Annotated in this window: 50 protein-coding genes, 1 tRNA gene and 3 riboswitches; of the genes, 24 read left to right on the top strand and 27 right to left on the bottom strand. The window is 64.7% G+C overall.

Features of this window, described 5'->3' with window-relative positions; translation table 11 throughout:
• Positions 1-553: 553 nt before the first annotated feature.
• The 5 genes from HOY34_RS15120 to HOY34_RS15140 form a co-directional block, all read right to left on the bottom strand.
• Positions 554-630: transfer RNA gene (locus HOY34_RS15120), tRNA-Pro, on the bottom strand.
• Positions 631-806: 176 nt separating this feature from the next.
• The gene (locus tag HOY34_RS15125) at positions 807-2,462 is read right to left on the bottom strand and encodes a pilus assembly protein TadG-related protein (RefSeq protein ID WP_172364313.1); all 1,656 of its coding nucleotides are present in this window, start codon (positions 2,460-2,462) and stop codon (positions 807-809) included.
• Between the two features lie 184 nt (positions 2,463-2,646).
• Complete coding sequence (locus HOY34_RS15130; RefSeq protein ID WP_366926967.1) at positions 2,647-4,200, bottom strand: TerC family protein; 1,554 nt, start codon at positions 4,198-4,200, stop codon at positions 2,647-2,649.
• A 737-nt stretch (positions 4,201-4,937) separates the two neighbouring features.
• Positions 4,938-8,021 carry an efflux RND transporter permease subunit gene (locus tag HOY34_RS15135; RefSeq protein ID WP_172364315.1) on the bottom strand — a complete coding sequence of 1,028 codons (3,084 nt, stop codon included), beginning with the start codon at positions 8,019-8,021 and terminating at the stop codon, positions 4,938-4,940.
• Positions 8,022-8,031: 10 nt separating this feature from the next.
• Positions 8,032-9,132, bottom strand: coding sequence for an efflux RND transporter periplasmic adaptor subunit (locus tag HOY34_RS15140; protein ID WP_172364316.1), 1,101 nt, complete (start codon positions 9,130-9,132; stop codon positions 8,032-8,034).
• A 212-nt stretch (positions 9,133-9,344) separates the two neighbouring features.
• Positions 9,345-9,477: riboswitch (FMN riboswitch) on the top strand.
• Between the two features lie 83 nt (positions 9,478-9,560).
• Here HOY34_RS15140 and HOY34_RS15145 point away from each other — a divergent pair.
• Positions 9,561-10,013 (top strand): 6,7-dimethyl-8-ribityllumazine synthase, encoded by a 453-nt coding sequence (locus HOY34_RS15145; RefSeq protein WP_172364317.1) that lies wholly within the window; start codon positions 9,561-9,563, stop codon positions 10,011-10,013.
• Positions 10,014-10,026: 13 nt separating this feature from the next.
• On the opposite strand, the gene HOY34_RS15150 is transcribed toward HOY34_RS15145, so the two are convergent.
• The 9 genes from HOY34_RS15150 to HOY34_RS15190 all read right to left on the bottom strand — a co-directional run bounded on the left by HOY34_RS15150 (position 10,027) and on the right by HOY34_RS15190 (position 19,532).
• Positions 10,027-11,676: a glycerol-3-phosphate dehydrogenase/oxidase gene (locus HOY34_RS15150; protein ID WP_216654779.1), complete on the bottom strand. Its 1,650-nt coding sequence runs from the start codon at positions 11,674-11,676 to the stop codon at positions 10,027-10,029.
• On the bottom strand, positions 11,669-12,439 hold the full coding sequence (locus HOY34_RS15155) for a DeoR/GlpR family DNA-binding transcription regulator (protein ID WP_172364321.1): 771 nt from the start codon (positions 12,437-12,439) through the stop codon (positions 11,669-11,671). Before HOY34_RS15155 ends, HOY34_RS15150 begins: the two co-directional genes overlap by 8 nt.
• Positions 12,436-13,956, bottom strand: coding sequence for an FGGY-family carbohydrate kinase (locus tag HOY34_RS15160; protein WP_172364323.1), 1,521 nt, complete (start codon positions 13,954-13,956; stop codon positions 12,436-12,438). Before HOY34_RS15160 ends, HOY34_RS15155 begins: the two co-directional genes overlap by 4 nt.
• An 81-nt stretch (positions 13,957-14,037) precedes the next feature.
• Positions 14,038-14,940, bottom strand: coding sequence for a DeoR/GlpR family DNA-binding transcription regulator (locus HOY34_RS15165; protein ID WP_172364325.1), 903 nt, complete (start codon positions 14,938-14,940; stop codon positions 14,038-14,040).
• 145 nt (positions 14,941-15,085) lie between these two features.
• Entirely contained in the window at positions 15,086-16,033 is a 948-nt protein-coding gene (locus tag HOY34_RS15170) for a D-ribose ABC transporter substrate-binding protein (protein WP_172364327.1), read from the bottom strand.
• A 79-nt stretch (positions 16,034-16,112) separates the two neighbouring features.
• Positions 16,113-17,150 carry an ABC transporter permease gene (locus tag HOY34_RS15175; RefSeq protein WP_172364329.1) on the bottom strand — a complete coding sequence of 346 codons (1,038 nt, stop codon included), beginning with the start codon at positions 17,148-17,150 and terminating at the stop codon, positions 16,113-16,115.
• 26 nt (positions 17,151-17,176) lie between these two features.
• Positions 17,177-18,715, bottom strand: a complete 1,539-nt coding sequence (locus HOY34_RS15180; RefSeq protein WP_172364331.1) for a sugar ABC transporter ATP-binding protein — start codon at positions 18,713-18,715, stop codon at positions 17,177-17,179.
• On the bottom strand, positions 18,715-19,371 hold the full coding sequence (locus tag HOY34_RS15185) for a DUF2291 family protein (RefSeq protein ID WP_172364333.1): 657 nt from the start codon (positions 19,369-19,371) through the stop codon (positions 18,715-18,717). Before HOY34_RS15185 ends, HOY34_RS15180 begins: the two co-directional genes overlap by 1 nt.
• A gap of 2 nt (positions 19,372-19,373) precedes the next feature.
• Positions 19,374-19,532: a hypothetical protein gene (locus tag HOY34_RS15190; RefSeq protein ID WP_172364335.1), complete on the bottom strand. Its 159-nt coding sequence runs from the start codon at positions 19,530-19,532 to the stop codon at positions 19,374-19,376.
• Positions 19,533-20,211: 679 nt separating this feature from the next.
• Here HOY34_RS15190 and HOY34_RS15195 point away from each other — a divergent pair.
• From HOY34_RS15195 to HOY34_RS15225, 7 genes are all read left to right on the top strand, one after another.
• Positions 20,212-21,780 carry an FGGY-family carbohydrate kinase gene (locus HOY34_RS15195; protein ID WP_172364337.1) on the top strand — a complete coding sequence of 523 codons (1,569 nt, stop codon included), beginning with the start codon at positions 20,212-20,214 and terminating at the stop codon, positions 21,778-21,780.
• Position 21,781: 1 nt separating this feature from the next.
• Complete coding sequence (locus HOY34_RS15200; protein WP_172364339.1) at positions 21,782-23,290, top strand: glycerol-3-phosphate dehydrogenase; 1,509 nt, start codon at positions 21,782-21,784, stop codon at positions 23,288-23,290.
• Positions 23,287-24,219: a TIM barrel protein gene (locus HOY34_RS15205; RefSeq protein ID WP_172364341.1), complete on the top strand. Its 933-nt coding sequence runs from the start codon at positions 23,287-23,289 to the stop codon at positions 24,217-24,219. Before HOY34_RS15200 ends, HOY34_RS15205 begins: the two co-directional genes overlap by 4 nt.
• 11 nt (positions 24,220-24,230) lie before the next feature.
• On the top strand, positions 24,231-25,178 hold the full coding sequence (locus HOY34_RS15210) for a sugar-binding transcriptional regulator (RefSeq protein WP_172364343.1): 948 nt from the start codon (positions 24,231-24,233) through the stop codon (positions 25,176-25,178).
• A gap of 12 nt (positions 25,179-25,190) precedes the next feature.
• On the top strand, positions 25,191-25,985 hold the full coding sequence (locus HOY34_RS15215; RefSeq protein WP_172364345.1) for a triose-phosphate isomerase: 795 nt from the start codon (positions 25,191-25,193) through the stop codon (positions 25,983-25,985).
• Between the two features lie 11 nt (positions 25,986-25,996).
• Positions 25,997-26,458, top strand: a complete 462-nt coding sequence (locus HOY34_RS15220; protein ID WP_172364347.1) for an RpiB/LacA/LacB family sugar-phosphate isomerase — start codon at positions 25,997-25,999, stop codon at positions 26,456-26,458.
• A 106-nt stretch (positions 26,459-26,564) separates the two neighbouring features.
• Positions 26,565-27,548: a fructose-bisphosphatase class I gene (locus HOY34_RS15225; protein WP_172364349.1), complete on the top strand. Its 984-nt coding sequence runs from the start codon at positions 26,565-26,567 to the stop codon at positions 27,546-27,548.
• Here HOY34_RS15225 and HOY34_RS15230 read toward each other — a convergent pair.
• The 5 genes from HOY34_RS15230 to HOY34_RS15250 are packed head-to-tail and all read right to left on the bottom strand — an operon-like array spanning position 27,537 to position 32,578.
• Positions 27,537-28,475 (bottom strand): glutaminase, encoded by a 939-nt coding sequence (locus tag HOY34_RS15230; RefSeq protein ID WP_172364350.1) that lies wholly within the window; start codon positions 28,473-28,475, stop codon positions 27,537-27,539. The two genes, HOY34_RS15225 and HOY34_RS15230, sit on opposite strands and share 12 nt — an antisense overlap.
• A gap of 39 nt (positions 28,476-28,514) precedes the next feature.
• Positions 28,515-29,810, bottom strand: coding sequence for a F390 synthetase-related protein (locus HOY34_RS15235; RefSeq protein ID WP_172364351.1), 1,296 nt, complete (start codon positions 29,808-29,810; stop codon positions 28,515-28,517).
• Positions 29,807-30,655, bottom strand: a complete 849-nt coding sequence (locus HOY34_RS15240) for an MBL fold metallo-hydrolase (protein ID WP_172364352.1) — start codon at positions 30,653-30,655, stop codon at positions 29,807-29,809. The genes HOY34_RS15235 and HOY34_RS15240 overlap by 4 nt, the downstream gene beginning before the upstream one ends.
• The gene (locus tag HOY34_RS15245) at positions 30,627-31,601 is read right to left on the bottom strand and encodes an NAD-dependent epimerase/dehydratase family protein (RefSeq protein ID WP_172364353.1); all 975 of its coding nucleotides are present in this window, start codon (positions 31,599-31,601) and stop codon (positions 30,627-30,629) included. The genes HOY34_RS15240 and HOY34_RS15245 overlap by 29 nt, the downstream gene beginning before the upstream one ends.
• Positions 31,601-32,578 carry a 3-oxoacyl-[acyl-carrier-protein] synthase III C-terminal domain-containing protein gene (locus HOY34_RS15250; RefSeq protein ID WP_172364354.1) on the bottom strand — a complete coding sequence of 326 codons (978 nt, stop codon included), beginning with the start codon at positions 32,576-32,578 and terminating at the stop codon, positions 31,601-31,603. The genes HOY34_RS15245 and HOY34_RS15250 overlap by 1 nt, the downstream gene beginning before the upstream one ends.
• Positions 32,579-32,765: 187 nt before the next feature.
• Here HOY34_RS15250 and HOY34_RS15255 point away from each other — a divergent pair, with 187 nt between their 5' ends.
• Together HOY34_RS15255 and HOY34_RS15260 are read left to right on the top strand one after the other, a co-directional pair.
• Positions 32,766-33,365 (top strand): TetR/AcrR family transcriptional regulator, encoded by a 600-nt coding sequence (locus HOY34_RS15255; RefSeq protein ID WP_172364355.1) that lies wholly within the window; start codon positions 32,766-32,768, stop codon positions 33,363-33,365.
• A 162-nt stretch (positions 33,366-33,527) separates the two neighbouring features.
• Positions 33,528-34,019: a hypothetical protein gene (locus HOY34_RS15260; RefSeq protein WP_172364356.1), complete on the top strand. Its 492-nt coding sequence runs from the start codon at positions 33,528-33,530 to the stop codon at positions 34,017-34,019.
• Positions 34,020-34,032: 13 nt separating this feature from the next.
• Here the strand turns inward: HOY34_RS15260 and HOY34_RS15265 are convergent, their stop codons facing one another.
• The 5 genes from HOY34_RS15265 to cobO all read right to left on the bottom strand — a co-directional run bounded on the left by HOY34_RS15265 (position 34,033) and on the right by cobO (position 38,517).
• Entirely contained in the window at positions 34,033-34,542 is a 510-nt protein-coding gene (locus HOY34_RS15265; protein WP_172364357.1) for a flavin reductase family protein, read from the bottom strand.
• 72 nt (positions 34,543-34,614) lie between these two features.
• On the bottom strand, positions 34,615-35,250 hold the full coding sequence (locus HOY34_RS15270; protein ID WP_216654780.1) for a flavin reductase family protein: 636 nt from the start codon (positions 35,248-35,250) through the stop codon (positions 34,615-34,617).
• Positions 35,251-35,262: 12 nt separating this feature from the next.
• Complete coding sequence (locus HOY34_RS15275; protein WP_172364359.1) at positions 35,263-36,411, bottom strand: HPP family protein; 1,149 nt, start codon at positions 36,409-36,411, stop codon at positions 35,263-35,265.
• Positions 36,412-36,433: 22 nt separating this feature from the next.
• Positions 36,434-37,864: a cobyric acid synthase gene (locus HOY34_RS15280; protein ID WP_172364505.1), complete on the bottom strand. Its 1,431-nt coding sequence runs from the start codon at positions 37,862-37,864 to the stop codon at positions 36,434-36,436.
• Positions 37,865-37,890: 26 nt separating this feature from the next.
• Complete coding sequence (gene cobO, locus HOY34_RS15285; protein ID WP_172364361.1) at positions 37,891-38,517, bottom strand: cob(I)yrinic acid a,c-diamide adenosyltransferase; 627 nt, start codon at positions 38,515-38,517, stop codon at positions 37,891-37,893.
• Positions 38,518-38,553: 36 nt separating this feature from the next.
• Positions 38,554-38,766, top strand: a riboswitch (cobalamin riboswitch).
• Between the two features lie 106 nt (positions 38,767-38,872).
• Here cobO and HOY34_RS15290 point away from each other — a divergent pair.
• From HOY34_RS15290 to cobJ, 7 genes are read left to right on the top strand one after another with little or no spacing between them, the layout of a single operon-like run.
• The gene (locus HOY34_RS15290) at positions 38,873-39,238 is read left to right on the top strand and encodes a DUF1636 domain-containing protein (RefSeq protein ID WP_172364363.1); all 366 of its coding nucleotides are present in this window, start codon (positions 38,873-38,875) and stop codon (positions 39,236-39,238) included.
• Between the two features lies 1 nt (position 39,239).
• Positions 39,240-40,259: a cobalamin biosynthesis protein CobW gene (gene cobW / locus HOY34_RS15295; RefSeq protein WP_172364365.1), complete on the top strand. Its 1,020-nt coding sequence runs from the start codon at positions 39,240-39,242 to the stop codon at positions 40,257-40,259.
• Positions 40,260-40,268: 9 nt separating this feature from the next.
• Entirely contained in the window at positions 40,269-43,592 is a 3,324-nt protein-coding gene (cobN, locus tag HOY34_RS15300; protein ID WP_172364367.1) for a cobaltochelatase subunit CobN, read from the top strand.
• Positions 43,550-44,758 carry a ferredoxin-like domain-containing protein gene (locus tag HOY34_RS15305; protein WP_366926968.1) on the top strand — a complete coding sequence of 403 codons (1,209 nt, stop codon included), beginning with the start codon at positions 43,550-43,552 and terminating at the stop codon, positions 44,756-44,758. The genes cobN and HOY34_RS15305 overlap by 43 nt, the downstream gene beginning before the upstream one ends.
• A complete protein-coding gene (locus tag HOY34_RS15310; RefSeq protein ID WP_172364369.1) occupies positions 44,742-45,386 on the top strand; it encodes a precorrin-8X methylmutase in 645 nt (214 codons plus the stop codon). Before HOY34_RS15305 ends, HOY34_RS15310 begins: the two co-directional genes overlap by 17 nt.
• 3 nt (positions 45,387-45,389) lie before the next feature.
• Positions 45,390-46,097, top strand: a complete 708-nt coding sequence (gene cobI / locus HOY34_RS15315; protein ID WP_172364371.1) for a precorrin-2 C(20)-methyltransferase — start codon at positions 45,390-45,392, stop codon at positions 46,095-46,097.
• Positions 46,094-46,861, top strand: coding sequence for a precorrin-3B C(17)-methyltransferase (cobJ, locus tag HOY34_RS15320; RefSeq protein WP_253944490.1), 768 nt, complete (start codon positions 46,094-46,096; stop codon positions 46,859-46,861). Before cobI ends, cobJ begins: the two co-directional genes overlap by 4 nt.
• Here cobJ and HOY34_RS15325 read toward each other — a convergent pair.
• Complete coding sequence (locus HOY34_RS15325; protein ID WP_172364373.1) at positions 46,840-47,613, bottom strand: cobalt-precorrin-6A reductase; 774 nt, start codon at positions 47,611-47,613, stop codon at positions 46,840-46,842. The two genes, cobJ and HOY34_RS15325, sit on opposite strands and share 22 nt — an antisense overlap.
• Between HOY34_RS15325 and cbiE the strand changes: the two genes are divergently transcribed.
• From cbiE to HOY34_RS15360, 7 genes are all read left to right on the top strand, one after another.
• The gene (gene cbiE / locus HOY34_RS15330; RefSeq protein ID WP_172364375.1) at positions 47,612-48,793 is read left to right on the top strand and encodes a precorrin-6y C5,15-methyltransferase (decarboxylating) subunit CbiE; all 1,182 of its coding nucleotides are present in this window, start codon (positions 47,612-47,614) and stop codon (positions 48,791-48,793) included. The two genes, HOY34_RS15325 and cbiE, sit on opposite strands and share 2 nt — an antisense overlap.
• Positions 48,790-49,164, top strand: a complete 375-nt coding sequence (locus HOY34_RS15335; RefSeq protein ID WP_216654781.1) for a cobalamin biosynthesis protein — start codon at positions 48,790-48,792, stop codon at positions 49,162-49,164. The genes cbiE and HOY34_RS15335 overlap by 4 nt, the downstream gene beginning before the upstream one ends.
• Positions 49,161-49,934 carry a precorrin-4 C(11)-methyltransferase gene (gene cobM / locus HOY34_RS15340; RefSeq protein WP_172364379.1) on the top strand — a complete coding sequence of 258 codons (774 nt, stop codon included), beginning with the start codon at positions 49,161-49,163 and terminating at the stop codon, positions 49,932-49,934. The genes HOY34_RS15335 and cobM overlap by 4 nt, the downstream gene beginning before the upstream one ends.
• Positions 49,931-51,241 carry a cobyrinic acid a,c-diamide synthase CobB gene (locus tag HOY34_RS15345; RefSeq protein ID WP_172364381.1) on the top strand — a complete coding sequence of 437 codons (1,311 nt, stop codon included), beginning with the start codon at positions 49,931-49,933 and terminating at the stop codon, positions 51,239-51,241. Before cobM ends, HOY34_RS15345 begins: the two co-directional genes overlap by 4 nt.
• A complete protein-coding gene (gene cobA / locus HOY34_RS15350) occupies positions 51,238-51,957 on the top strand; it encodes a uroporphyrinogen-III C-methyltransferase (protein WP_172364383.1) in 720 nt (239 codons plus the stop codon). The genes HOY34_RS15345 and cobA overlap by 4 nt, the downstream gene beginning before the upstream one ends.
• Positions 51,958-52,001: 44 nt before the next feature.
• Positions 52,002-52,198, top strand: a riboswitch (cobalamin riboswitch).
• Positions 52,199-52,233: 35 nt separating this feature from the next.
• Positions 52,234-52,404: a CbtB domain-containing protein gene (locus tag HOY34_RS15355; RefSeq protein WP_172364385.1), complete on the top strand. Its 171-nt coding sequence runs from the start codon at positions 52,234-52,236 to the stop codon at positions 52,402-52,404.
• A 1-nt stretch (position 52,405) separates the two neighbouring features.
• Positions 52,406-53,173 carry a CbtA family protein gene (locus tag HOY34_RS15360; protein ID WP_172364387.1) on the top strand — a complete coding sequence of 256 codons (768 nt, stop codon included), beginning with the start codon at positions 52,406-52,408 and terminating at the stop codon, positions 53,171-53,173.
• Positions 53,174-53,203: 30 nt separating this feature from the next.
• On the opposite strand, the gene cobF is transcribed toward HOY34_RS15360, so the two are convergent.
• A complete protein-coding gene (gene cobF / locus HOY34_RS15365; RefSeq protein ID WP_172364389.1) occupies positions 53,204-53,962 on the bottom strand; it encodes a precorrin-6A synthase (deacetylating) in 759 nt (252 codons plus the stop codon).
• 57 nt (positions 53,963-54,019) lie between these two features.
• Complete coding sequence (locus HOY34_RS15370; protein ID WP_172364391.1) at positions 54,020-55,960, bottom strand: lytic transglycosylase domain-containing protein; 1,941 nt, start codon at positions 55,958-55,960, stop codon at positions 54,020-54,022.
• Positions 55,961-56,113: the final 153 nt, after the last annotated feature.

The raw sequence follows: 56,113 nt of genomic DNA on the forward strand, positions 1-56,113 counted from the left end.
TAGAAGCGCGCCGAGCGCTTGAGCAATCTGAGGGCTCCACGCCCGGCGCGCTTGCCCAACCCGAAACCTACCAATATCAAACCCAAGGACTCTCGTTATGAACGAGGGACGACCGGGGGGCAGGTCAGCCCCTGTCAACCAGACTTGTCTGGGAGCGCGCAGGTGACGGTCCAGTTGCCGTGCAGCTTCGTTACCATTGGTCATGGGTTACCCAGTGTAGAATGCTTGTATCTACCATTAAGCTTCCCTTTTGGCTTGGCGCAACCTGTAAGCGAAACGTACGGTCTCTTATACGGCCATGAATGAGCGTTGGACCGATGTGCAGCTTTCGGCTTGCATGTCCGCTTTTGGGGAGCGGCACCGCGGCGCTCATCAGGCGCTGAGTGGCAGCTATGGGCCGGTATCGACGCTCCGGGCGTCACATCAAGCAGACAAGAATGCTGTAAGTCACGCGTTTGACAGGTTAGCCAACGCGTTTGGCTCATCTATCATCCAGAAAGACCGCCTTTTTGAAACAAAAGGCAAGACTTTCTGAAACGCCATAGGGTTAGTTTGGTCGGAGCGAGAGGATTCGAACCTCCGACCCCCTGCTCCCGAAGCAGGTGCGCTACCAGGCTGCGCTACGCTCCGACCGTGGTGGCGGCATAATCCCCGACGCCGCGTTTGACAAGCGAAAATGATGAAAGAGGCCGAATATGTCAGCCGAACGGCCTGACGGGGTTGAGATCCTGCTGTAAGCCCCATTTAATTTCACAGCGCTTTCCGGGGCGGGGTGTCGATGGGATGTCTGTGGTATGTCGCCGGCCCTATTGCAGCATTCGGGTGCCACAGCTGTAATCATCGAGAATGATGTCTGCCTGCGCCACGCCGATGCCCAGAAGATCCAGCACGGCCTGCAGGATCGCATCCACCCCAAGAGCGGCAAGCAGGCTGGCTATGCTGCTGATAATCGCGCTGAGCGCGGTCAATAGCGTTGCAAGCACTGTATTCACCACCGTGATCAGTGGGCAGAGCAAAAGCGACAAAAATCCCGCTGCACAGGCATTGGCATTGACCTGGTCCTGCAGATCATCGCGCACGTCGTCGAGGAAGGTGCTGACATTCGCAACCAGGCCCGAAAGTGTCAGCGGGTTTTTCACCGGAACCGGCTTGCGGAACTGATCCAGGCGGATAGGAACCTGCTTTATGCCGCGCGCCAGTGAGATCCGGTTCATATCGGTCGGCGCAACATTGGCGCGGGAATCGAGGATGCCGATACGCAGGGCCAGCTCTACCGGCGCGGTCTCGGCGTGAAATACGGCCAGCTGATCCGAGGGCAGCCTTGCGCCACAATTCAGGCTGATCGCCGTTGCATCGGCGGTGCCAAGGCCCAGGTTCAGCGCCACCCGCAGCAGGGCATTGTCGCCATCGCCCAGAACATTCGCCTCGACCCGGGCATCCACCTGCGAGACCGAGGCCCGGGGCGGAGGGGCATCGCCGATCCGCCCGATACCGATCACCGGCGGGCGGACAAGGCCTATGCGCAGACCCACATCTGCCAGCGGCGACAGGTCAAGGCCGGTGCCGATATCCAGCCGCTCTGCGGGGTCGGCGGCCAGGCCCAGAAAGGCCATCATCAGATCATAGGCATTGACGGTGACATCGGGCAGAACATCGCCCACGCGTGCCTCTAACAGAGAGGGTGACATATTCATCACCTCTGCCAGTGTTACCGGCTGCCCGGCATGGGACGTGGCGGGCAGCGCGCCGGGCGGCAGGCCGCCAGCCGCAGCAAGGCCGGAAAACAGCTGCGGCGTGGTCAGCGGCAGGTGCAATACGTCGTTGAAGGTGAACACCTCCGTCGCCACGCCTAAGGATAGCAGCGACAGCAGTTCCTCAACCTTGACCCTGGTATTTGCCAGGCCCTCATAGCTGAGAACCGAGACATTCAGCCCGATCCCCAGCCCGGAAAGCACCGGATCCAGGATCGATTCGCGCGTATTTACCCCCAGCAGCCGGTTGCGCAGGGTGAAGACGACAATGGCCTGGCTGCCCGCGACAGCGGAACGGCTGATCACAACCTGATCGTCGCGCAGAACTGGCCGCAGCAGCAGTGCCCGGAATGGAGAGGGCACCTCCACCATCACCGCAGAGGCGCCGCTGGGATTGGCCTGGTTCGGATGCGGCACGAAGCCACCCGAAGGCGAGTAACTGCCCAGCAGGATATGGCGATCTTCCAGTGCAATCACGCCGTAGCGGTCATTTGCAGCCACTGTCTTGCGGGCGACATCGCGCACCCGGACCGGGTCGGGCAGGTAGCGGGCGGCGCTTTGCGCGGCAAGATCGGCCTGCGACTGGGTATAGCGCTTTTGCGCGTTCAGCCTGACCGCATCTGTCGCCAGGCCGCCAATCAGCATCAGAACCGGGAATATGATGACGAAGAACACGGTGACACTGCCCGAAGTGTCACGAATCCAGCGCATAAGCGTGCGCGCGGGATCGATTTGCGGCAAGGCGATGCGGGGCAGATGAAGCCGGGACAGATGAAACCGGGGCATGGCTGGCGATGTCGGCCTGAAACAAGGGGGAAGAATCCCCCTTATTCTGCCTGCAGCATCGCCAGCCACCTAACCGATAAAACGGCGGATTTTATGCGAATATGGGCGATTAAAGCGCCGCCTGCCTGCGCACCCGCACCTTGTCGATAGCGCGGCCATTCATCGCCACGATCTCATATTCCAGCCCGTCGAAATCAAGCTTTTCGCCCGCGACCGGCATATTGCCGTGACGCCACAGGATATAGCCCGCCAGGGTGGAATAGCGCTCGGTCTCGTCTTCCAGATCGGCCTCGAACAGCTGCGAGGCGCGACGGATATCCATCCAGCCATCGACCAGCCAGGACCCATCCTCGGCGCGCTCTTCGGTGGCGGGGGCCTCATCCTCATCGGGGAAGTCGCCCGCGATTGCCTCTAGCACATCGGTGGGTGTCACGATCCCTTCAAGCGAGCCGAATTCGTCAACGATCACGGCCAGTTGCACGGGTGAGCGGCGCAGCTGCTCCATCAGGCGCAGCACCGAGACGCTTTCATGCAGCACCAGCGGCTCGCGGACCGAGCGTTCGGGGTTGATATGCCCGTCGGTCAGCAGATCGCGCATCAGATCGCGTGCCAGTGCGACGCCGGTGAATTCGTCCAGGCTGCCGCGCCCGATCAGGAAGCGCGAATGCTTCTGATCAAGGATCTGCTCGCGGATCTTTGCCTCATCGGACTCAAGGTCGATCCAGTCGATCTCATTGCGCGGCGTCATAACCGAGGTCGCGGGCCGGTCTGTCAGGCCCAGAACGCCCTGGATCATGTCTTTCTCTTCGGGGGCGAAGAGCTCTTGCTCGGCCGCACGGTCGGCGATCACATCGGCGGTGCCGCCAAGATCCTCGCCCTTGCGGCCGCCCAGCAGGCGCAAAACGGCCTCGGCGGTGCGGTCACGCAGGTCGCCCGAGGTGATGTAACGCTCACGGTTGGCGCGGCCGATCTGGTTCAGCGCCTCGATACCGACAGAGAAGCCGATTGCGGCATAGAGATAGCCTTTCGGAATGTGGAAGCCGAAGCCCTCAACGATCAGCGAGAAGCCGATCATCATCAGGAAGCCAAGGCAGAGGATGACCACGGTCGGGTGTTTCGACACGAAGTTCATCAGCGTCTTCGACATCAGCAGCATGACGGCCATGGCGACGAGGACGGCGATATACATGATGGACAGATGTTGCACCATGCCGACGGCGGTGATCACCGAATCCAGCGAGAAAACCGCATCCAGCACCACGATCTGCAAGAGAACCTGCCAGAAAGCCACCTGAACGACGCTGCCCTCTTTGTGGCCGGAATGGCCCTCAAGCCGTTCGTGCAGTTCCATCGTGCCTTTGAACAGAAGGAACAGGCCGCCGAATATCAGGATCAGGTCGCGCCCCGAGAAGCCATGCCCGAAAAGGGCGAAGAGGGGCTCTTGCAGGGTGACGATCCAGGCGATCGAGGCCAGCAGCACAAACCGCATGCCAAGCGCCAGCGACAGGCCGATGATGCGGGCCTTGTCGCGCTGATGCGCGGGCAGTTTGTCGGCGAGAACGGCAATGAAAACGAGGTTGTCGATCCCCAGGACGATCTCAAGCACGATCAAGGTCGCAAGGCCGGCCCAGGCAGCCGGATCAGACATCCATTCAAATAACACGAGGTTTGGCTCCGAAGTGAGAAAGCCGCGCAGGCACATGCCAGGCGCGGTGAGGGGAAAGGAATGCGGATGATTCCGCAAACATGGTGAAAAAAGCTTTGGCCAGCGAAAGCCGGGGGCGGGTGGTTTTATCGCTGATGTAAGGCAGGATCAGGCCAGTGTCGGGCCTGTTACCGCCTGCTTGCCCGCGTGGGGGAGGGCGACTTCGCTCGCTGCTACACGAGCCTTCCTCGGATGAGGGGGGGCTGCCGGATGCGCAGGGGCTGCTTTCGCCCCGACCCGATCCGACAGAGCCTGCGCTGATCGTGCGGGTCTGGGCGATTGCTGCCACGCCACCACAGGCCCGGGCATGCGTGATCCGCACTGACCTGAGCATCCTGCGCGCCGCCGGCGCTTTGACGTGACCGAGTTTCACCCGTTATCCCATAGCTTTCAGACAGGCCTGGTGCCAGTCAACAGAGGTTTCCCGCCATATGACATGCATGGCCAATGCCGTGGTATTTTTCTGCATGTTGGCTTCCGCCGCAAGTCTTTCCTGATCCCCCTGGCGGATTTGCGGCGATAATAGCACCACGAGGGCTGGGGGCGTCTGGGGCCGTCTGGCGCCGTTTATTGGCGAAATTTGTAAAGGATTCGTGTCTTTTCCGCCGGTAAGGCCCGGGTTTCTGCATCTGAGGCCGGGGCAGGCATAAAAAAAGGAGGGCCAGAGCCCCCCTTTTCCTGGTGATTTAAGGCGCTTAATGCGCGGCCGAAGGCCCGAACTGCTTTTCGACATTGCGCTTGTGCAGGTCGAAGGACGCGTCCGAACGAGAGATCAGCGTGTAGAACATCGGCACCACAAACAGCGTGAACAGCGTCCCGATCAACAGGCCGGTGAAGATCACCAGACCCATCGCCTGACGGGCCGCAGCACCTGCACCCTCGGCGATGATCAGCGGAACGACGGCCAGAGCCATGGCGGCGGTGGTCATCAGGATCGGCCGCAGACGGGTTTTCGCCGCCGCGACGATCGCCGCACGCTGGTTCAGCCCGTGGTCTTCGCGTTGCTGATTGGCGAATTCCACCATCAGGATCCCGTGTTTTGTAATCAGACCTATCAGTGTGATCAGGCCGACCTGCGTGTAGATGTTCAGCGTGCTTGCGCCCAGATAAAGCGGCAAAAGCGCACCGAAAATCGACAGAGGCACCGACATCATGATGATGAAGGGGTCACGGAAGCTTTCGAACTGGGCCGCCAGAACCAGGTAGATCACGATGATTGCCGCACCAAAGGCCAGCAGGATCGTGTTGCCTTCGGATTTCTCAAGCCGGGTCTGGCCCGAGTAATCCAGGAAGAAGCCGTCCGGCAGAACCTCTGCCGCGATTTCCTCAAGCTTGGCAACCGCGGTGCCGGTTGAAACACCGGGCATCGGCATGGCCGAAAGCGTGGCCGAGTTCAGCTGGTTGAACTGCTCGATCGCCGAAGCTGCAACACCAGGGTTAAGCGAGATGACCGAGGACAGCGGCAGCATCGCCCCCGAGGAGGAGCGCACGAAGAAGTCGTTCAGCCGCTCGGGGTTGTCACGCCAGTCAACCGGGACCTGGGTCACGATGTCATAGCTGTTGGAGTCGCGGTCGAACTGCGCGACTGCGCCGCCACCGACCAGCAGGCCCAGCGTGGTGCCGATATCCGACACCGAGACGCCAAGGTTTGCGGCACGATCGCGGTCAATCGTCACCCGCACCTGTGGCGCGTCGAAGGACATCGAGTTCTGCACCACGATGAACATGCCGCTTTGCATCGCTTTCTGATAGATTTCATCAGCGACTTCGACGACGCGTTCGGGGTCGTGGATCGACTGAACCACCATCGAGATCGGCAGGCCACCACCGGCACCCGGCAGCGACGGCGGCGCAAAGACGAAGCTTTGCATCCCCGGCGCATTGTCCAGAACGCCCTGGATTTGCTGCTTGATCTGCTCCTGGCTGCGTGCGCGATCAGCCCAGTCTTTCAGCACCCAGATGTAGAAGCCGGTATCCGGTGTACCCATGCCCGCAAACGAGAAGTAGGTCGAAACCTCTTCGATGTCTTTGGTCCGCTCGGTGATCTCGGTCGCAAAGGCCTGGGTGTAATCCAGCGTCGCATAGCGGGGCGCGTTCATCAGGGCGAAAAGCGCGCCCTGATCTTCTTCCGGCGCCAGCTCGGACGAGGTGTTGACCAGCATGAAGCCGGTCGCACCCAGCAAAGAGACCACCATCAACAGCGTGACGGGGCGATAGTCCAGCGACGAAGAGATCCGCCGCTCATACCAGTTGGCCAGGCCGTTCAGCGTTTTGTCGACGATTTTCTGGAAACGCCCCGGCTCGCCATGGGTCAGAAGACGGGCCGACATCGCCGGGGTGATCGTCAGTGCGACGATCCCCGAGATGATCACCGCGCCCGCCAGCGTCAGCGAGAATTCGGTGAAGAGCGAGCCGGTCAGGCCGCCGGTAAAGGCCAGAGGGGCCAGAACCGCCGCCAGGGTGATCGTCATGGCGATAACCGGGCCGGTGATCTCGACCATGCCTTTGATCGAGGCCTGGGCAGGGCTGAGGCCCTCATCGATATGGCGGTGAATGTTTTCCACCACAACGATTGCGTCATCCACCACCAGGCCGATGGCAAGCACCATCGCCAGCAGGGTCAGAAGGTTGATCGAATAGCCCAGCACCAGCATGATCGCGCAAACCCCGACCAGCGACAGCGGGATGGTGACGATCGGCATCAGAACCGAGCGGAACGAGCCCAGGAACAGCAGGATAACGATCACCACGATGACAACTGCCTCGGCGATGGTCGTGAACACCTCGGAAATCGAGGCCGAGATGGTTTCGGTGCTGTCATAGACGAGGGTGATGGACATGCCCTGCGGCAGGCTGTCCTGCAATCCGGGCAATGCGGTCAGCACATTGGTTGCAACATCCAGCTGGTTCTCGCCCGGCGCGGGGATCACGCCGATAAAGGTGCCGGGCTGGCCCTTGAAGGTGACGATGCCGTCGGGCTCGCCCGAGGCCAGCTCGATTGTGGCCACGTCGCGCAAGCGCACGACGCCATTCTCGCCCTCGACCAGCGGCAGCTCGCCAAAGGCATCGGCGTCCTGCAGGGTTGAGGCAAGCGTCAGGGAATAGGCGAAATATTCATTCCGCGTCTTGCCCGGTGCCGCGAGGAAGTTCGACGAACGGATCGCGTTCAGCACCTCGGCTGCGGTCACCCCGCGCGAGGACAGCTTCAGCGGATCCAGCCAGACACGCATGCTGAATTCCTGGCCGCCCATGATTTCCATCTGGGCGACACCCTGAATATTCGTCACGCGCGGGCTGACCACGCGCTCAAGATATTCATTCAGCTGCTCTTTCGACATATTGGGGTTCTGCACCGCCAGATACATCAGAGCAAAGGTCTGGCCGGTGCCTTTCAGCACCACCGGGTCATCGGATTCCGAAGGCAGATCGCCCCGGACCTGGTTGACCTTGGACATAACCTCGGTCAGCGCCACGTCGGGATCGGCCCCCAGTTTCATCTGCACCGTCACCGTTGAAAGGGACTGGCGCGACGAACTGGTGATGTAATCGACATTCTCGGTGGTCGAGACGGCGGCCGCAATCGGCGAGGTGATAAAGCCCTGGATCAGTTCAGCATCTGCACCGGCATAGACGGTGGAAATGGTGATTACCGAATCCTCGACCTCGGGGTATTGGCGCACCGGCAGATTGACCACCGATGCAAGACCGAGAAACAGGATCAGCGCGGCAAGCACAGTCGAAAGGACTGGCCGGCGGATGAATAACTCTGAAAAATGCATCCGATCCCCCTTATTCGGCGGCTTTGGGCGTCAGATCGACCGTGTTGTCGACCTTGACCCTTGCGCCCGATGTCAGGCGGTTCTGGCCTGAGGTCACAATCAGATCTCCTGCCTTGATGCCGGTGGTGACCTCGATCCGCCCGCCAGAGCGACGGCCCAGCTGCACGAAGACCTGCTCGACTTTCTGCTCGTCTGCATTCTCGCCTTCGCGGATCACATAGATCGAGTCCCCGTAAAGCGAAGAGCTGACAGCGGTTTGCGGAACGGCGATCACGCCTTCCTCCTTGGGAAGTGTGATCCGCACCCGCAGGAACTGACCGGGAACCAGTTTGCCCGACAGGTTTTCAACCTCGGCCCGGACCGAGACCATGCGGGTGTTCGGGTCGACGCGCGGCTCGATCCCGGTGATATTGCCGGTGGCCGAAAAATCGCCGACCTCAGAGGTCACCGTCACCGCGCCGCCCATTTTCAGAACAGCAAGCTGTTGTTCAGGAACGGAAAAATCAACGCGCATATTGGCGTGATCCTGCAGCGTCGCATAGATCTGGCCGGCAGAAACATACTGGCCAACCTCAATTTGCGGAATGCCGATCACCCCGCCAAAGGGGGCTTTCAGTGTTTTGCGGTCCAGCGAGGTCTGGGCCAGGGCGACCTGCGCGATGGCGCTTTCAACCTGGGCCTCTGCCGTTTCCAGCGTGGTTGCGGCACCCACGCCACGATCCGAAAGGGTGCGTGCGCGCGTTGCCTCTGCCCGGGCGACGGTCAGAGCGGCCTGGGCCGCAGCAAGCTGTGCCTTTTCGCTGTCATCGTCGATCACGATCATCTGCTGACCTTCGGTCACCGTGTCATTGGCGGCGAAATGCACCGCCCGCACGAGACCGCCGCTTTCAATCGCCAGATCCACGCCCTGACGCGACAGCGAGGTGCCGATGGCGTCGATGCCCGGTTCCCATGTGACGGGCTGGACGGGTTCGGCATTGACCGCAACAGGGGGCGGGGTCATGCCGCCCAGGAACTGAGCAATCATCTCGTCACGGAAATACTTAAACCAGACGATCCCGCCGACAACGATACCCAGTAGAATTATCGCAATAATGAGCCGCTTTATCATCGAATACTCCTGCTGCGCGGTTCGGTCAGACTGACTTGCATGGCCAGTCTTTAAACCGCGTTAACTGAACTGATCGGTTCGATTAGTCAATGACGCAAACTTGCATTCGACTGATCGCATTCGCAGCAATGCTTATTGGAACGCCACCAGATCACAAGGGGCGGATGGGGCTGACGGGCCTTGATTTCACGTTTTGTCTCATGTTAGCCCTTGAATGTTCTCAGGGCGGGGTGCGATTCCCCACCGGCGGTTATAGCCCGCGAGCGCCTCTCCTTCGGGTTGAGGGTCAGCAGATCCGGTGAAATTCCGGGGCCGACGGTATAGTCCGGATGAAAGAGAACCTGTCTGGTGGAATCCGGCTTGGCCGGTCTGTCAGATGGGAGATTGCTCTGGGGCCGAAGACGTTAACTCAACGGATAGGTTCCGAAATGTCGAACAAAACACCCCGTATCGCTTTTATCCGCGCCCGCTGGCATGCCGAGATCGTTGATCAGGCGCTGAAGGGCTTTTCTGACCGCGCCGCCAAAGTGCTGCCCGGCACCGAAATCGACGTCTTCGACGTGCCCGGTGCGCTTGAGGCACCGCTGGTGGCGAAAAAGCTGGCGAAAACCGGCAAATATGAGGGGATCGTGGTCGCAGCCCTGGTGGTTGACGGCGGCATCTACCGTCATGACTTTGTCGCAGGTGCTGTCGTCGATGGCCTGGTGCAGGTCGGGCTGGAAACCGAAGTACCGGTCTATTCCGTCTCGCTGACGCCGCATAACTTCCAGCCGGTCGAGGCGCTGGAAGGCTTCTACCACGCCCATTTCGTCAAGAAAGGCGCCGAGGCCGCAGAAGCCGTCAAGGCAATCCGCGGCCTCGAAGCTCAGATCAGGGCCTGAGCTTAACGGCTGATCAGCTCAGCCGCAGGCGGTTGCGGGACTTCAGACCGTCCCGCGTCCGCGCAACCTCTTCGGCCCGCCGCGCTTCATCCCAGTTCAGCGCGGCGGCAGCCACCCCGGCGGCCTGTTCCAGGCTGGCATCGGTCAGTATCCCGGTCACAGAAAGCGCGGTCCGGCGTTTCACCAGATCTTCCAGATGCACGACCTGCTCATTGCGGGTGATCCAGCCCAGTTCCTGCAGGCTGTAATCGGGCGCATCCGACAGGGTGATCGGGCGCGGGCCTTCGGCCTTCGCCAGTTCGCGCGCGGTGGTGCCGTAACGGGAAAACAGGGTTTTCACCCGGCCCTGGCCCGCGCCTGTTTCGCTGGCGACCTGCGCGATCCAGCCCGCCGGATCGGCCGGATAATCGCGCCCGCCGCCAATCGCCAGATCCTGCGTTGAGACTTTCCGCGCCACGCCCAGCCGTTTCAGCACCACATCCGCCACTTCTTCGGAAAAGCCGCGGAAGGTCGTCCATTTGCCGCCCACCAGCGAGATGACAGGCCAGGTCCGCGCCCCCTCGGGTTCCTGCACCGGGGCCGAATGGTCACGTGAGATCAGCCCCGGGTTCGCCGCATCCGAGGCCGGCAGCGGCCGGATCCCGGCATAGGCATAGACGATCTGGTCTTTCGAGAAGGACAGCCCCGGCAACAGCGACGAAATCGCCTGCATGAAATAGTCGATCTCGTCATCTTCGCAGCGCACATTGTCCGGGTCCGCCGCGCGGATATCTGACGATCCAACCAGGGCCCGGCCCAGATAGTCGAACACCAGGCAGATCCGCCCGTCATCGGCCTCGAAATAGATCATCCGGCCTTTCAGCGCGGCGATCACTCCGGGATGAGCCAGCAGGATATGCGAGCCCTTGGTGCCGCCGATCAGCTTTGTCGTCAGCCCCAGCTGCGCATTCACCTGGTCGATCCACGGCCCGCCCGCATTCAGCACGATTTTCGGGCGGAAGGCGCGGGCGGTGCCGTCAGCCTGGGTCAGGTGGATCACATCGCCCTGAACCCCGGTCAGATGGGTGTAATTCAGCACCTCGGCGCCCGGATTGGCGCGTTTGCCATCCATCAGCAGCTCGACGACCAGGCGCTCGGGCATCCGGACGGTCGCGTCGTAATAGGCCCCCGCCGCCACGATCTTCGGCGTCAGCGGCGGGATCTCTTGCAGGGCGCGTTTTTTCGACCAGAGGCTGTGCTTTGGCATCACCCGCCGCTTCGCGCCGTAGAAATCATAAAGGCTAAGGCCGATTTTCATCAGCACCGCGCCCCGCGATCTGGGGGCCGTGGTCGAGCCGAACAGCGTGCGGATTGCCGCCGGAATGCCTTTGAACCAGGAAAAGAACGGGATCACCGTTTGCAGCGGATGCACCACATGCGGCGCGTTGCGCAGCAAAAGATTGCGCTCCAGCGTCGATTGCGCGACCAGGCGGAACTCACCCGTTTCCAGATATTTGATGCCGCCGTGGATCAGCCGTGAAGGCGCGGCCGAGGTGCCAGAGCTGAAATCGCCCTTATCGGCGATCACCACGCTAAGGCCCTGTTCGGCGATGTCGCGGAAGGTGCCCGCGCCATTGACGCCTGCACCAAGGATCAGCACGTCAATATCTTGTATATCACTCATTTTCATCCACCAGTATCAGGGGCACACCCGCAGCCAGCAAGGCATTGGCCGTGTCATCGGCAAGGGCGCGGTTTACATAGACCGCGTCAAAATCTGTCAGATCGGCAAAGCGGTGCAGCGCCAGCTTGCCGAATTTCGTATGGTCCAGCAGCAGAACGCGCCGCGCCGCCGCCTTCAGCATCGCCTGTTTGACACGCACCGCCCGCGCATCCTGGATCAGCGCCGTCACCCCGGTTGCCCCAGAGGCCGAACAGATCACCAGGTTCGCATGCAGCCCGGCCAGCGCGCTTTCGCAAAGATGGCCGATAAAGGCATTATAGGTCGGGTGGTAATCGCCGCCCAAAGCGATCAGTTCGGGCCCTTCGGGGCCTGACAGGCGGGTCATCATCCCCAGGCTGTTGGTGATCACCGTCAGCGGATCAATCGTCGCCAGATGCGGCCCGAGCGCCGCGACGGTGGTGGAATCGTCCAGGATCACCGCCTGGCCCGGCTGAATCTCGGCCAGGGCGGCGCGGGCCAGCGCGGCTTTCGCGCCCGCCGCATGGGTCTCGCGCCAGGCGATATGGCTTTCGTAAACGCCCGAGGGCTGGGCCGAGACCGCGCCATGCAGCTTGCGCAACACGCCCTGGCGGGCGAGATCCTCGATATGGCGGTGGATCGTCATGCGCGAGACGCCAAAGGCCTGGACAAGGTCGTCGATGCGGACCTCGCCTTTTGCGATCACCATGGCGGCGATCTCATCGCGGCGGCTGAGGGCTGTCATGCCAGGGCTTCCAGCTGCGGCCAAAGCGGGCCGAGTGCTGCCGCCAGGTCGCAATGCAGACGGTAGCGCACAGACATTTCGGCGCTGCGGGCCGGGTCGGGCTGCCAGGTCTGGCCAAGCGCCGCCAGGTCGCGCGGATCGGCGGTCGGGCTGTCAAACAGCCCCACGCCCGAGCCCGCACAAAGCGCTGCAGCCCAGGCGGCGGGTTCCTCGGTCGCGGTAACCGTGACCGGCAGGCCCAGCACATCGGCAAAGACCTGGGCAAACAGCGGGTTGCGGGAAATGCCGCCGGTCAGCAGCGCGGTTTCGGGATGGAACCCATCGCGCAGCGCATCGACATGGATGCGGTGATTGAAGGCGATCCCCTCGATCACCGCCCGCAGCATATCGCCCCGATCATGCCAGCCGCGCAGGCCCAGGAAACTGGCCGAGGCCTCTGCGCCATGCGGGCTGCCAAAGAGATAGGGGTGGAACATCAGCGTCGAGGGGCGCTGGAAGGCGGCCTCGATATCGGGCGTGATCAGGGCGTGAAAGCTGTCGCCCGCTGCCTCGGCCTTTGCGCGGTCGCCGCCGCAGAGTGTATCAAGGAACCAGTCGTAATTCGCAGCCGATGCCGGCGAGATCGACATATTGTTCCACTCGCCCTTCCGCAGCCCGTTGCGGCAGAACCAGCGCGGGTCGATTTTGGCGGTGTTAGAGACTGTTTCATTGATCGAATAGGTGCCCGCGACAATCGCCACCCGCCCCACGCCATGCCCGCCAATCCCAAGCGCCGAGGCGGTTACATCATGCAGCCCGGCCACAACCGGCGTGCCCTCGCGCAGCCCGGTCAGCCTGGCGGCGGCTTCGGTCACATGGCCCACCACCTGATCGGGCAGCGAAACAGGCGGCAGCGCATGGGCCAGCGCCTCAAGCCCCAGAAGGCGCAGGATTTCGGGGTCGTAGTCCTGGGTCTGAACATTGGTGAAACCAGTGCTGGCCTCGGTCAGATCGGTGCCGATCACGCCCGAAAGGCAATAGCGCAGCCAGTCTTTGCAGGCCAGGATATGGGCGATGCGGCTGAACCGCTCTGGCTCATGCCGTTTGATCCAGGCCAGCAGCGCGGTCGGTGCCGAGGCATGGGGCATCTGCCCCGACAGCGTCAATGCGCGGGCCGCGGTGCCGTCAGCCTGCCATTGCGTCACCTGGTCTGCGGCGCGGCTGTCCAGCGACAGGATGCCAGGCCCAAGCGCCGCCCCCTGCGCATCAAGCAAATAAAGCCCGTCGCCATGCGCGGTGGCAGCCACGGCGGCGATATCGGCGGCGCGGCCTGAGAGGGCAAGCGCCTCGGAAATCGCCTCGGCGGTGGCGGCCCAGAGCTGGTTCATGTCACGCTCGACATGGCGAGGGCGTGGCATCAGCTGCGGCAGGCGCCGTCGTGCGACGGCCAAAGGCGTGCCGTGGGCGTCAAAGACCACTGCCTTGGTCACTGTCAGACCATTGTCGATGCCTAAGATACAGGGACCGGAATGCGCCATATTACCCCCTCTGACCCGCCAGGCTGTGACGGGATCCTCAGGTGTTAACATGGCATGATGAGAACTTCACATCAATAGATGTTACGTTGCCGTATCGTCGCCCGCCACCGGGGCCAGCTTCAGCCGCACCCCTTCATTCAGCATGCGCTCGGCAAGGGCCGGATCCAGCCCGGAATCGACGATCACCAGATCAAACTCGCGCAGGCTGGCCATGGCATGCAGCGCCCTTCGGCTGAACTTTGAGTGGTCGGCCAGAAGGATCCGCCGATCCGCGCATTCCAGCATCGCACGCTTGATCCCGACCATGTCCTGGCTTTGGTGAAAGGCCTGGCCATCGGTGATTGCGGCGGTCGACAGAAAGGCCAGATCGGCCCGCAGCCCGCGAATGCCCGCAGAGGTGACCGGCCCCAGAAAGGCGCTGCACCAGTTGTGCAGCTGCCCGCCCAGGCCCAGAAGCGTGATATCGGGCGTGGCGCGCAGGGCATGCATCAGCGTCAGCGAATTGGTGATCGCGGTTAGCGGTACGCGGGCATTCAGATGGGGAACCATCTCGAATACGGTGGTGCTGTCATCGAAAAAGGCGGCCTGGCCTGGCTCGATCTCGGCGCAGGCCATGGCGGCGATGGCGCGTTTCTCGGCCCCCTGGCGGGCGGTGCGAAAAGTATCCGAGGCCTCGATCAGGCTGGTCGGCGCTGCTGAAACCACGCCGCGCATCTTGCGCAAGAGGCCACGGCTGGCCAGCTCATCCAGATCGCGGTGGGCGGTCATCAGGCTGATCCCGAAGCGCGAGGTCAGATCCTCGATCCGCATCGAGCCCTCTGACATCACCGTTTCCGCGATCAGCTGACGCCGCGCGATCTGACGTGCATGGCGGCTGTCCGAGGGGATCGGATCATATCCCGGCTCTGCCTCTGGCCCATTTTCCGGCGCATTTTTCGGCCCGGCATCCGGCAAGGTAGCGTCTGTAAATTTGGTGTTGGACATCAAAGGCCTCCCGGCAGCCGGACTGCGCATTTCGCCCCTATCTCAGGCGACCGGCGGTTGCAACGGAGGGGGCCTAGGGCCAGCTGTTCCGGCACCAGGCGAAAGGCGAAAGGCAGGCCGGGGATGCCCGGCCTGCCCGCAGCGCTTATTCCGACAGAACGAAAGGCGCGGTGTATTTGTCGACATTCTCTGCGGTGATCAGCAGGCAGTCGAACAGCTGCTTTTCGGTTGCCGCGCCGGTCTCGCCGGTTTTGATGAACTTGTCGGCCTGGATCACAGCCTCGCGCGAGAAGATCGCCACCGGCTGCAGCACGGTATATTGCAGCTCGCCGTTTTTGATCGCCTCGACTGCGTCGGGCGAGCCGTCGAAACCGCCGACCTTGACCTGCTCCAGCTTGCCAGCCTCTTTCAGGGCCGCAATCGCGCCAAGCGCCATCTCGTCATTGCCAGCGATCAGGCCGATGACATCGGGGTTGGCCTGCAAGAGCGACTGGGTCTTCTGATAGCCCTGAGTGCGATCCCAGTTGGCAACTTCCTGACCCGATTTCACCAGATCCGGATATTGGCTGATCACGGTCTCATAACCGTTCGAGCGGGTCGCGGCATTGTTGTCTGCGGGGTTGCCGAACAGTTCGACGAAATTGCCGGCATCGCCCACGGCCTCAACCCAGGCCTGCGCACCCAGAGCTGCGCCCTGTGCGTTGTTCGAGACCAGCTGCGATTTGGCCAGGCCTTCCTGGTTGATCTCGGCATTGACGAGGAAAACCGGGATGCCAGCGTCAACCGCCTTTTGCACCGCACCGATGGAGCCATCGGCATTGGCCGGGTCGAGGATGATCGCCACCGATTTATTGGTGATCGCGGTGTCGATCAGCGTGCTTTCGGTATTGGTGTCATTCTTGTGCGAAGAGACATTGGCGGTATAGCCCAGCTCTTCGGCGGTTTTGCGGGCGATCTCGCCTTCGGTGAACCAATAGGGGTTCGCCGGATCGGTCACGATGATTGAGATCAGGCCCTCGGCGGATGCGGCATAGGCCATCATCGGCAAAGCGGCAGCTGCACCCATCAGCGCGCGGCGGGTCAGTTTAAGCATGTGTATTCCTCCCAGGGGTTGCATGCGGTCTTGCAGTCTTGCCCGGCCAGTAATGCTGCCCGGGCGAAGGTCGTCAGGCTCAGGCTTTCTTGCCGCCTTTGCCGGTCTGGATCGAATTCATCAGCACCGCCAGCACGATCACCGCGCCGGTGAAAACGGTCTGCCAGTAAGACGAGACACCGACGATCACGAGGCCTGCGGACAGGAAGCCGATCACGAAGGCGCCCAGCATGGTGCCCAGAACCGTGCCGCGCCCGCCGGTCAGCGCCGCGCCACCGATCACCACGGCGGCAATCGCGGTCAGCTCATAGGTGGTGCCAGCGGTGGGGCCTGCCGAGGTCAGCTGCGACGACAGAACCAGCCCTGCAACCGCCGAAAGCGCCCCCGAAAGCGTGTAGACGGTGACTTTGACGAATTTCACCGGAACGCCCGAAAGCTCTGCCGCGCGCTCATTGCCGCCCGAGGCATAAAGCCAGCGCCCAAAGGCCGAACGGCTAAGCACCAGCCATGCGATCACCGCGCAGACCGCCAGGATCAGCACCGAGATCGGGATGCCCGCGATCCGCTCGGATCCCAGCCATTTGAAGCCGGTATTGCCCAGCTCGGCCGAGCCCGCGAGGCGGTTATAGGTCAGGCCATTGGTCAGCAAAAGCGCAACGCCGCGGGCCACATACATCACGCCCAGCGTGGCGACAAAGGCCGGAACCTTCAGATATGCGACCAACACGCCATTCACCGCGCCAACCAGGGCACCGATGGTTACGGTGATCACCACCACCGCCCAGACCGGAGGATAAAGGATCACGCCCATGGCTTTGATCTCGATCCCCTGCATCATCGCGCCCGCGATCACCCCGCAAAGCGCCAGGATAGAGCCGACCGACAGGTCAATGCCGCCATTCAGGATCACCAGCAGCATGCCGATGGCCAAAAGGCCAAAGATCGCCACCTGGCTGGCCATGATCAGGAAATTCGAGGTCGTGAAATAATTCGGCGACAGGTAGGAGAAGACCGCGATGATCACGATCAGCGCAAAGAAGGCGCGGCCTTCCAGCAGCAGTTTCAGCAGGCTGAAACCCTGGCCCTGCGGGGCTGCGGATTTGGATGTCTGAGACATTGTTCTGTTTTCCCCGAACTTCTCACTCAGGCCGCGTGCTGTTCGCCAGAGGCGGCCATGATCATTTCCTTGGTGGCGTCTGCGCCGAATTCGGCCGTGATGCGGCCCTTGTGCATGACGATGATACGATGCGCGATCGACAGGCACTCGCTGACCTCAGAGGTGGTATAGACCACCGCCAGCCCCTGTTTCGCGCCATCGGCCAGCAGGCGGAACACCTCGGCCTTGGCGCCGATGTCGATGCCGCGCGAGGGTTCATCCAGCAAGATCACCTTTGGATTGGTGGCCATCATCTTGCCGATCACCACCTTTTGCTGATTGCCGCCTGAAAGCGAGCCAATCGCCGCATCCGGGCCAGAGGTTTTCACCGTGACCCGTTTGATCGAATCCGCCACCAGCGCCTTTTCGGCCCGGCGTGAGGTGAAAAGCCCGCGCGTGAAAGCGCCAATCGAGGCCAGCGACAGGTTTTGCCCCACCGACATCGTCTGCACCAGACCATCGCGCTGCCGATCCTCTGGCACCAGCGCAAGGCCACTGGCGATCCGCCCGGCGATTGAGAGATCCGAGATCTCCTGGCCCAGCAGCTCGATCCGGCCCGATTGCTGGCGATAGCGGCCCGCCAGCGCCTCCATCAGCTCAGAGCGGCCCGCGCCCATCAGGCCATAGATGCAAACGATCTCGCCCGCCTTCACATCCAGCGAGAGGTTGTCGACCACGTTATAGGGATTGCCACCCGGATCGGGCAGAACCATGTTTTGCACCGAAAGCGCGGTCTGGCCGAAGGCGTAACCATCGGGCGGGCTGCCGAGGTTGTAATTCTCGCCCACCATATTGCGCACGATCCAGTTCAGGTCGATTTCCGCGCGCGGGGCCCAGGCCGTCATGGTGCCATCGCGCAGCACCACGGCGTGGTCGGTGATCTGCAGCGCCTCTTCCAGATGGTGCGAGATATAGACGATCGACACGCCTTTCGAGGTCAGGTCATTGATCACCTTGAACAAAACCTCGACCTCGGTCGCGGAAAGGGCCGAAGTCGGCTCGTCCATGATCAGGATGCGGCTGTCGACCGACAGCGCCCGCGCGATCTCGACGATCTGTTGCTGGCCAAGGCGCAGATCCTCGACCGGGGTCAGCGGGTCGATGTCCTCTTCCAGATCGGCCATCAGCTTGCGGACCTGGGCCTCTTCCTCGGCGAAATTCACCCCGGTCGGGCCCATGATCTCACGGCCCATGAAGATATTGTCGCGCACCGAAAGGTTTGGCGCCAGGCTCAGCTCCTGGTGGATGATCGAGACGCCCAGATCACGCGCATGGGTCGAGTTCTGGAAGGCCACCGGCTTGCCATCCAGGATGATCTCGCCCGAGGTTGGCTGGATTACGCCCGACAGGATCTTCATCAGCGTCGATTTGCCTGCGCCATTCTCGCCGAAAAGCGTGGTGACCTGACCGCGATGGATGTCGAAATTCACGCCCTTCAGCGCATGAACCGCGCCGTAGGATTTGGCCACATTGCGGGCGGCCAGCACGACCTCTGCCGTGTCGGGTTTTGTGGCGGTGGCGCTCATCACTGCACCGTCACGCTGACCGGGGTCACGCGCCACATTTTTGCGTTGATCAGGGTGAAGGCGCCGGTGACCTCAAGCGTTTTGCCGGTCAGATTGGCGGTGTCGATCCCGTCCAGCACCGCCGCCTTCATGGCGCGGTTGATGGCTGATCCGGCATCCTGATACTCGATCTGGTTTTTGAACGCCCCGAATTCGATGTCGCCGGGCGCGTCGCGCAGATCGGTGCCATTGATCGCCGGGCCGGTCTGCAGGCGAAGCCGGATATCTTCGGGCATGCCGGGAACCTGGATGTCATAGACGCCCGATTTCCCCTCAGCCGCGACGCCGGTGAACTTCACCATCATCACAACGCCCGTGGTGGCGGGGGTGCCATACTCTTTTGACGCCGCCGCCTTATCGGCCTGGACGGCCTGGGCCAGGGTGACAGCATCCACGGCCTTTGCGGTCACGACCTCTTTGATGCGCGGAAACTCGGCCGTGCCATAGCTGTCGGGCGAGAAGGCCTGCTGACGGGTATCCGCCTCAGAGCCGACGTGCACGACCTTTGTATCCAGCGCGATTGCGGCCAGCACGACAACGGCGGCCCCGGCAAGGATCCAGCGTCCACGATGCGAGGCTGTGCGCGGTGCAGCGGCGGTGTCAGGGCTTTGGCTCATGATCAGATTCCCGGAAATTTATGGGCAGAGGTGGCAGCGGAAACCCTGGCGAAAGCCGGGGGCGCCCCGTTGTGGCGCCGCATGCCGGGGCGGGCGGTGAAGTCGCGTTCAGCCCTGCCAGCGGCAGAGGCGTGATCGGCCCCTGAATTGGCCCATGACATGCGTCTACTCCTCACCTTGCGACGGTCCCGGGTGTCACGCTCCTCAACGTGCTGGCCTCAATGTATTGGCATGGGGGCCAGGGGATTGTCGCCTGCGTCTGCGGATTTGTGATATTATAGTGATATATAATTCGTCAAGTAAGATATGAAATCGGCGCATGGGCGGGTCGGTAACTTCTGGCAAGGTGCTGGCGTGGCGCAGGTTTCATGCGGATAGAATCAGGTGATTCTGGTGCCGGGCGCAGTGATTTCCGGGGGCTTGCCGCGCGGTCAGGTGGTGCGGATTGCTGCTGCAGGGGCAGCCGATTCCTGCTGCTCTTGCGTCACGCTTTTCCCACAATCATTTGATTTGATGTGATCATATGCGTCCGCATCAGCGTCCGACATTGCGGAAGCAGTTGCCGCGGTCAGGGCGGCTTGTGGCCCGGCTGGCTGCGGGCCGTCGTTCAGCTATCGGCCCGGCTTGCCCGATCAGGGGCGGGCCGCGTTTGTGAAGTTTATCTGAAATAATTTGCGCTGTCAGAAAAATAATTCATTCACTATGATATTATTGTGGGATATATTTTGCGCTGGCTGTGGACATGCGTGTCGGGCCAGGTATTGCATAGTCATCATGACAGGGCCGGAACGGGGGAGGCTGCGCTTTATCGCGCGGGCGGACCGGCAAGAGGGACGAGTTATGGCCGGATCTGATATTCTGATCGGTATTGATGCCGGGACATCGGTGATCAAGGCGGTGGCCTTTGATCTGGCGGGGCGGCAGATCGCCAGCGCAGCGGTGCCAAACCGTTATGAGACGGCGGCCGATGGCTCGGCGACGCAGCCGCTGGGGCAGACCTGGGAGGATTGCGCCCGCGCTTTGCGCCAGCTGGGTGAACTGGTCGAGGGGCTTTCCTCGCGCACGGCGGCGCTGGCGGTGACAGGGCAGGGCGATGGCACCTGGCTTGCGGGCAAGGGCAATCGGGCGGTGGGTGATGCCTGGCTCTGGCTGGATGCCCGCGCCGCGCCGACGGTTGATCGCCTGGCCGCCTGTGCCGCCAATCGCGCCAGGTTTGAGGCGACAGGCACCGGGCTGAACACCTGCCAGATGGGCAGCCAGATCGCCCATATGCAGAATTTTTGCCCCGAGATGCTGCAATCCGCCGAGGTGGCGCTGCATTGCAAGGACTGGCTTTATCTGAACCTGACGGGCGTGCGGGCGACCGACCCGTCCGAGGCCAGCTTTACCTTCGGCAATTACCGCAACCGCCAATATGATGACACGGTGATCGCGGCGCTGGGGCTTGAACGTCAGCGCCATCTGCTGCCCCCGATCATTGAGGGCACCGAGACCACCCATCCCCTTTGCCCCGAGGCCGCTGCGGCCACCGGGTTGCGGGCGGGCACGCCTGTCAGCCTTGGCTATGTCGATATGGTGATGACGGCGCTGGGGGCGGGTGTTTACGGTGGTGGTGGCCAGGATGTGGCCTGCTCGACCGTGGGATCTACCGGCGTGCATATGCGGGCGGTGCGCTGGCAGGATGTGCATCTGAACGATGAGGGCACCGGCTATGTGATCTGCCTGCCGGTGCCGGGCGTGGTGACCCAGGTGCAGACCAATATGGCGGCGACGCTGAATGTCGACTGGGCGCTGGGTCTGGCGGGCGATGCGCTGCGGGCCTTTGGTCATGAGGTCAGCCATAAAGAGCTGGTTGTCCGCATTGATGCCTGGCTTGGCGAAAGCCAGCCCGGCCAGATCGTTTACCACCCCTATATATCCGAGGCAGGCGAGCGCGGGCCCTTCGTCAATGCCCTGGCCCGGGCGGGCTTTACCGGCTTTTCGCAGTATCACGGTTTTGCCGATCTGCTGCGCGCAGTGACCGAGGGGCTGGGCCATGCGATGCGTGATTGTTACACCGCGATGGGCAAGCTGCCCGGTGAGCTGCGGCTGACCGGCGGCGCGGCGCGTTCGGCGGCTCTGCGTCAGATCTTTGCGGCCTCGGTCGATGCGCCCGTGCGTGTCTCACAGCGTGATGAGGCCGGGGCTGCCGGGGCAGCGATGATGGCCGCCGTCGCCATCGGCGCCTATAAATCCATGGATGATTGCGTGAATGAATGGGTGATCCCGCTTCTGGGCCAGCCCGAGGCCCCCGACCAGGCCCTGGTCGCCGCCTATTCGCGCATCTTCCCCGCTTATCAATCGGCACGCCAGGTGCTGGTTCCGGTCTGGGATCAGCTGTCACGTGCCCGCCGCCCGTCAGGAGAATGACATGACCGATATGATTGACCTCTTTGTAATCGGAGGCGGCATCAACGGCGCGGGCGTCGCGCGGGATGCGGCGGGCCGTGGCCTCTCGGTGGTGATGGCCGAGAAGGATGACCTGGCGCAGGGGACATCCTCGCGCTCGGGCAAGCTGGTGCATGGCGGGCTGCGCTATCTGGAATATTATGAATTCCGCCTGGTGCGTGAGGCGCTGATCGAGCGCGAGGTTCTGCTGAACGCTGCGCCGCATATCATCTGGCCGATGCGTTTCGTGCTGCCGCACAGCCCGCAGGACCGCCCCGCCTGGCTGGTCCGGCTGGGCCTGTTCCTTTACGACCATCTGGGCGGGCGCAAAAAACTGCCCGGCACCCGCACGCTGAACCTGCACCGCGACCCTGAGGGGGCGGCGATCCTGGATCAGTATAAAAAGGGCTTTGAATATTCCGATTGCTGGGTGGATGACGCGCGGCTGGTGGTGCTGAACGCGCTTGGCGCGGCGGAAAAGGGCGCGACAATCCTGACCCGCTCGCCCGTGACCTCGGCGGTGCGGGAAAATGGCGGCTGGACGGTTACGGTGAAGAACAGCGTGACCGGGGCCGAGCAGATCTTCCGCGCCAAAGTGCTGGTGAATTGCGCCGGGCCATGGGTCACCGATGTTATTGAGAATGTGGCGAAAACCCATTCCTCGCGCGGGGTGCGGCTGGTCAAGGGCAGCCATATCATCGTGCCGAAATGGTGGGCGGGGCAGAATGCCTATCTTGTCCAGAACCACGACAAGCGGGTGATCTTCGTGAACCCCTATGAGGGCGATCTGGCGCTGATCGGCACCACCGATATACCCTGGGAAGGCCGCGCTGAGGATGTCGAGATTGCCGAGACAGAGATCGACTATCTGATCCAGGTCGTGAACCGCTATTTCAAGGAAAAGCTGCGCCGCGAGGACGTGCTGCATGCCTATTCCGGCGTGCGGCCGCTGTTCGACGATGGCAAGGGCAACCCCTCAGCCGTGACCCGCGACTATGTGTTCGACCTGGATGAGACCGGCGGCGCCCCGATGCTGAACGTCTTCGGCGGCAAGATCACCACCTTCCGTGAGCTGGCAGAGCGTGGGCTGCATAAGCTGAAGCACATCTTCCCGCAGATGGGGCCGGACTGGACGGCAACGGCGAAACTGCCGGGCGGCGAGATGCCGAACGCGGATTATGAAAGCTTTATCAATGCCAGCCGCGACACCTTCCCCTGGATGCCGCGTGGCCTGATCCAGTATTACGCGCGGCGCTATGGCAGCCGGATGCAGGATCTGATCGGCACGGCTGCCTCGGTTGAGGGGCTTGGCCGTCACTTTGGCGGGGATCTTTATGAGGCCGAGGTGAAATACCTCGTCAGCAAAGAATGGGCGATGAGCGCCGAGGATATCCTCTGGCGTCGCACCAAACATAAGCTGCATCTGACCGAGGCCGAGATCCAGGCCTTCTCGACCTGGTTTGAGGGCTGGAAAGCCGGGGCTGCCGCATGACACTGACGCTTTCGCTGAACACCAACCCGCTGGTGAACCGTTTCGCCGAACCCGCCGATCTGATTGAGACGGTGGCGCGGGATCTGCGCATCCGCGATCTGCAGCTGACGCATGAGTTCATCAACCCCTCCTGGCCTGCGCCCGTCATCCGCCGTCTGACGCGCGAGATGCAGGCCGCACAGGCACGGACTGGCGTGCGGGTGACATCCGGCATGACCGGGCCTTACGGGCGGCTGAACCATTTCGGCCATCCCGACGCCGATGTGCGCCGCTATTACACCGACTGGTTCAAGACCTTCGCCGATATCACCGCCGATCTGGGCGGGGTTTCGGTGGGCACCCAGTTTGCGATCTTCACCTATAAGGATTTCGACGATCAGGCGCGGCGTGAGGAACTTACTCAGATCGCCATCGACCATTGGGCCGAGGTTGCCGAACACGCCAAATCCGCCGGGCTGAAATATGTCTATTGGGAACCGATGAGCGTGGGCCGCGAATTTGGCGAGACGATCCAGGAGGCGCTGGCACTGCAGGATCGGCTGACGGCGGCCAATATGGCGGTGCCGATGTGGATGATGGCCGACATCGACCACGGCGATGTCACCAGCCCCAACCCCGATGACACCGACCCCTATGCCTGGGCGCGGGCGGTGCCCAAACTCTCGCCCATCATCCATATCAAACAGTCGATGATGGACAAATCGGGCCACAAACCCTTTACCGCCGATTTCAACGCTAAGGGGCGCATCCAGCCGCAGCCGCTGCTGGCGGCCTTTGCCGAGGGTGGCGCGGTCGACAATGAAATCTGCCTGGAGCTGTCCTTCAAAGAGCGCGAGCCGAATGACCGCCAGGTCATCGCGCAGATCGCGGAAAGCGTGGCCTTCTGGGCGCCCCATATCGATACGGGCGTGCAGGATCTGCATATCTGAGCGGGAAAGCCATGTCCTCCAGCCGCGATATTGACCCCGAAACCAGCCTCGCCATCCGCGCGGCCTGGCTGCATTACGCGGGCGGGATGACCCAGGGCGCGGTGGCGAAACGGCTGGGCCTGCCTTCGGTCAAGACGCATCGCCTGATCGCAAAGGCGGTGACCGAGGGCGCGGTTAAGATCTCGATCGACGGCGATATTATCGAATGCGTCGCGCTGGAGGATCAGCTCTCGCGCCGTTTCGGGCTGGACTATTGCGAGGTCGCGCCGGATCTGGGCGAAGAGGGGCTGCCGCTGCGCGCGCTTGGCACCGCAGGCGCGGGTTTCCTGCGCCGTGAGATAGAGCGCGGCGAGACCCCGGTTCTGGGCCTTGGCCATGGGCGCACGCTGCGCGCGGTGGTGCGGCTTTTGCCGCGCATCAATGCCAGCGGTGTGAAATTTGTCTCGCTTCTGGGCGGGCTGACCCGCAATTACGCCGCGAACCCCCATGACGTGATGCACAGCCTGTCGGAAAAAACCGGGGCCACGGCCTTCGTGCTGCCGGTGCCATTCTTCGCCCGCTCGGCCAATGACCGCGAGGTGGTGCTGGCCCAGCCCGGCGTGCGTGAGATTTTCGATATGTCAGCGGGGGCGGGGCTGAAGCTGGTCGGCATCGGCTCGGTCGATGAAAGCGCGGGGCTGGTGGCTTCTGGCATGATAGAGCCACATGAGATTGAGGATATCACCAAAGCAGGTGGCGCGGGCGAGATGCTTGGCCATTTCTTTGACGCCCAGGGGCGCGAGGTGGAAACCCCATTGACGGCGCGGACGCTTTCGGTCGGCTTTGGCGCGGCTGCGGGGCGGATTGTTGCGGTCGCAGGCGGGGCGGATAAACAGGCGGCGATACGGGCGGTATTGGCCAGCGGGCGGCTTTCAGGGCTGATTACCGACGAGCCGACGGCGCGGGCGCTTTTGGACTGAAGAGGGAAGAGAATGGAACAGAAAACCTGGACCGCAGAGGCCTGGACGGGGAAAACCTGGGTCGGCACCAACTGGAAGATGCACAAAGACTGGGCCGCCGCAAAGCGCTTTGCCGAGGGGCTGATCGCCTCTGACAAAGACCGCGATCCGCGCATCCAGCGCTTTATCATCCCGCCCTATCTTTATGTGCGCGAAATCAAAGAGATGCTGAAGGACACTTCGGTCAAAGTCGGCGCGCAGAACATGCATTGGGAGAGCGAGGGCGCTTTCACGGGTGAGATTTCGCCCATGATGCTGAAAGATGCCGGTCTCGATATGGTTGAGCTGGGCCATTCCGAGCGCCGCGAGATGTTTGGCGAAACCGATGAGGGCGTCGGTCTGAAAACCGAATCCGCCATTCGTCACGGTCTGGTGCCGCTGATCTGCATCGGCGAGACGCTGGAAGATCGTAATTCCGGCCGCGCGACCGAGGTTCTGGCCGCGCAGACCCGTGCCGCGCTTGCCCGCCTCAGCCCGGCGCAAAAACAGGCCGAGATCCTGCTGGCATATGAGCCGGTCTGGGCCATTGGCGTGAACGGCATCCCCGCGAAAGCCGATTACGCCGATGCCCGTCAGGCTGAAATCATTCAGGTCGCCGAAGAAGTGCTGGGTCGCCGCGTGGCCTGTCTTTACGGCGGTTCCGTCAATCCCGGCAATTGCGAAGAGCTGATCCAATGCCCGCATATTGACGGTCTGTTCGTCGGTCGCTCGGCCTGGGAGGTCGAGGGCTATCTGGGGATCATGGCGCAGGTCAGCGCCAAACTGTGAAGGGAAACACCATGAAACTTGCAATCGCAGGCGACAGCGCCGGTGAAGGTCTGGCCAAAATCCTGGCCGACCACCTGAAAGACAAATATGAGGTGTCTGAGGTCTCGCGCACCGATGCGGGCCCGGATGCGTTCTATGCGAACCTCTCGGACCGTGTGGCCTCGGGCGTGATCGACGGCACCTATGACCGGGCGATCCTGGTTTGCGGCACCGGGATCGGTGTGGCTATCGCGGCAAACAAGGTGCCTGGCATCCGCGCCGCGCAAACCCATGACACCTATTCCGCCACCCGCGCTGCGCTGTCGAACGACGCGCAGATCATTACCATGGGCGCCCGGGTGATCGGGCCGGAACTGGCCAAGGCCATCGCCGACGCCTGGCTGGCCGAGACGATGAATTTCGACGCCGCTGGCAAATCGGCCGGCAATGTCGATGCAATCGGTGCGGTTGCCGCGAAATACAGCAAGGTCTGAGGCCCATTGAACAACGGGCCCCCGGGGACTATCCCCGGCCGGGCCTGTCGGGGCGCGCGACCCTCCTCCTCCTGCGCGCCCCGCCTTAACCCTGCGGGAGATCACCATGCTGCGCCTGCCTGCCGACAAAGCCCCCGAGGGGATGCTGCTGGATGATTATCTGACCGGGAAATCCGGCCCGGTTTCCGTGGTGCAGGCTTTTGCGCAGGCGCTGCCGGGGATTGCGGCCCGGCTGGCGGCGGGGCGGCTTTACTCTGACCCGGCGGCGGTGATCGGCATCAACGAAAGCGGCGACAAGCAAAAGGCGATGGATGACGCGGCGCATCACTATGTGCTGCCTTATCTGAAGGCGGCCGGGGTGCGGCTGGTCCTGTCCGAGGAAGCCGAGGATATCGTCACCCTGAACGCCGATGGGCTTTGGGATGTGGCGATGGATCCGATTGATGGCTCGAACTCTATCGGGATCGGCGCGCCTTTGGGGATGTTCTTCGCGGTGTTCCCGGCGCGTGGCGCGGATTTCCTGCGCCCGGGGGCAGAGACCGTGGCGGCGGGCTATGCCTCGATCGGGCATTCGCTGGATTACGGCTTTTCGCTGGGCCAGGGGGTGAACCTTTTCGGCTATGACCCCGAGGGAAAGGCTTTCCGCCAGACCCATGCGCATGTGATGCTGAAGCCAAAGGCCTCGACCATTGCCTATAATGCCTCAAACCAGCGGCATTGGGCCAAGGGGTTGCAGGACTGGGTCTGCGATGTGGAGCTGGGCCGCGACGGCCCGCGCGGGCGCGATTTCAACATGCGCTGGCTGGCGGCGGCGGCGGGCGAGCTGCACCGCATCCTGATCGAGGGCGGCGCGTTTCTTTACCCCGCCGACAGCCGCAAAGGCTACGAGAATGGCCGTCTGCGCACGCTTTATGAGGCCTTCCCGATTGCCTTCCTGATTGAACAGGCGGGCGGCAAGGCCACCGATGGCGTCAACACGATCCTGACCCGTCTGCCCCAGGCGCATCATGAACATACCCCGCTGGTTTTCGGGGCCAGTGAAGAGGTCGATCTGATCCGCGATTACCTGACCAGATCGTCAGAAGACTGACCAGCCCATCCGGTGCGACAGCATCTCAAGCGCCTCTGCGCCCAGATGCGAATTGCCGTTGGCGTTCAGCCCCGGCGACCAGACCGCGATTGACGCAACCCCCGGCACCACCGCCAGAATACCGCCGCCGACGCCACTTTTCCCCGGCAGACCAACGCGGTAGGCGAAATCGCCCGAGCCGTCATAATGGCCGCAGGTCATCATCAGCGCATTGATCCGCCGCGCCCGCTCGGGCGAGACGACTGATCGTCCGGTGGCCGGATTTCGCCCGCCATTCGCCAGATACAGCCCGGCGCGGGCCAGCTGCAGGCAGCTCATGGTGACGGCGCAATGGTGGAAATAGACGCCCAGCACATGGTCGGGGTCATTGCGCAGATTGCCCCAGGAATGCAGGTAATTCGCCAGCGCCGCATTGCGAAACCCGGTCGCCTTTTCGGCGCGGGCGACCGCCGGATCGGCGCTGATGGTGTCATCATCGGCGATGAAGCGCAGAAAGCGCAGGATCTCGCCAATGGTTTCGCGCGGCGCACGGGCGCGGGCCAGCAGCGCATCGGCCACGACCAGGGCCCCGGGATTTATGAAGGGATTGCGCGGGATGCCCTTTTCCTGCTCCAGCAGCACGATAGAGTTGAAGGCATCCCCCGAAGGCTCGCGCCCGACGCGCCGCCAAAGCGCGTCACCATGCATGCCCAGAGCCAGCGTCAGGGTGAAAACCTTGGAAATCGACTGGATCGAGAAGGGCAGATCCGCCTCTCCGGCCATGAAGGTCCGGTTATCGGTCAGCGCCACCGCAATGCCGAAGTGATCCGGGCTGACATGGGCCAGCGGCGGGATGTAATCGGCGGGCTTGCCGCGATCCTTGCGCGCACGCAGCGTCAGCGTGATTTCCTCAAGCGTTTCTTGCAGGGTGTTGATCCGGTCATCCATCCTGGCAGCCTGCCCGGGATCTGAGGCCCCTGGCAAGGCTCATCCGCGTTTGACCAGCACGCGGCGCCGCTTCGCCCCCTCATCCGGCGGCAGGCCGCGTTTGACGGTGATTGCGGGCGGCTGACAGCCCAGCCCCGCGGCAACCTTATGCAGGGCCTGCTGCATCGCGGGGCCGGCAATTTCGGGGATGGTTGTATCCAGCCAGACGGTCAGCTGCCCGGCCTCTTCGATCACCCTATAGTCGCGCACCGGCACCGGCAGCGTCGCCACCGCCTGGCGGATCGCATCTGCGGGCACAAGGCGCGGGCGGCCGTCAGCGCCTGGCCACCACAGCATATCGTCGGCCCGCCCCTCGATCCGCAAGAGCCGTTGGCTGGCACAGCCGCAGGGGCAGGGCGTGGGATCCGGGATCAGCACATCGTCCAGGCGATAGCGCAGGATCGGCAGGGTCTGGCGGGTGAAATCGGTGATGACCGGGCAAAAGGCCCCGTTGCCGCCTTCAATCTCATCGCGGTCGAAATGGATGTAACGCTCGTTCAGATGCAGAGATCCGTGGCGGCAGGTATAGGCCAGAACCCCCTCGGTGCATTGATAGACCTGCTCGGGGCGCTGGCCGAAAACAGTCTCTATTATGGCGGAATCCTCGGGTGACAGCACCTCTGCGACCGAGATGATCCGGCGCGGCGCGATGCGCAGCTGGCCCGCCTCCTGCGCCTTTGCGATCTGGCCCAGGATCTGCGCAGGCGCGATCAGAACCGTCGGCTTTTGCGCATCCAACGCGGCAAGATTGCCTTCAAACGGGTTCAACAGATCGTAAAAGTGAAACTGCATCAGCGGATTCGACAGGCTTTCATAAAGCGCATTGTTCGCCCGCAGGAAAAACGCAATCCGTTGCTGCGACAGCAGCGGCGAGGGCCAGAACCGCCCGCACATCACCGCCGCCCAAAGGGCACGCTCGCGCTTATTGGTCAGGAAAAGCCCGCGCTGGCCCGAGGTGCCGGTCGACAGCCCCACCGCCACATCCCCGATCATCGGCGCGAAATCACGGCTTTCCTCGGATCGCAGCGCGACCTCCATTGCGGTGTCCAGATGGATGCCGCGGGTGTTGATACCGGTGAAATGCTGCATCAGCAGCGCCTTGTTCATGACGGGCCAATCCGCCATCGGCGCGGTGGCAAAGGCTGCGTAAAACGGCGAACGCGGCATGATTTTCTGCCGCAGCTTGCGAAGGCCCGCCGCCTGCCAGGCGATGATCTCGTTGCGGGTGGCAAAGCCCCGGCCGTAACGGGCCGCCAGAAAGGCGCGAAGCGGCGAGGAACCGGGCTGGGCGATCATGGAAAGGCCTCGGGGCAGTGAGAGGGGTAAAAGCTGATATCGGGCCGCGCCCGCATCAGCGCTGACAGCGCGGTAAAGGTTTGCAGATAGGCCTGCGCATCGCCCAGCCGCCGCAGCGTGCTGTCAGGCGGTGGCGCGTTGTCGCGCAGCGCCGCAAGGCTCCAGGCGGCATCGGCGATCAGGAAGGCCGGGCCCCGGGTGGTTTTTGGGGTGGTTTCGGGCAGAAAAAGGCCAAACTGACCGTGGCCGTGACCCGGCAGCGCGACCGCCAGCAGGCTGGCCTGCGGGTCAAGCGCGTGAAAGATGCCTATTGCATCCAGCCCAGGCGGGGCAGGGACGCGGGGCAGATCCTCGATAAAATCGGGTGAAAGGCGCGAAAGCTGACGACGCAGGCCCTCGGGGCAACCTGCCCTGAGCGTGGCGATGCGCGATCCGGCCTGCATATGCGTCCAGGCGCTGCGCGATGTCAGAACGCGCCCGGGCGGCTGGGGCAGATCGAAAAGGCCTGCGATGTGATCGGCATGCAGATGCGACAGGATCACGGTGGCGGGCCGGGCGTTCAGTCGCGCCAGCTGCCTGGTCAGGTGCTGATCTTCGGGCAGGGTTACCGGGGTCAGCCAGCGATAGATGCGTTCCGGGAAGGGGGCGGTCGCATCGAAAAACGCCCGGCCATAGCCGCTGTCAAACAGGATGTCGCCCAGCGTCGGGTGGCGGATCAGCACCACCCCGGCGGGAAAGCGGATCGGGCCCCAGCCCGCGTCGCGGCGCGACAGGCGGGCAGGTGCGCTGCAATGGCCGACGCGAAAAGGGATGATTTCAGGTGGAGTAGTCACGAATTCCCTCATCCAGCGTCACCTGGGGATGGTAATGCAGCACCTCTCGGGCGGCTGCGATGTCAAGCGTCAGGCTGCGCCCCAGCGAGGCCACCGCCTGACGGGTCAGGATCGGCTCGACCGAGGGGCGAAAGACGCGATGGCCTGTCTCAAGTATGGTCGCAATCGCCATGGCGAGGCCATAGGGCAGATGTTTGCGGCGCGGGGTCAGGCCGAAAATCGCCGCTGCGCGACTGGCCAGATCGCTGAAACGCCAGGCCTCGCCCGAGGTGATGTTGAAGGCGCGGCCCCCGGCCTGATCGGCATATCGCGCCGCCAGCACCATGGCACGGGCTGCGTCAGAGACATGGGTGACGTCGATCAGCGCCTCGCCGCCCGCGATCAGCGGCAGTGTTCCGCGTTCCATCGCGGCCCGCAGGCGTGGCATCAGCGAGCGGTCGCCCCGCCCATAGATCGCGCGGGGGCGCAGCGCCACCACCCGCATCGCGCCGGGGCGGTCGGCGGCCAGGGCCAGCGCCTCGGCCTGGGCCTTGGTGCGGGCGTAATGGGTGGCAAAGCGGGCGGGCAGGGGCGCATCCTCGCGCAGGTTCAGCCGATCCGTGCCGTCGGCATAGATGCTGGGCGATGAGGCGAAGATGAAGCGCTTCACCCCGGCCTCGGCTGCGGCTTTTAGCAGGCGGCGGGTAGCGGTGACGTTCAGCGCCTCAAAATCCTCACGCCGCCCCCAGGCTGACGACAGCGCGGCACAGTGAAAAACAGTCTCTGTTCCTGCCAAAAATGGCGTAAACGGCCGGGGATCACGCAGATCCAGCGCCAGGAAATTCGCGCCGATTTCTGTCAGCGCTGCCCCTTCGCGACGGTTGCGCCCCTGGGCGGTGACCGTCTTTCCCGCCGCGCAAAGCTGCCGGGTGATTTCAGCGCCCAGGCATCCGGTGGCCCCTGTGATCAGGACCGACATCAGAATCGCACCACGAGACCGCCCAGCGACAACCCCGCCGAGGTGCCAACCAGCATCGTCAGATCGCCGCGCTTCAGGCGGCCAGAGGTGATCGCGTGATGCAGGGCCGAGGGGATTGAGGTGGCGATCTGATTGCCCACCCTGTCAAAGATGCGCACCACCTTTTCCACCGGCACGCCCAGCCGCGCCAGCCCGTGATCCAGCGCCGGGCCAGAGGCCTGATGTGGCACTATACAGGCCAAATCGTCGAATTTGACGCCAGCATCGCCCAGCAGCCCTTTCAGGAAACGCGGCAGATAACGGGCCGAGATGCGAAAGGCGGTCTGCCCATCCATGCGGAATGTATTGGTGCGGTTCAGCAGCGCCGCATCGCGCAGCCCGCCATATCGGGTGCCGCCGCCCGCCAGGACGCAGGCGTCATGGCCCTCGGAATAGGTCTCAAAACGGTGGGCCAGCACGCCCTCGCCGTGATCTGCCCCCAGCACCACCGCCGCCGCGCCATCGCCAAAGATCGCGGCCGTGTCGGGCTCGTCCCAGTTCAGCCCGACAGAGGAAATATCGGCCGAAAAGACCAGCACCCGCCGCGCCCGCCCCGCCGCGATCTGCATCGCCGCCAGATCCAGCGCCTGGACAAAGCTGAGGCAGGTCGCGTTCACGTCATAAGACGGGATCCCTGATTTCCCCAGCCCCAGCCGCGCCTGAACCAGCGTCGCGGTCGAGGGGATCGCCTGTTCCATCACCCCGCAGGCCCCGATGATCAGATCCAGTTCGGCAGGTTTGACGCCCGCCGCAGCCAGGGCGTCGCGTGCGGCCATGGCGGCCATCATCGAAGAGGTCTCGTCCTCGCTGGCGATATGGCGGCTGCGCAGCCCGTAACGTGCCTCTGTCTGTCCCTGTGGCCAGCCAAGACGGCGGTCGATTTCGGCAGAGGTCAGCACCTCGCGCGGCAGGTAGGCCCCGCTGCCCAGGATGCGCATCGCAGCTGTCTGATGTGACGCCGCAGCGTGACCAGACCGGGAATCGGGCTTTGAAAGGGGGGGCATGGGACATACCTTATTGAACGTTGTTCAGTAACTCTTGACCTAAGATCGCAAATCCGTCAAGACTTAATTGAACGGCGTTCAACGCCACGATAAGCCGCGCCCTTTACAGGACAGACCAGCCATGAGCCGCCCCCAGAGAGTTCCCCGCGCCGAGCTGCGCCAGGCAATCCTTGATGCCGCCCGTGATATTCTGGACCGTGAGGGCGTCTCTGGCCTGTCGGCCCGCGCGATCGCGCGTGAGGTGGGCTATACGGCGGCCTCAATTTACAACGTGTTCGGCTCGATGTCGGACATATTGATGGAGGTCAATCGTGAGACCTTTGTCGAGCTGGAAAAGCTGATCGCAGGCCTGCCCGCGAATGAGCCGCCCTCGGCGCGGCTGCATCTGCTGTGCCAGGCCTATATCAGCTTTATGCGGCGCAATCCGGCGCTGTGGAATGCACTTTTTGGCGGCACGCGTCATCGTGAGACCTTTCCCGAATGGTATGCCGAGGCGATCCGGCGGCTGTTTGGCCAGCTGACGCATCTGCTGATGGCCCATGCCCCGGGGCTGGAGCCTGAGCGCGCGCAGCGCCTGACAGAGCAGCTTTATGTGGCGATCCATGGCGCGGTGGCGCTGGAAAGCGACCGCAGGCTGGACATTCTGACCAGCCAGAGCGCGGGCGAGATTGCCGCCTCGGTGCTGGATGCGATGCTGATCCGGCTGAAGCCGAAAGCCTGAGCGCTGGCCGGTGTGACCGCGCCGCATTTTAATATCTCGAATACCTGACAGCCGGGCCGCGGAAACCCGGCCTTAAGCATGGCTCTGCTTATCTGTCCTTTGCGACGGGTAAGGGTTGGGGAACCCGATGACCCCGCCGCTTTTGGTGGAAAGGGGTTCGTCATGAGGGCTTTGAGGGCCCGCATTCGTGCGGTTGCTGCATTGCTGTGTATTGCCTGGAGCGTGGGGGCGGTGCCGCCGCATTTTGCCAGGCAGGCCGAGGCGCAGATGCGCCCGGGCGGCGCGGCGCGGCCTGCGCTGGTGGTGCGCTCTGATCCGGGTGGGGTTTTGGCGGTGCGTGACCGCGAGGTGCAGCGCCTGCGCGCCAGCGGCGGGCGGGTAGAGCTGCGCGGCACCTGCAATTCCGCCTGCACCATGTATCTGGGGCTGGATAACATCTGCATCGACCGCCGCGCCAGTTTCGGCTTTCACGGCCCCAGCTCGCATGGGAGGCCGCTGCCCGCCAGCGAGTTTGAGCGCTGGTCGCAGATCATGGCCCGCAATTACCGCGAGCCGCTGAAACGCTGGTTTCTGGATACCGCCCGCCACCGTATCGACCGCCAGATCCACCTTAGTGGGGCCGAGCTGATCCGGCTGGGCTATCCTGAATGCTGATGCGAGGGGGGGCTCAGCCGCCGAATTCGACCGCACGGCGATAGGCCCGCTGGCCGTAAAGCAGCGTCGCGGGGTTGTCAGACAGGGTGACGCGGGTCACATGGCCGACAAAGATGTGATGCGTTTCCCAGTAAAGCGCCGTTGCCAGGCGGCATTCAAACACCGCCGTTGCGCCCGCGATCACCGGCTGGCCCAGCGATCCGGGCTGCCAGTCGACCTTGCTGAACCGCTCGTCATGATCGGCCATGCCGCTGCGCCCGGCGAAGATATTGGCGACATCCAGCTGCCCTTCATGCAGCAGATTGGCGCAAAAGGCGCGGTTGCGCAGGATCGCGCTGGCGGTAGAGCTGCGGTGATGGATGCAGGCCAGCAGCGAAGGATGCTCGCCATCCGCCGAGACCGAGGTCAGCGAAGAGATCGTCACGCCAAAGCGCCCTGCCTCACCGTCGGTGGTGGCCACGGCGACGAAAGTGGCGGCGCGGCTCATGCCTTCGACAAAGCAGCTGCGCAGATCGGGGTCCATGGTCTCGCCTCCTGTCAGATGCAGTATGTATCCGCGCGGCCAGGGCCAGAGGCCCCTGTGCCAGGCTGCGGATCAATCCTGCTTTTTGCTGGTGTAGTCGCGCCAGCTGGGCCGGTCCAGCCGGAACACTTCGCGCGTGCGCACATAGTCTGCGCCATAAGAGCGGCCGATCAGGTCCAGGCCGGGTGTGTCGACATGGCCGCGCCCGGCATCCAGCACGAAGCGGGCGTCGATATGCAGGGCCAGAACCTCTCCGATGATCTGGTGCTGCGCGGGCCCGGTCTGCACCTCTTGCTGCAGACGGCATTCCAGCGCGACGGGGCTGGCGCTAAGGCGCGGCGGCGCGATTTTGACCGAGGGGCTTAGGGCAAGCCCGGCCAGATCGGCCTCGCTGACGCCCTCGGGCGCGTCGATCGCGGTCAGGTTCATCGCATCGGCCAGCGCGAAGGGCACCAGGTTCACCACAAATTCGCCGCTGTCACGGATGTTCTGTGCGGTATGTTTCAGCCCGCCATGACGGGCCCTGCTGACGCCCAGGGCGACGGTGGGCGGCGCATCGCCCATCACGTTGAAAAAGCTGAAGGGCGCGGTGTTCACCAGGCCCGTGACGGATTTCGTCACCACCCAGGCGATGGGGCGCGGCATGACGGTGGCGACCAGCAGCTTATAGGCGATGCCGTCGGCGGTTTGGGCAAAGTCGAAATGCAAGCCTCTTCCCCTTTAATCGCGCAGCTGCGCAAGCGCTGCAATCAGGTCGGTTTGGGTGACGATACCCACCAGCCGCCCCGCGGCAAGGATCGGCACCGCGTCATTGACGCCCCCGGCCAGGATCGGCATCAGGTGGTGGATCTCTGTCTCGGGCGTCAGATGCGGCACATGCGGGTCCATCACCTCATGGGCGCGGATCACTCTGGCCCCGCCTGCGCCCAGCATCCGCGACAGCGTGGCGACAAAGCGGGTGCCGTTGTGCTGCGCCTCTTCATCGCCGCGCCGGATCAGGTGGATCTGAAAGATCACGCCGCGATAGCTGCCAGCTGCGTCCACCACCGGCAGCGCCGTAAAGCCGTGCCGCCGGAACAGCGCGGCGACCTCGGACAGCGGGGTCTCGGGCTGCACGGTGACCAGGTCACGCGACATGATATCGGCGCAGGTGGTGGTGCGGCTCTGATGGCGGGCGGCCAGCAGCTCTGCTGCCGCGATCAGCCGCGCCAGATCCTCGACGCCGATATTGGCGCTTTGGTTGAAGTCTTGCAAAAGATGGGCCAGCTCTTCGCGCGATACTGCCAGCCGCTCCAGCGGGGGCGGATCGGTTGGGCCAGCGGCGGCGGGTGCCGGGGGCTGGCGGAATGGATAGCGCCGCCCGCTAAAATGCGCGACCAGCGCCGCGACGGGCACCAGCGCCAGCGTGCCAAGCGCGACCGGGACCAGCGGATAAAGCAGGCCCAGCTGGGCCGCCACCTCGGGGGCCAGCACCGTGGCCAGCGCCACGGCACCGCCCGGCGGGTGCAGCGCCCGGCACAAAAGCATCGCCAGCACCGCCAGCGGCGCGGCCAGCATCACCTGCAGCCAGGGGGGCGCCCCGGTCATAATCAGCGCGACCCCAACCAGCGCCGAGATGCTATTTCCGACCACCGCCGACCATGGCTGCGCCAGTGGGCTGTTTGGCAGCGCAAACAACAGCACCGCGCTGGCCCCGAAGGGCGCGACGATAAACAGCCCCCAGGCCGTATCGGCGGGATGCAGGCTGAACAGCAAAAGCAGCGCCAGCATGCCGATCAGCATGCCTGCGGTTGCCCGCAGGGCCTCGGGCCAGCCGACAAAGCCCATGGCGGGCCCGGCGTGGCGCAGGATGCGGCGGATTCGCGTCATGAAAGCCCCCTTATGCGCCGCCTTAGCGGGCCAGTGCCAGCAGCCCATCACAATCGAGATGGGCCTCCATATGATCGGCCAGCCGGTCAAGCACCCGCCCGACCTCTGCGCTGTAATTTACCCCCGCCGCCTGCACCCCGAAATCGCGCAGCCAGGCCGCGCGAAAGGCATCGCTGGTGAAAAGCCCGTGCAGATAGCTGCCCTCGACCCGGCCATCGGGGGACCGCGCCCCCTCGGGCTGATCGCCGATAAAGGCGAAGGGGCGGGCGCGGTCCGGCCCGTCTGAGCGACCTATGTGGATCTCATATCCCTCGACGCTCAGCCCGGTTGGCGCATGGCGGGCGGTGACGCGGGCCAGACGCTTGTCGCCGCCCATCACCGTTTCAATGTCCAAAAGCCCCAGGCCCGGGGTGGTGCCCGGCGGCCCCTCGATCCCGTCGGGATCAGCGACCGAGTGGCCCAGCATCTGATAGCCGCCGCAAAGCCCCAGGATGCGCCCGCCGCGCCTGTGGTGGGCGAGAATGTCGATATCCCAGCCCTGAGCCCGCAGGAAAGCCAGATCGCCCCGCGTCGATTTTGAGCCGGGGATCACCACCAGATCGGTATCACCCGGGATCGGCTGGCCGGGCAGGATCATCTGCACCGTCAGATCCGGCTCCAGCTTCAGCGGGTCGAGATCGTCGAAATTGGCGATGCGGCTTAGGGCCAGGCAGGCGACTTTCACCTGCCCCTTGCCGGAAGGGGCCAGATCCAGCGCATCCTCGGCGGGCAAAAGCCGCGCATCCGGGAACCAGGGCAGCACGCCGAAACCAGGCCAGCCGGTGCGGGTGGCGATCAGATGATAGCCATCGTCGAACAGGCTGGGATCACCGCGAAAGCGGTTGACCAGAAAGCCCGCGATCTGCGCGTTGTCGGTGGCATCCAGCACGGCCTGCGTGCCGACGATCTGCGCAATCACCCCGCCGCGATCAATATCGCCCGCCAGCACCACCGGCACATCTGCAGCCAGCGCAAAGCCCATATTGGCAATGTCGTTTTTGCGCAGATTGACCTCGGCCGGGCTGCCAGCCCCCTCGACGATCACCAGATCGGCGCGGGCCTTCAGGCGCTGAAAGCTTTCCTGCACGGCGGCGGCAATCTTCGGCTTCAGTGCCGCGTAGTCTTTGGCCCGGACCGAGGTCAGGCGCTTGCCCTGCACCACCACCTGCGCCCCGGTGTCGGTCTCGGGCTTCAGCAAAACCGGGTTCATGTCGCTATGGGGTTCCACCCCGCAGGCCAGCGCCTGCAGGGCCTGGGCGCGGCCGATTTCACCGCCATCCACTGTCACGGCGGCATTGTTCGACATGTTTTGCGGCTTGAACGGCAAGACGCTTAAGCCCCGCCGCCTGGCCACCCGGCACAGGCCCGCAACCAGCATCGACTTGCCGACATTCGAGCCGGTGCCCTGGATCATCAGCGCCCGGCCACCTGTCCGGGCGCTCAAAACTCCACCCCCGCCTGGGCTTTGATCCCGGCGCGGAACGGGTGTTTGACGACCGTCATTTCTGTCACCAGATCGGCCAGTTCGATCAGCTCGGGCTTTGCATTGCGCCCGGTCAGCACGACATGGGTCATGGGCGGCTTTTCATCACGCAGAAATTCCACCACCTCACCGAGGTCGAGATAGTCATAGCGCAGGGCGATATTGATCTCATCGAGCAGAACCATCCGGTTTCTTTCGTCCCGGATCAGCTCTTTCGCCTTTTTCCAGGCGCGGGCGGCAGCCGCCTTATCGCGCTCCAGGTCCTGGGTCTCCCAGGTGAAGCCCTCGCCCATGGTGTGGAACTGGCAAAGATCCGCGAAATGGCCAAGGATCAGATCGCGTTCCCCGGTCGACATCGCGCCCTTGATGAACTGCACCACGCCGCAGGGCATCTGATGCGCAATGCAGCGCAGGATCATCCCGAAGGCGGAAGAGCTTTTGCCCTTTCCCGGCCCGGTATGGATGATGATCAGCCCCTTTTCGCCGGTCTTTTCCGCCATCATCTTATCGCGGGCGGCCTTGATCTTCGCCTTTTTCTCGGCGTGGCGGGTGGCCTCACCGGGGTCATTTGGCGCATCACTCATTCCTGGCCTCGCTTGACATTGGACGGGTCTGGTGGCTTGGCTGTCGCCATCGCTGGTTCCTGCAATACAGCAGGCGAAGAGGGAATGCGACAGGCCGAAAGGCATTAGCGCAGCCGCCCCCGCGACCGTGACCGGAAAGGTCGCCCAACCGCCACTGGCATCTGCCGGGAAGGCAGGGCGAGCACTGGAAGAGGCCAGCCCCTTCCTGAATCCGCAAGCCGGGAGACCTGCCAGCGCCGATGCCGCCCCCAAAGGCGCATCTTTCGCAACCGGCGGCCGGGGACAGCCGCAGCCTGCGCGGCCCCCTTTGGCCCGCCTGCTGCGCCCTGCCGTCACAGCCTTGCCGGAGGGGCAAATGGCCGTTGGAACCGAGCTTGTGGTCTGCACCACATGCAGATTGCCGGGCGCTGATCCGCAGGCCCCCCGCGACGGGGCGCGTCTGTCAGATGCGCTGACGGCCCATGGGGTGGCGCATCGGCGTCAGGAATGTCTGTCGGCCTGCGCGAATGGCTGCGCCGTGGTCTTTCGTGGCACGGGTCGCTGGACCTATGTGCAGGGTCGCATTGATCCCGACCTGCATCTGAACGACCTCATATCCATGTATCACGCCTTTGCGGCGACCCCTGACGGGATCGTCCCCTGGCGCACGCGCCCCGAGGTTATCCGCAAGAACACAATCGCCCGTATTCCACCTTTCGATTTTCAAGACCAGGAGAGCTGAGATGTCGCTTGAGAAAACCCCCGTCACCGTGATCACCGGCTTTCTGGGCGCGGGCAAAACCACGCTGATCCGGCATCTTTTGCAAAACCCCGGCGGGCGGCGTCTGGCGGTGCTGGTCAATGAATTCGGCGATGTCGGCGTTGATGGCGATCTGATCCGCGACTGCGCCGATGCGAATTGCCCCGAAAGCTCGATCCTTGAGCTGACCAATGGCTGTATCTGCTGCACGGTCGCCGATGAGTTCATCCCCTCGATTGAGAAGCTGATGGCGATGGAGCCGCGCCCCGATCACATCGTGATCGAGACCTCGGGCCTTGCGCTGCCGAAACCGCTCCTGAAGGCCTTCGACTGGCCGGCGCTGCGCTCAAAAATCACCATCGATGGTGTGGTCGCGGTGGCCGATGCCGAGGCCGTGGCTGCGGGTCTTTTCGCCCCTGATCCTGCCCATCCCGGCGACGCGTCAGAGGTTGATCACGAAACGCCCCTGTCCGAGGTCTTCGAGGATCAGATTGCCTGCGCTGATATCGTCCTGCTGTCCAAGGCCGATCTGGCGGGCGAAGAGGGCCTGGCAAAAGCCAAAGCCGTGATCGAGGCCGAGGCCCCCCGCCCGCTGCCGATGCTGCCCCTGACCGAGGGCGTGATCGACGCCCGCGTGGTGCTGGGCATCGGCGCTGCGGCGGAAGACAGTCTGAACCAGCGCCCCTCGCATCATGACGGCCATGACGATCACGATCATGACGATTTCGACACCATCGTCGTCGATTTGCCCGAGATCACCGACCCCGAAGCCCTGGCGGCAAAGGTCGCGGCGCTGGCTTCGGCGCAAAACATCCTGCGTGTCAAAGGCCATGTTGCGGTTCAGGGCAAGCCGATGCGCCTCCTGATCCAGGCCGTTGGCCCGCGGGTGCGCCATCAGTTTGACCGCGCCTGGGGCAATAGCCCGCGCCGTTCGCAGCTGGTGGTGATTGCCGAGCACGGCAATATCGACGCGGCGGCCGTCCGGGCGGCTTTGGGCGCATAAGGGGGCAGGATGCACGTCCTTTTCCGCGAAAGCCACGGGCTTGAGGAAAGCGATACGCCGCAGGATCTGGGGCAGACGCCCGCTGATCTGGTGGTGCTGTCCTTTTCCGACAGTGACCTCGGCGCTTTCGCGGCGGGATGGCGGCGTGGGCGCGACAGCCTGCCCGCGCTGCGGCTGGCGAACCTGTCGCGGCTGACGCATCCGCTGTCGGTCGATACCTATATCGAGCAGACGCTCAGCGGGGCGCGTGGCATCCTGATCCGGTTGATCGGCGGCGTGAATTACTGGGCCTACGGGGTCGAGCAGGTCGCAAATCTTGCACGACAAAAGGGCATCGCGCTTGCGCTTTTGCCCGCCGATGGCAGGCCGGATCCGGGTCTTGATGCGGCCTCGACGCTGCCCGTCTCAACGCTGCGCCGCCTTGCGCATCTGTGCGAGGCCGGGGGGGGCGTCGCAGCCCAGGGGGCGCTGGCGCAGCTTGCGCTGGCGGCGGGCCTTTACGCGGGCCCGGTGCCGGGGGTGAAAACCCTGCCGCCGCATGGCCTCTGGCATCCGTCATCTGGCACGCTGACTGCGCCACCCGCAGGCGAGGCACCGCTGGTGGTGATCCCCTTTTACCGCGCCTGGGCCGCCTCGGGCGACACGGCTGCCGTCGATGCGCTGATTGGCGCCTTCGAGGCGGGGGGATTTCGCGCCATCGGGGCCTTCCTGCCCAGCCTGAAAGAGCCATCCGCCGCCGCCTGGCTGCGCGACACCCTGCCCGAACTCGCCCCGGCGGCCATCGTCAACGCCACCGCCTTTTCCGCCCGTATGGGCGATGCCTCACCGCTTGATGCGGCCGGGGTGCCGGTCTTTCAGGTGATCCACGCCACCTCGACCCGCGCCGCCTGGGCCACGGCCGAGCGTGGCCTCTCTCCCGCCGATCTGGCGATGCATGTGGCGCTGCCAGAGGTGGATGGCCGCATCACCGCAGGCGTGATCTCCTTCAAGGACGAGGCCCCGCGCGATCCCGATCTGCAGTTCTCCCGCATGAGCCATGCCCCCGACCCCGAGCGTATCGGGGCCGTGGTCGCAAAGGTGAAAGCCTGGATACACCTTGCGCAGCAGCCCCCCGCTCAGCGCCGGATCAGCATGGTCCTCTCGACCTATCCCGGCAAAACCTGGCGTATGGCGCATGCGGTGGGTCTTGATGTGCTGGCTTCGGCGCAGGCCATTGCCGAGGATCTCAGCACCGCAGGTTTCACCATTACCCCGGGCCCCTCTCTGAGCCAGGCGCTGCAAACCGAGACCATCACTTTCCCGCTTCAGGCCTATCGTGAGGCCCTCGCCCGCCTGCCGGAAGCCCTGAAAACCGCAATCACCGAGACCTACGGCCCCCCCGAGGATGATCCCGCTATCGCAGCGGGCGCCTTCCATTTTCACGCCACCCGGCGCGGCAACCTGCTGATCGCCCTGCAGCCAGAGCGCAGCCACAGCCAGGACCGTGAGGGGGATTACCACGACACCACGCGCATCCCCTGCCACGCCTATGCGGCCTTCTACCTCTGGCTTCAGACCCAGTCCGACGCCCTGGTTCACCTTGGCGCACATGGCACGCTTGAATGGCTGCCCGGCAAGGCCGTGGCCCTTTCCGCGACCTGCTGGCCAGAGGCGCTGACCGCGCCGCTCCCGGTCATCTACCCCTTCATCGTCAATGACCCCGGCGAGGCCGCCCAGGCCCGCCGCCGCATCGGCGCGCTCACGCTGGGCCACCTGACCCCGCCGCTGACCGAGGCCGAGATGCCCGCAGCGCTGGCCCGGCTTGAACGCCTTCTCGATGAATATTCCACCGCTGACGGCCTTGATCCGGCCCGCCGTGACCGCCTGATCGCCTCGATCCGCCAGGAAGCCCGCATCGCCCATGTCGAGCAGGATCTCGACATCCCCGAAGAGGCCTCTGCCGCTGAGGCGATCCCCAGGATCGACCGCTTCCTTTGTGATCTCAAAGAAAGCCAGTTCGGCGAGGGCCTGCATATCTGGGGCCGGGGAACCCCGACAGCCCCCCCCTTTCATCGGTCTGAAAATACCCCCGGGGGCCAATTTTCGGCAATCGGGGGGGCAGACAGCCCCCGCCGACCTGCCACAGGCGACCCCGCCTCGCTGCTATACGAGCGTGAAAACCTTGCTGCGGCCCTGAGCGGCAAGCCGATCCCCCCTGGCCCCTCTGGCTCACCGACCCGGGGGCGCCAGGATGTCCTGCCCACAGGCCGCAACCTCTATGGCACTGACCCCCGCGCCGTGCCCTCACGCGCCGCCCATGCCCAGGGCATCAAACTCGCCGAAGAGCTGATTCGCCGCCACCTCCAGGATCACGGCGACTATCCGCGCGGGCTGATGCTGAACCTCTGGGGCTCGGCCACGATGCGCACGGCGGGTGAGGAATTTGCCATGGCGCTGCATCTCGCGGGTCTGAAACCCGTCTGGGACGAAGGCTCTGACCGCGTCACCGGCTATGAAATCGTGCCGCTTGCCCTGCTGGATCGCCCGCGGATCGAGGTCTCGATCCGCGCATCCGGCCTGTTCAGAGACGTTTTTCCCGAACTTTCGCGCCTTTTTGACGCTGCCTGCACAGCACTCGCGCAGCGGGATGAGGCCGCCGATATGAACCCCTATATCACGGCCATGCCAGGTGCCCGGGTCTTTGCACCGGCCCCTGGCAGCTACGGGCTTGGCATCCGCGACAGCGATTATTCCGAGGCCGCCCGCAAGGCCGCAGGCGAGGCCTGGCTTGCCGCCTCTGACCATTCCGCCGCTGGCCTGCCCGCACGTGAGGTGCTTGAGGCCAGGCTGCGCGGCGCGGATGCTTTCCTTCATGCCCAGGACATGCCGGAAACCGATCTTCTGCTGGCGATGGATTACGCCAGCCACGAGGGCGGTTTCGCCGCCGCCATGGCGCAGCTGGGGGCGGCCAGCCCGGCGCTTTACCACCTGGATGCCACCCGCCCCGATCAGCCCCGCGCCCGCGCCCTTGGCGAAGAGATCGCCCGCGTCACCCGTGCCCGCGCCGCCAACCCGGTCTGGCTGCAGTCGATGACCCGCCACGGCTTTCGCGGGGCCGCCGAGATCGCGGCGACGCTGGAGCATCTGGCGGCTTTTGCGCATCTGGCGCGGGTGGTGCCCGCCCATCTTTTCGACCTCTACCGCGCCGCCACGCTGGACGATCCCGAAATCCGCGCCTTTATCGCCGGGGCCAATCCCGAGGCGCTCAGCGCGATGGAGGATTGCTTCCGCGCCCTTGAGGCGGCGGGCCTGTGGCAAAGCCGCTCAAACTCGCGCGCGGCAGGTGTGGTGTGATGGCGGCGGGCGCGGGTCAGGTCAAAGGCTGGTGCCCGGGTGCGCTGCGCCCGATGCTGTCGGGCGACGGGCTGGTTTTGCGGGTGCGCCCGCATGCCGGGCGGCTGACGGCGGATCAGGCGCAGGCGCTGGCCGATTTGGCGCAACGGTATGGCAATGGGCTGATTGATCTGGGCTCGCGCGCGCATCTGCAGCTGCGCGGCGTGACAGAGGCGGTTTTGCCTGCCCTGCATCAGGCCCTGCAAGAGCTGGGTCTTCTGGACCCCGATCCCGAATCCGAGGCGCGGCGCAACATTCTGACCACGCCGCTGTGGCGGGCGGATGATCCGACGCTGGATCTGGTGGCGGGGCTTGAGACGGCCCTGGCCCGCGCCCCCGCCTTGCCCGCGAAATTCGGCTTTGCGGTCGATACGGCGGCGGCGGCGGCGGTTTTGGGGGGCGCCTCGGGCGACATCAGGATCGAGCGGGCGGAAAACGGCCTGATCCTGCGGGCTGAGGGGACGCGGCTGGGTCAACCCGTCACCCTGGAAGATGCCATCCCCGAAGCGATGCGGCTTCTGGCCTGGTTCCTGGCGCAGGGCGCTGCCACGCGCATGGCCCGCCTGCTGGCGCAAGGTGTGGCGCCGCCGCTGAATGCCACCACGCCGCCCCTGACCGCGCCCGCGCTGTGCCTCGGCCCGGTTGCAACCGGCCTCTGTCTTGCGCTGCCCTTTGGGCAGATGCAGGCTGAAACACTTGCCGCGCTGGCGGTTGCGCCGCTGCGGCTGACGCCCTGGCGCTCGGTCGTGCTGGAGGGGGTGACGGATTTCCCCGACCTTCCCGGCGTGATCCGGGATCCCGATGCGGCCCTGTTGCGGGTTGAGGCCTGCACCGGCGCGCCGGGCTGCACCTCGGCAGAGGCTGCGACCCGCGATCTGGCCCGCAGTTTGACCCAGGATCTGGCGGATGAGCTGCCACGGCTGCAGGGCGCGGGCTGCCAGCTGCATGTCTCTGGCTGCAGCAAGGGCTGCGCCCATCCCGGCCCCGCCCGCCTGACCCTGACCGCCCGCGCCGGGCGCTTTGATCTGATCGAAAACGGCCCCGCCAATGGCACAGCGCTTTATCGCGGGCTGACACAACCTGACCTTATCGCAGTTCTGAGAGGCCGCCTTGCCCAGCCAAACTAAGCCCCATACCTATGAAACCGACGGTGCGAAGATCTATCTCGCCTCATTCGCCACCATCCGGGCCGAGGCCGATCTGGCACGTTTCACTCCCGAGGAAGAGATCGTCGCCGTCCGCATGATCCACGCCAGCGGCATGGTTGAACTGGCCCCGCATATCCGTTTCGCCCCCGGTTTCGCCATTGCCGCGCGCGAAGCGCTTGAGGCCGGGGCCCCGATCCTTTGCGACGCGAAGATGGTGTCTGAGGGCATCACCCGCGCCCGGCTGCCCGCGAACAATCAGGTGATCTGCACCCTGCAGGATGCGGCGGTGCCGGGGCTGGCGGCGGAAATCGGCAATACCCGATCAGCCGCCGCGGTCGAGCTGTGGCGGCCCTGGCTGGCGGGCGCGGTGGTGGCGATCGGCAATGCGCCGACGGCGCTTTTCCACCTGCTGAACCGCCTGCAAGAGCCGGATTTCCCGCGCCCGGCGGCGATCATCGGCTGCCCGGTCGGTTTCATCGGCGCGGCGGAATCGAAAGAGGCGCTGGCGGCGGACAATCCGCTGCCCTGGTGCGTGGTGGATGGCCGCCTCGGCGGCTCGGCGATTACGGTGGCGGCGGTCAACGCGCTGGCCAGCCGTAAGGAGTAGGCGATGGGCAAGGTTATCTGCATCGGTCTTGGTCCGGGCGATCCCGAACTGATGAGCGTGAAGGCGCATCGGCTGCTGGGATCGGCGCGGATCGTGGCCTATTTCCGCAAACCTGGCCGCGAGGGCCAGGCCCGGCGCATGGTTGAGGGGCTTTTGGCCCCCGATGCCACAGAATGGCCGATGGAATATCCGGTCACGACCGAGATCCCGGTGCACGACCCTGCCTATAACGCCGCTCTGGCCCCCTTTTATGACGCCTGGGCCGCAAAGCTGCAGGCCGCAGATCAGGATGTTGTGGTGCTATGTGAGGGCGACCCCTTTCTCTATGGCTCGTTCATGCATCTGCAATCGCGCCTGCCTGCGGGCATGGTTGAGGTGGTTCCCGGCATTCCGGGCATGGTTGGCTGCTGGAATGCCACCGGCCAGCCGGTGACCTGGGGGGATGATGTGCTGACGGTGCTGCCCGCGACCCTGCCCGAATCCGAGCTGGCGCGGCGCGTTTCAGACACCGATGCGCTGGTGGTGATGAAAATTGGCCGCAATTTCGAAAAGCTGCGCCGCGTGCTTGCGGATGCGGGCCGTCTGGCCGACGCCTGGCTGGTCGAACATGGCACTATGCCTGCCCAAAAGGTGCGTCACCTGGCCGATGTGCAGGGCGAGGCCCCCTATTTCTCGATTGCGATAATCCATGGCAAAGGGCGCAGGCCATGAGCGGCGCGTCTGCTGAAATGCCCGGCCAGGGTGGCGGATGGATCATTGTCGCGGGCCTCGGCCCCGGGGCCGAAGATATGGTCACGCCCGAGGTAACTGCGGCGCTGAATGAGGCCACCGATATCATCGGCTATATTCCCTATGTCGCCCGGGTGCCGGATCGCCCGGGCCTTGTGAAACATCCCAGCGACAACCGGGTCGAGATGGATCGCGCCCGCCACGCGCTGGAACTGGCGACGGCGGGGCGGCGGGTCGTCGTGGTCTCATCCGGGGATCCGGGGGTCTTCGCCATGGCCTCTGCCATTTTTGAGGCGGTTGAGGCCGGGCCTGCCGCTTGGGCGGATCTGGATCTGCGCATTCTGCCCGGCATCACCGCGATGCTGGCGGCGGCTGCGGCTGCGGGCGCACCGCTTGGGCATGATTTCTGCGCGATCAACCTCTCAGACAACCTCAAGCCCTTTGCGCTGGTCGAAAAGCGGCTGCGGCTGGCGATTGAGGGCGATTTTGCGATGGGGTTTTACAATCCGCGCTCAAAATCCCGGCCAGGTCGGTTCGAGCGGGTCATTGAGATCCTGCAGGCGGGATGCGAGCCTGAGCGGCTTGTCGTGCTGGCGCGGGCCGTCTCGACCCCCGAGCAGATGATCCAAACCATCGCGCTGCGCGATCTGCAGCCCGAAATGGTCGATATGCGGACCATGGTTCTGATCGGCTCGTCACTGACGCGGCGCGTCGGGCGGTTTGTCTATACGCCGAGGTCGGCATGAAGCAGATCCATGATTTCCGCCGGATCAGAGACTGTTTCAGCCTCTGGCAGCGCGGGGCGTGCAATCAGCCAGACCGGCAAACCCAGCTCACGCGCGGCGCTGAGTTTAGCGCTGGCCCCCGCGCCACCGGCATTTTTGGCGATGATCAGATCGCTGCGATGGCGGCGCAAAAGCGCAAGGTCGGTGGCCTGGTCAAAGGGGCCACGGGCGATTTCCAGCGTCACATTGGGCAGGGGCAGCGGGCTGTCCGGCGGGTCGACCAGCCGCACAAGATAGTCATGCTGTGGCTGGCTGGTGAAATCGGCCAGATGCAGCCTGCCAATCGCCAGGAACACCCGGCGCGGCGGCCCGGCCAGCATCTGCGCAGCTGTCGCCAGATCGGGCAGATCGCGCCAATTGTCGCCGGGCCCTGGCTGCCAGGCCGGGCGCATCAGGCGGATCAGTCGGGTTCCGGTCATTTGCGCAGCCTGCGCGGCATTCTGGCTGATCTGTGCGGCAAAGGGGTGGGTTGCGTCGATCAGATGGGTGATCTGATGCGCCCTGAGGTAATCCGCCAGCCCCTGCGCCCCGCCAAACCCCCCCGTTCGGGTCTGGATCGGCTGGCTGCGCGGGGTCTCGACGCGCCCTGCATAGGACAGCACCGCCCGGAGGCTCCGGCTTGCCATCAGCTGCGCAAGGCGGCTGGCCTCGGTCGTGCCGCCAAGGATCAGCACGTTGTGACCCGCGTTCAGATTGGGGCAGGGGGGCGTCATGGCTGAGTGGCTTTCGATCATTGGTATTGGCGAAGATGGCCTGGCGGGCCTGTCAGACGCAAGCCGTCAGGCGCTGGAACGCGCCGAGGTGGTCTTTGGTGGGCCGCGCCATCTGGCGATGGTTGAACATGCCGACAAGCGCCCCTGGCCCGTGCCCTTTGCAACCGCCCCCGTGCTGGCGTTGCGCGGGCGGCGGGTGGCGGTGCTGGCCTCGGGCGATCCGTTCTGGCTGGGGGCTGGCGGCAGCCTGGCCCGCGATCTGGCCCCGGGCGAATGGCGGGCCTGGCCTGCGCCCTCGGTCGCCTCACTGGTGGCGGCGCGGCTGGGCTGGCGGCTTGAAGATGTGGCCTGCCTTGGCCTGCACGCAGCCCCCCTGTCGCGGCTGCGCCCGCATCTGGCCCCGGGGGCGCGGCTGATCGTGACGCTGCGCGACGGTCTGGCCCCGGCGCAGCTGGCGGCTTACCTGGTGGAAACCGGGTTTTCTGCCAGCCTGGTGACGTTTTTTGAGAACCTCGGCGGTGCGCAGGAGCGTGTGGAAACCACCTCTGCGGCTGATTTCAGCCGGGCTGAGACCGCGCCTTTGGTCGCGGCCGCGCTGCAGATCCGGGGCGACGGGCAGGTGGTAACGCTGGCCTCTGGCCGCGCCGATGACCTGTTTGAGCATGACGGCCAGATCACCAAACGCCCGATCCGTGCGCTGGCATTGTCTGCCCTGGCGCCGCGCCCGGGCGAGATGCTCTGGGATCTGGGCGCAGGCTCGGGGTCCATCGGGATCGAATGGTTGCTGTCGCATCCCACCTTGCGGGCGATTGGGGTTGAGGCCGATCCGACCCGCGCCGCCCGTGCCAGGGGCAATGCCCAACGCCTTGGCACCGACCGCCTTGAGATCCGCGAGGGGCGGGCGCTGGATCTTTTGCCCGGTCTGCCGCGCCCGGATGCGGTGTTCATCGGCGGCGGCGCGGATGACAATTTGCTGAACGCGCTTTGGGCCTGTCTGCCGCAGGGCGTGCGGCTGGTCGCGCATGGCGTGACGCTGGAAACCGAGGCGCTGCTGGCGGCCTGGCATGGCGCGAAAGGCGGGCAGCTTTTGCGCTTTGAGCTGGCCGAGGCCGCCCCCCTGGGCCGCAAGCGCGGCTGGAAATCCAGCTATCCGGTCCTGCAATGGAGCGTTTTGCGATGATCCCCGACACCATCGCGGGCCTGGGCTTTCGCACCGCAGCCCAGCTGGAATCGCTGCTTGACGCGCTGAGGCAGGCCGGGGCGCAGGATCTGCGCCATATCGCGGTGCCTGCCGTCAAGGCGCGGCATCCGGCGGTGATGCAGCTGTCGCGGCTGGGCTATCATCTGCATCCGGTCAGCGCCGCGCAGCTGACCGCGCCGCAAACCCTGACCGACAGCGCCGCCAGCCGGGCCGCACATGGCACGGGTTCCGTATCCGAGGCCTGCGCACTGGCGGCCCTCGGGCCTGGTGCCCGCCTGATCGCCCCGCGTGAAATCTCTGCCGACGGCATGGCCACCGCCGCCATCGCCCATAAAGGACCGAAACCATGACCGTTCATTTCATCGGTGCAGGCCCCGGGGCTGCCGATCTGCTGACGCTGCGCGGGCGCGATCTGATCGCGGCCTCGCCTGTCTGCCTTTACGCCGGATCCCTGATCCCCGAGGCGGTGCTGGCCCATTGCCCGCCCGGGGCGCGGATCGTCAATACCGCGCCGCTGGATCTGGATGCGATCATCGCCGAGATCCGCACCGCGCATCAGGCGGGCCAGGATGTGGCGCGGCTGCATTCCGGTGATCTCTCGGTCTGGTCGGCGATGGGCGAGCAGATCCGCCGCCTGAAGGCCGAGGGCATCCCCTTTGACGTGACGCCCGGCGTGCCCTCTTTCGCCGCCGCCGCCGCGACGCTGGGGGCAGAGCTGACGCTGCCCTGCCTTGCGCAAAGTCTGGTGCTGACCCGCACCCCTGGCCGCGCCTCTGCCATGCCCGAACGCGAGCGGCTGGAGGCCTTCGCCGCCACCGGCGCGACGCTGGCCATTCACCTCTCGATCCATCGGCTTGATGAAACGGCGGCCGAGCTGACGCCACATTACGGCGCCGATTGCCCGGTGGCGGTGGTCTGGCGGGCCTCCTGGCCTGATGAGCGGGTGGTGCGCGGCACGCTTGCAACCATCGCGGGCCTCGTCGGCGACACGATGGAGCGCACGGCGCTGATCCTGGTCGGGCCTGCCCTGGGGCAGGAGGGGTTCATCGAATCCAGTCTCTATTCCACCGATTATGACCGCCGTTTCCGCGCGGGTCGGGCCGATGCGGTGAAATCATGAGCGCGGGCGGAACCCCCGGGCTGATCATCTCGGCCCCGAGATCCGGGGCGGGCAAGACCACGGTGATGCTGGGGCTGCTCAGGGCGCTGCGCGATCAGGGCGTGGCGGTGCAGCCCTATAAATGCGGGCCGGATTATATCGACCCGGCGTTTCATCTGGCGGCCTCGGGGCGGGCCAGCTTCAACCTCGACAGCTGGGCGATGACGCCCGGGCTGCTGGCGACGCAGCTGGCGCGGGGCGGGGATATGGCGCTGGCCGAAGGCTCTATGGGGCTGTTTGACGGCGTTGCCACTCCCGGCGAAAGCGGCACCGGGGCCAGTGCTGACATTGCCGCGCTGACGGGCTGGCCTGTGGTGATCGTGCTGGATGTCTCGGGTGCGGCGCAGACGGTTGCGGCGCTGGCGGCGGGGATGGCGGGCTATCGGCGCGATGTGCGGGTGGCGGGGGTGATCCTGAACCGCGTGGCCTCGCCCCGGCATGAACGGCTTTGCCGACTGGGGATGGAAGAGATCGGCCTGCCGGTGTTCGGTGCCCTGCCGCGCCGGGGCGATCTGACCCTGCCAGAGCGGCATCTGGGCCTTGTCCAGGCAGTCGAACACCCCGATCTAGAGCGCGCAATCAGTGACTATGCCGCCTTTTTGCGCGAATTTGTCGATCTGGATGCGCTGCGGGCGGTGGCGGCTGGCGGCGCGGCCCCGGGCGCGACAAGGCTGCCCGATCCGCCCGGCCAGCGCATCGCTTTGGCGCGCGATGCGGCGTTTTCCTTCACCTATCCGCATCTGCTGGACGCCTGGGCGGCCAAAGGGGCAGAGGTTCTGCCCTTCTCGCCGCTGGCCGATCAGGCCCCTGCGCCCGATGCCGATCTGTGCTGGCTGCCCGGCGGCTATCCTGAATTGCATGCAGGCCCCCTGGCTGCGGCAGAGACCTTCATGGCGGGCCTGCGCGATTTCGCCAAAACCCGCCCGGTTCACGGCGAATGCGGCGGCTATATGGTGCTGGGCGAGGCGCTGATTGATGCCTCGGGCACGCGGCACCAGATGGCGGGGCTCCTGGGCCTCGTGACCTCATATGAAAAGCGTAAGATGCACCTGGGCTACCGTCTGGCCAGACTTGAGGCCCCGATCCCCGGCCATCAGCCGGGCCAGCGCCTGCGCGGCCATGAGTTCCACTATTCCACCATCCTGTCGCAGCCTGACCCGGCGCTGGCCCATGTGACCGATGCCGAAGGCGCCCCGGTGCCCGAGACCGGATCACGTCGTGGCCATGTCAGCGGCACCTTTTTCCACCTGATCGGAGACGCCGGATGAGCGCGTTTGTCAGCTTTGTTTCCTCTGGCCCCGGCGATCCGGATCTTCTGACGGTTCGCGCCGTCAAACGCCTGCAAGAAGCCGAGGTCGTGCTTTATGACGACCTTTCCGCCGGGCCGATCCTGGATCTGGCGGGGCCGGATGCCGATCTGATCTCGGTCGGGAAGCGGGCGGGCCGGGCCTCGCCGCGCCAGGATCATGTCAGCCGCTTGCTGGTCGATCATGCGCAAAGCGGGCTGAAGGTGGTGCGGCTGAAATCAGGCGATTCCGGCATGTTCGGCAGGCTTGAGGAAGAGATCACCGCGCTGCGCGAGGCGGGTATCGGCTATGAGATCGTGCCGGGCGTTACCGCGCCCTCAGCCGCGGCGGCGGCGGCGGGGATCCCGCTGACGCGGCGGGTGAATGCGCGGCGCGTGCAGTTTGTCACCGGGCATGACGTGACGGGCGCGCTGCCCGAAAGCCTGAACTGGGGGGCGCTGGCCGACCCTTCGGCGGTGACCTCGGTCTTTATGGCGCGGGGCACTTTCGCGCAGCTGGCGGCAAAGCTGATCGCGGCGGGCCTGCCGCCTGACACGCCCGCGCTGATGGCGCAAGGCGTGTCCACCCCGGCGCAATCCTTCCGCCGCGACACGGTGCAGGGGCTGGCCGCGCATCTGGAGGGGGCAGGCCCCGACCCGGCCCCCACGCTGATCCTTTATGGCGCGCTGGCCGAATAGGCCGCGCCCTCAGGTTGCATGTTGACCGCAGGCCTGGCGCCTGTCACTCTCGCAAATGTGAAGGTGCCGGGAAACCGGCATGGGAACAGGGGGGCGTCGCCGCAAGGCCCGCCCAACCCAACCGCCCCCGCGACTGTGAGCAGTAAGCCGACCCCGTTATCCACTGAGGAGCATTCCCCGGGAAGGAGGGCATCGGCCGTGACCTGCAAGTCAGGAGACCGACCTTCGCAAGGAACTGCAACCGCCGTCGGGGATGACGGCACAGGAGTATCGGATATGTCCACCATTGCCCGCTCTGGCGAGAAGGCAGAGGTCAAACTGGCAAATATCGCCGTCGTGGCCGCCCTTGGCGCTGCGCTGATCTTTGTCGCTGGCCTCGCCCAGTCGGAAACCCTGCATGACGCCGCCCATGATGTGCGTCACGCGGTCGGATTCCCCTGCCACTGATATGCTGCAAAGATTGCTGACCAGCGCTTTGATCGCTGGCGCTGCTGCGGGGCTGATTGCCGCCCTGTTGCAGCTTGTTTTCGTGCAGCCTGTGCTGCTGCATGCCGAGCTTTATGAGGGCGGCGAGCGCACGCATTTCGCGGCCCCGTCTGAGCATCATCACGGTGAAGAGGCGGATGCCGCCACGCCGACCGCAGAGCCTGCCCATGATCACAGCACCGAAGCAGCGCATGATCACGCAGAGGCTGCGGATATTCCCGGCATCGACTTTGACGCGCCGCGTGACGGGCTTTCGATCCTTTTCTCGATCATGGTTTATGCGGGCTATGGCCTGCTGCTGGTCGCGGCCATCGCGCTGTCGGAAAGCAATGGCAACCGGGTGACGGCGCGGCAGGGGCTGCTTTGGGGCGTTGCGGGCTTTGTCGCGGTGCAGATGGCCCCGGCCTTTGGCCTTTCGCCAGAGCTGCCGGGCATGGCGGCGGCCGATGTGAATGCCCGCGCCATCTGGTGGGTTGCCACGGTGATCGCCACCGCGATTGGCCTTTGGCTGATTGCGTTTGGCAAGAACGGGGTGGCCTGGGCGGCGGCTGTGCTGCTGATCCTTGCGCCCCATATCATCGGCGCCCCGCATCCGCATGAGTTCACCGGCCCGACCCCGCCCGAGCTTGCCGCGCAATTTGCCGGCCGCGCCATCGGTGTTGGTCTGGCAGTCTGGGTGCTGCTGGGGCTGTTTGTCGCCACACTCTGGAGCCGTGGCCGCGAAGCCTGAGACCAGATAAATATGACAAAGCCCGGCGGCTCAGGCGGCCGGGCTTTTGCGTTCCAGGATATAGATATCCATCAGCCAGCCATGTTCCGCCCGCGCCGCCTGACGCCGCGCAAGGATACGCGGCCCGGCCTCGGCCAGCGGCCCGGCTTCGGTGATCTCATTTGGCATGCCGACATAGGCCCCCCACCAGATCGTCACACCCTCGGGCGGCAGATGCTGAAAGGCGCAGGCCCCGTCCAGCATCACGACCAGACGGTCTGCGCCCGAAGGCCAGCCCTCTTCGCGCAGGCGTCGCCCGGTGGTCACCAGAAACGGCGCGCCCAGTCCATTCAGGGGAATGCGATGCGCCGCCGCCAGCACCTGCGGCGACATGATCCCCGGCACCACCGAGACATTGACCTTGCGCTGCAGGGCCAGCCGCCCGGCAATCCGCAGGGTGCTGTCGTAAAGCGCGGGATCGCCCCAGACCATCAGCGCAACCCGCGAAGCCCCCGGATTCGCGTCAATCGTGGCAGCCCAGGCCTGCGCAATCGCGTCATGCCAGTCGTTGACCCGCGCAAGATATGAGGGGTTTTCCGGGTCTCTGACCGGCATCTCAAACCCCGCCACCACAACGCCGGGGCGGGTTACCAGATCCTGACAGATGGCGCGGCGCAGATCGGCCAGATCGGCCTTTTCCTCGCCCTTTTCCGGGATCAGGATCAGATCGACCGCATTCAGCGCCTTTACCGCCTGCAGCGTCAGATGGTCGGGGTTTCCGGTGCCAATGCCGATCAAAACCAGGTCCATGCTGATCCTTGCCTTTCCCAAATGCCCCAGCGGTGTGCCTTAGATTCTGGCGCGGCGCTAGCCCTTCAGCTCTGCCGTCACCCGCACCGGCCCTGATGATCCGCGCAGCTTGGCGCGATAGATCACCACGCCCTCGACCACGCGCATCACATAGGTGCGGGTCTCGCCGATCGGGATCATCTCGACCCAGTCGACCACATCCACCCCCGGCAGGCGCGGATCGCCCAGCTCATTGATCCAGCGCCTGGGCCGCCCCGGCCCTGCGTTGTAGCCAGAGGCGATCAGCGCAATCGAGGGGCCGAATTCCTCAACCATCTTCGCCAGATAGGCCGAGCCTACCTGGGTATTGAACCCCGGATCGTAAAGTTTCGACAGCGAGTATTCGAGGCCCAGCCCCTTCGCCATCCGCTCGGCGGTTTCAGGCAGCACCTGCATCAGGCCCCTGGCATTGGCCCCGGACCGCGCCATCGGCTCGAATTCGCTTTCGCGCCGCGCGATTGCCAGCGCCAGCGCCCGGCTGACATGCAGGCCCTCGGGCACGAGGTCCGGCACAGGGTAATAGGTGCGGGGCAGGATCGCGCCGCGCTCTGCGGCCTGTTTGGCCAGCACCAGCGCGATATGGGGCTGGTTCATCTCCAGCGCCATTTCGGCCAGCTGGGCGATGCCCTGGACATCCTGGCTTTCGGCCAGATGCAAAAGGAAGCGCTTGCCCTCGATCCGATTGCCCGCCGCCAGCATCAGCCGCGCCGTGGCCAGCACCGAGGAATTGGCGAAAGAGGCCTGCCGCCAGCCCCCCGCCGCGCTGTTGTCCAGCAGCGCCGGATCTAACGATAGCCCCAGCTTCTCCGCCGAAAGCAGGCCGTAATAGGCGGTTTGATGCTTTGCGGCATTGCGGTAATGCGCGGTGGCGCTTTCGGCGCGGCCTGCGGCCTCATCGGCGCGGCCCTGCCAGTAATCGGCCCGCGAGACCGAGATCGCGGTCGAGACCCCGGCCCGCAGATGCGCGAAATGCTTCAGCGCGGTATCGGGGTCATTCAGCTGGCGCAGCGCGATAAAACCCGCCAGAAACTCCAGATCGGCATAATGGCTGCCCGCCGCGCTGCCAGGCGAGATCCCGTGCCGGGACGCGACGCGATAGGCATCCTGCGCCCGCCCCTGGCGCATCAGCCAGCGCGCCAGCAGCGCCCGGCGCGGGGCCCAGGCCTCTGGCCGGCCAAGGTTTTCCGGCGCGACAGACAGGATCATCTCGGTGGCTTCAGGATATAGATCGCGGCGCATCCGCCAGATGAAACGCTCATAGGCCAGACCCGGATCGCCCTTCAGCGCGGCAGGCACGGCGGCGAGCAGCGCATCTGATCCGGCCTGATCGGCCCGCAGGCCAAGACGCGCCTCTGCCAGCCTGCGCTGCGGCTCTGACACCCGGGGCAGCATGCGCAGGGCCTCTGCACGGCGACCCTCCCACAGCAGGGTATTGAGGCGCAGCTCATCCACCATCGACACCGCCTCGGGCATCAGCAGCTGCAGCTCTGCCTCCTGGTCGGCGGTCAGCTGCAGTTCCGCCCAGGCCCGCATCGCCTCGGTCTCGGCCATGGCCATCTGGCCAAGCGCCTTATGCGCCCGCACCAGCGCCACCGCGCCGATCCCGGTCTGCGGCGGGTTTGCGCGAAACCAGGCCACCACCCGCGCAGGTGTCTCAGAGCGCGCCACCGCCTCTTCGCCCTTTTGCCGCAAAAGCGCGAGGCCGGGCCAGTCGCTGCGCCGCGCAAGGAATTCCTCATAATCGCCCAGCCGCCCCTCTCCGGCCCGCAGCTGCGACCAGCGGACGAAGTCACGGCCCACGCCCTCGGGCGCGGCGGCAAGGGCCGCAGGCCAGTCTTTGGCGCGGATCAGGTCAAGGCTGCGGGCCATGTCCTGTGCCGGGTCAGCCTGGGCCAGGCCGGGGTTAAGGCTGGGGATCATCAGGGCGAGGATGGTCAGGATGCGGATGAGAAAGGTCATTTCCCAATCGTGCCAAAGCGCGGGCTGCGCCACAAGCCACGATCCTGTCAGGTGCTCTCTGCAGGGATGCAACCGGGGATGTCAGGCAATGCTTGGCAAGGCGCATTTGCAGCGATAAGGAAGGCGCGTTGCAGCCAGGGGCGCAAAGGGCCC

Origin of the sequence: Pseudogemmobacter hezensis, from assembly GCF_013155295.1 — a bacterium.
GTDB lineage: Bacteria > Pseudomonadota > Alphaproteobacteria > Rhodobacterales > Rhodobacteraceae > Pseudogemmobacter > Pseudogemmobacter hezensis.

What these genes read in the sequence shown, in the direction of transcription:
- HOY34_RS15125 (WP_172364313.1), bottom strand. Translation starts at nt 2,462, where the DNA reads ATGCGCTGGATTCGTGACACTTCGGGCAGTGTCACCGTGTTCTTCGTC.
- HOY34_RS15135 (WP_172364315.1), bottom strand. Translation starts at nt 8,021, where the DNA reads ATGCATTTTTCAGAGTTATTCATCCGCCGGCCAGTCCTTTCGACTGTG.
- HOY34_RS15140 (WP_172364316.1), bottom strand. Translation starts at nt 9,132, where the DNA reads ATGATAAAGCGGCTCATTATTGCGATAATTCTACTGGGTATCGTTGTC.
- HOY34_RS15145 (WP_172364317.1), top strand. Translation starts at nt 9,561, where the DNA reads ATGTCGAACAAAACACCCCGTATCGCTTTTATCCGCGCCCGCTGGCAT.
- HOY34_RS15150 (WP_216654779.1), bottom strand. Translation starts at nt 11,676, where the DNA reads ATGAGTGATATACAAGATATTGACGTGCTGATCCTTGGTGCAGGCGTC.
- HOY34_RS15155 (WP_172364321.1), bottom strand. Translation starts at nt 12,439, where the DNA reads ATGACAGCCCTCAGCCGCCGCGATGAGATCGCCGCCATGGTGATCGCA.
- HOY34_RS15160 (WP_172364323.1), bottom strand. Translation starts at nt 13,956, where the DNA reads ATGGCGCATTCCGGTCCCTGTATCTTAGGCATCGACAATGGTCTGACA.
- HOY34_RS15165 (WP_172364325.1), bottom strand. Translation starts at nt 14,940, where the DNA reads ATGTCCAACACCAAATTTACAGACGCTACCTTGCCGGATGCCGGGCCG.
- HOY34_RS15170 (WP_172364327.1), bottom strand. Translation starts at nt 16,033, where the DNA reads ATGCTTAAACTGACCCGCCGCGCGCTGATGGGTGCAGCTGCCGCTTTG.
- HOY34_RS15175 (WP_172364329.1), bottom strand. Translation starts at nt 17,150, where the DNA reads ATGTCTCAGACATCCAAATCCGCAGCCCCGCAGGGCCAGGGTTTCAGC.
- HOY34_RS15180 (WP_172364331.1), bottom strand. Translation starts at nt 18,715, where the DNA reads ATGAGCGCCACCGCCACAAAACCCGACACGGCAGAGGTCGTGCTGGCC.
- HOY34_RS15185 (WP_172364333.1), bottom strand. Translation starts at nt 19,371, where the DNA reads ATGAGCCAAAGCCCTGACACCGCCGCTGCACCGCGCACAGCCTCGCAT.
- HOY34_RS15190 (WP_172364335.1), bottom strand. Translation starts at nt 19,532, where the DNA reads ATGTCATGGGCCAATTCAGGGGCCGATCACGCCTCTGCCGCTGGCAGG.
- HOY34_RS15195 (WP_172364337.1), top strand. Translation starts at nt 20,212, where the DNA reads ATGGCCGGATCTGATATTCTGATCGGTATTGATGCCGGGACATCGGTG.
- HOY34_RS15200 (WP_172364339.1), top strand. Translation starts at nt 21,782, where the DNA reads ATGACCGATATGATTGACCTCTTTGTAATCGGAGGCGGCATCAACGGC.
- HOY34_RS15205 (WP_172364341.1), top strand. Translation starts at nt 23,287, where the DNA reads ATGACACTGACGCTTTCGCTGAACACCAACCCGCTGGTGAACCGTTTC.
- HOY34_RS15210 (WP_172364343.1), top strand. Translation starts at nt 24,231, where the DNA reads ATGTCCTCCAGCCGCGATATTGACCCCGAAACCAGCCTCGCCATCCGC.
- HOY34_RS15215 (WP_172364345.1), top strand. Translation starts at nt 25,191, where the DNA reads ATGGAACAGAAAACCTGGACCGCAGAGGCCTGGACGGGGAAAACCTGG.
- HOY34_RS15220 (WP_172364347.1), top strand. Translation starts at nt 25,997, where the DNA reads ATGAAACTTGCAATCGCAGGCGACAGCGCCGGTGAAGGTCTGGCCAAA.
- HOY34_RS15225 (WP_172364349.1), top strand. Translation starts at nt 26,565, where the DNA reads ATGCTGCGCCTGCCTGCCGACAAAGCCCCCGAGGGGATGCTGCTGGAT.
- HOY34_RS15230 (WP_172364350.1), bottom strand. Translation starts at nt 28,475, where the DNA reads ATGGATGACCGGATCAACACCCTGCAAGAAACGCTTGAGGAAATCACG.
- HOY34_RS15235 (WP_172364351.1), bottom strand. Translation starts at nt 29,810, where the DNA reads ATGATCGCCCAGCCCGGTTCCTCGCCGCTTCGCGCCTTTCTGGCGGCC.
- HOY34_RS15240 (WP_172364352.1), bottom strand. Translation starts at nt 30,655, where the DNA reads ATGAGGGAATTCGTGACTACTCCACCTGAAATCATCCCTTTTCGCGTC.
- HOY34_RS15245 (WP_172364353.1), bottom strand. Translation starts at nt 31,601, where the DNA reads ATGTCGGTCCTGATCACAGGGGCCACCGGATGCCTGGGCGCTGAAATC.
- HOY34_RS15250 (WP_172364354.1), bottom strand. Translation starts at nt 32,578, where the DNA reads ATGCGCATCCTGGGCAGCGGGGCCTACCTGCCGCGCGAGGTGCTGACC.
- HOY34_RS15255 (WP_172364355.1), top strand. Translation starts at nt 32,766, where the DNA reads ATGAGCCGCCCCCAGAGAGTTCCCCGCGCCGAGCTGCGCCAGGCAATC.
- HOY34_RS15260 (WP_172364356.1), top strand. Translation starts at nt 33,528, where the DNA reads ATGAGGGCTTTGAGGGCCCGCATTCGTGCGGTTGCTGCATTGCTGTGT.
- HOY34_RS15265 (WP_172364357.1), bottom strand. Translation starts at nt 34,542, where the DNA reads ATGGACCCCGATCTGCGCAGCTGCTTTGTCGAAGGCATGAGCCGCGCC.
- HOY34_RS15275 (WP_172364359.1), bottom strand. Translation starts at nt 36,411, where the DNA reads ATGACGCGAATCCGCCGCATCCTGCGCCACGCCGGGCCCGCCATGGGC.
- HOY34_RS15280 (WP_172364505.1), bottom strand. Translation starts at nt 37,864, where the DNA reads ATGATCCAGGGCACCGGCTCGAATGTCGGCAAGTCGATGCTGGTTGCG.
- cobO (WP_172364361.1), bottom strand. Translation starts at nt 38,517, where the DNA reads ATGAGTGATGCGCCAAATGACCCCGGTGAGGCCACCCGCCACGCCGAG.
- HOY34_RS15290 (WP_172364363.1), top strand. Translation starts at nt 38,873, where the DNA reads ATGGCCGTTGGAACCGAGCTTGTGGTCTGCACCACATGCAGATTGCCG.
- cobW (WP_172364365.1), top strand. Translation starts at nt 39,240, where the DNA reads ATGTCGCTTGAGAAAACCCCCGTCACCGTGATCACCGGCTTTCTGGGC.
- cobN (WP_172364367.1), top strand. Translation starts at nt 40,269, where the DNA reads ATGCACGTCCTTTTCCGCGAAAGCCACGGGCTTGAGGAAAGCGATACG.
- cobI (WP_172364371.1), top strand. Translation starts at nt 45,390, where the DNA reads ATGGGCAAGGTTATCTGCATCGGTCTTGGTCCGGGCGATCCCGAACTG.
- cobJ (WP_253944490.1), top strand. Translation starts at nt 46,094, where the DNA reads ATGAGCGGCGCGTCTGCTGAAATGCCCGGCCAGGGTGGCGGATGGATC.
- cbiE (WP_172364375.1), top strand. Translation starts at nt 47,612, where the DNA reads ATGGCTGAGTGGCTTTCGATCATTGGTATTGGCGAAGATGGCCTGGCG.
- HOY34_RS15325 (WP_172364373.1), bottom strand. Translation starts at nt 47,613, where the DNA reads ATGACGCCCCCCTGCCCCAATCTGAACGCGGGTCACAACGTGCTGATC.
- HOY34_RS15335 (WP_216654781.1), top strand. Translation starts at nt 48,790, where the DNA reads ATGATCCCCGACACCATCGCGGGCCTGGGCTTTCGCACCGCAGCCCAG.
- cobM (WP_172364379.1), top strand. Translation starts at nt 49,161, where the DNA reads ATGACCGTTCATTTCATCGGTGCAGGCCCCGGGGCTGCCGATCTGCTG.
- HOY34_RS15345 (WP_172364381.1), top strand. Translation starts at nt 49,931, where the DNA reads ATGAGCGCGGGCGGAACCCCCGGGCTGATCATCTCGGCCCCGAGATCC.
- cobA (WP_172364383.1), top strand. Translation starts at nt 51,238, where the DNA reads ATGAGCGCGTTTGTCAGCTTTGTTTCCTCTGGCCCCGGCGATCCGGAT.
- HOY34_RS15355 (WP_172364385.1), top strand. Translation starts at nt 52,234, where the DNA reads ATGTCCACCATTGCCCGCTCTGGCGAGAAGGCAGAGGTCAAACTGGCA.
- HOY34_RS15360 (WP_172364387.1), top strand. Translation starts at nt 52,406, where the DNA reads ATGCTGCAAAGATTGCTGACCAGCGCTTTGATCGCTGGCGCTGCTGCG.
- cobF (WP_172364389.1), bottom strand. Translation starts at nt 53,962, where the DNA reads ATGGACCTGGTTTTGATCGGCATTGGCACCGGAAACCCCGACCATCTG.
- HOY34_RS15370 (WP_172364391.1), bottom strand. Translation starts at nt 55,960, where the DNA reads ATGACCTTTCTCATCCGCATCCTGACCATCCTCGCCCTGATGATCCCC.